The following is a 57,671-nucleotide window of genomic DNA, read 5'->3' on the forward strand; positions in this document are numbered from 1 at the left end:
TGCGGTAAACGACTTGAAGCTACTAACACATCTACCCAGGTCAGGCGCTTGCGCGACGAAATGCAGATGGTTTTCAAGAATGACGTAGCCATAAAGGCGTAACCCCTGATTGACCTGCTGATAACGCCAGCAATCGAACAGGATGTCGACCAGGGCAGGGCGAGTGAATAGCGGTAGCTATTCCAGCACCGTACAGGTCAGGAAGTGCGGCCTGTCGGTTCGGTGATGACGTAACGGCTTCGGTTCATGGATTCTTCCTTGAAGCGGCTGGTGGTGGACTGATAGTGCTCTGGCTTACAAGTGTAGATTGCGAGCTCGCCGGGCTCCAACTGGCTACAGCGAGAGCTTCCAGGCCTGTGCGGTAGCCCCCGCACGGTGCTCTGCGTCTACCAAGCGTGCAGACGCGCAGCGGCTTCAGCTTGGGCGCTGGAGCGTCCCGCGATGCGTTCCCACGCGGAGCGTGGGAACGATCATAAAGATAGATCTGCCCGCTTTCTTCCTTGCTTGTCATAGATTTGACGGAGATGCTTGTTTGGTCTGAACTATTAGATCCTTTTTTACGGCTTGCGTCGTGCCGTTCGAATACAGTGCACAAAAATCTGTGGAACAAAACATCAAACGGTACTCTTTTCGCTCGCCCTCCGAATCGAGACTGACGATAGGGGATGAGGGGAATCCTTTGTCAAAAATTTCCGCAGCTGCCTTCTTTCCCACATAAAAGAAGGGTCCCACCATTAGAAGTATTATTACAGAAAGCGCGACCATGGCTGCCAGGATGGCATAACATGGAATGACAATGAACATAAAGGAGCGCAAGAGTTCTTTCCACCATCTGAGTTGCGTAGATTTGACTTTTCGATCTTCCTCGTACGCTTTGAATGTGGGTGCAAGACGTTTTGCGAAATAGTTAAATGTACCGAAAAAAATAACTAGGAACGGTGCGCCTATCGAGAATAACCAAGGATTGGCGGCGACAATGTCCTGTATGCCGTTTAATCCATTTGTAGCCGCATGTAGCCAAGCGATGGTGGCTTTAATAAGCGTGTCGGCTGTACCTATTTCAAACATAGTTGGTTCTAGCTTTAGATAAGCTAAATAACCTTCATGATAGGCGCTGCCATGCAAGAAAAAGATTGGCGTAATAACTGTCAAGAAGATTGGGATTATCTTGGTAAGACTGATTGCGCTTTTGGGTTCGTGTTTACTTATATCGCTTTGGCCCATATTCATTCCTACGTTTCTTTTCCGAACTTTGCGTGCCGGGATGATGTAAGTCTAGCGGTATTGCGGATCCTTTCAATTATACCAATGTGTAGTTTTAGGTCCTGTGACTTGGTTGGCTGTCTACCAGACGAGGGCCGGAATAACGGAGTTGGCATCTAGCGGTTCAGCTAGATCGATAGCTGTCTTCGGAACGTGCGATATGCCGGCTCGCGTAGTTTCTTGCCCGCTACGTGCCCAATGGGCCGTACGGCCCGGCGGAAGCTCGAATAGGCCAGTCTGCACTCCAGCGACGCGCCCGTGCTTAACCGTATTAAAAATGGATATGGTCTGCGTGCTGCACGTAGTCACCGCTGTCGTGTACCAGCGCGCCACTTCGATCATCCTGATTGCTCCGCGTAGTTACGATCACTGGAGTAGCGCCAGTGCTCCCCTAGATCCACATAGCCTCGCTTGACCGGGATGTGGTGTATGTAGTCGAGCATCTGCCACATCACTTTGGCGCTATAGCCAGCTCCGCATGCGATCCTTCCTGCGAGAGCTGGTAGACGCGATCGGTCTTGTGCGCCCGCTTGGCAAAGCGCCGCCGTTCCGGTACGCGCTCTGCCGCTCGAGCCTGAAGGTGATCGATGACCCTACGCGTCCCGTTCTTTAACTGTTGCTCAGATGATCGTGCTGGGTTCAATATCGATCGACGCAAAGCGTCGAGAGCTACGCTCCCACGCGGAGCGTGGGAACGATCAGAATGCAGAGCGTGGGAACGATCAAACACGATCCCAGATGGCCATCCTGATTGGTTCGTCTGCAAGATAGGTGTTGATTGATAGTGCCCACGCTCTGCGTGGGCACGCTTGGCACGGACGCTCCGCGTCCTATTCTTGACCTATGGCTTAGATGGGGTCAGTACTGGATTCGACATTGATCGACGCAGAGCGTCGACAGCTACGCTCCCGCGATGAGGGGGGGAACGATCAATATTTACTGCCTCAATAAAAAAAGCCCCGCACTAGGCGGGGCTTTTTTTTCGAAGCTTTAACCACAACATCCACGGCAGGTGTAGGGCGAAGCTACCGTAACCTTAGGAATTGCCATCAATCCCAGCTCAACGCCCCGCCAGTCTGATATTCAATAACCCGCGTCTCGAAGAAGTTCTTCTCTTTCTTCAGGTCCATGATCTCGCTCATCCATGGGAACGGATTCGCGGTGCCTGGGTATTCTTCTTTCAGGCCGATCTGGGTGAGGCGGCGGTTGGCGATGAATTTGAGGTAGTCCTCCATCATCGCGGCGTTCATGCCGAGGACGCCGCGGGGCATGGTGTCGCGGGCGTATTCGATTTCCAGCTGCGTGCCCTGGAGGATCATCTGGGTCGCTTCGTCCTTCATCTGGGCGTCCCACAGGTGTGGGTTTTCGATCTTGATCTGGTTGATCATGTCGATGCCGAAGTTCAGGTGCATGGACTCGTCACGCAGGATGTACTGGAACTGCTCGGCGGTGCCGGTCATCTTGTTGCGGCGGCCCATGGAGAGGATCTGGGTGAAGCCGCAGTAGAAGAAGATGCCTTCCAGGACGCAGTAGTACGCAATGAGGTTGCGCAGGAACTGGCGGTCGGTCTCAGGGGTGCCGGTCTTGAACTCGGGGTCGGAGATGGAGCGGGTGTACTTCAGTCCCCAGGACGCTTTCTTCGCGACGCTCGGAATTTCGTGGTACATGTTGAAGATCTCGCCTTCGTCCATGCCCAGCGATTCGATGCAGTACTGGTACGCGTGGGTGTGGATTGCCTCTTCGAACGCTTGGCGCAGGATGTACTGGCGGCACTCGGGGTTGGTGATCAGACGGTAGACGGCAAGCACGAGGTTGTTGGCAACCAGCGAGTCGGCGGTGGAGAAGAAGCCGAGGTTGCGCTTGACGATGCGGCGCTCGTCTTCGGTCAGGCCGTCAGCGGACTTCCACAAGGCAATGTCCGCGTTCATGTTCACTTCCTGCGGCATCCAGTGGTTGGCGCAACCATCCAGATACTTCTGCCAGGCCCAGTCGTACTTGAAAGGCACGAGCTGGTTAAGGTCGGCGCGGGCGTTGATCATCTGCTTGTCGCCGACGTGCACGCGGGCGGACGAGCCTTCGAGGTCGTCGAGGCCTTCCTGAATGTCGAGGTCGTTCAGTGCAGCCTTGGCACGGGCGACGGCGTCGGAGTCGCCGGCATCAACCGCGCGGGCTTCGTTGGCCATGGCGCCGCCAGCGGCGTTCAGGGCTTCGAGGCTCATGTCGGCATCAGCCTGGATCGGCTGCTGCTTGTTGGCCTGCTTGGGTGCGGTGGTTTCTTCGGGTTTGTCGAATTCGTCCCAGCTCAGCATGGTGGCGTCTCCTGGTCGTGGACCGGCGCGTGGGCCGGTCGTGAATGGTGTTTGCTGTGGCGGTGCACGCAAAAGCTAAAAACGGTTAGGGCGAAGAGGGCAGTTGGCGGTCTTCGCCGGACCCGGTCATCGAAATGACCGGGGTAGTTCGTGTCTGGGCGGCGCTGAGGCACTTAATCCTTGGCGTCGCGGGTGGAGCAGGTGGTTCAGTAGGTGCGAGCGGAGCAAAGCAATCCCAGCGAACTCCGCCTACCGCTCCTGCGATCGAGCAGTTTCCAGGGTGGGTCAGCGCTAGGCGCGGGGAGGTTCGGGTCCCCTGAGCGTACTGGTGTACGTGATGGGGCCCGGACCTCCACGCAACAACGCGAAGGCCCGCTCTGGGAGCTGCGTAAGCCTTATTGGCAGGCTTCGCAGTCGGGATTATCGATGCTGCACGCCGCCGGCACCGGTGCCGGCTTCGGCTCCATCGCCTCGACCGGAGCAGGTGCGGCCTGCAGGCCTTCCTTGCCACCGCTCGACACGGCGTTCAGCTTGCCGGTGTTGATGGTGGACTTCTCGGTGCTGGTCGCGGCCAGGGCACGGAGGTAGTAAGTGGTTTTCAGACCACGGTACCAGGCCATGCGGTAGGTCACGTCGAGCTTCTTGCCCGATGCGCCGGCGATGTACAGGTTGAGCGACTGCGCCTGATCGATCCACTTCTGGCGACGGCTGGCCGCGTCGACGATCCAACGGGTCTCGACTTCGAAGGCCGTGGCGTACAGGTCTTTCAGATCTTGCGGGATGCGCTCGATCTGCTGCACGGAGCCGTCGTAGTACTTGAGGTCGTTGACCATGACCGGATCCCACAGGTCACGCGCCTTGAGGTCGCGGACGAGGTAGGGGTTGATCACGGTGAACTCGCCCGACAGGTTCGACTTCACGTAGAGGTTCTGGTAGGTCGGCTCGATGGACTGCGATACGCCGGTAATGTTGGCGATGGTCGCGGTTGGCGCGATGGCCATGATGTTCGAGTTACGAATACCTTTCTTGACGCGCTCGCGGATCGGGGCCCAGTCCAGGGTCTCGTTCAGGTCGACGTCGATGTACTTCTGGCCACGCGCTTCGATCAGGATCTGCTGTGAGTCCAGCGGCAGGATGCCCTTGCTCCACAGCGAGCCTTCGAAGGTGGAGTACGCGCCACGCTCGTCGGCCAGGTCACAGGAGGCCTGGATGGCGAAGTAGCTGATCGCTTCCATCGACTGGTCGGCGAACTCGATCGCGGCGTCGGAACCGTACGGGATGTGCTGCAGGTACAGCGCATCCTGGAAGCCCATCAGGCCGAGGCCGACCGGACGGTGCTTCATGTTGGAGTTCTTGGCCTGCGGCACGCTGTAGTAGTTGATGTCGATCACGTTGTCGAGCATGCGTACGGCGGTGCGTACGGTCTTCTCGAGCTTGGCGACATCCAGCTTGCCGTCGACGATGTGGTTGACCAGGTTCACGGAACCCAGGTTGCAGACCGCGATCTCGTCCTTGTTGGTGTTCAGGGTGATCTCGGTGCACAGGTTCGAGCTGTGAACCACGCCCACATGCTGCTGCGGGCTGCGCAGGTTGCATGGGTCCTTGAAGGTGAGCCATGGGTGGCCGGTCTCGAACAGCATCGAGAGCATCTTGCGCCACAGGTCCTTCGCAGGCAGGGTCTTGAACAGCTTGATCTTGCCGTACTTGGTCAGCTCTTCGTAGTACTCGTAGCGCTCCTCGAAGGCCTTGCCGGTGAGGTCGTGCAGGTCCGGTACGTCGGAAGGCGAGAACAGGGTCCACTGGCCGTCATCGAAGACGCGCTTCATGAACAGGTCCGGAATCCAGTTCGCGGTGTTCATGTCGTGGGTACGGCGACGGTCGTCACCGGTGTTCTTGCGCAGCTCGATGAATTCTTCGATGTCGAGGTGCCAGGTTTCCAGGTAGGCACAGACGGCGCCCTTGCGCTTGCCACCCTGGTTGACGGCAACGGCGGTGTCGTTGACGACTTTCAGGAAGGGGACGACGCCCTGGGATTTGCCGTTGGTGCCCTTGATGTAGGAACCCAGTGCACGGACGGGCGTCCAGTCGTTGCCCAGGCCACCGGCGAACTTGGAGAGCATGGCGTTATCGTGGATCGCGCCGTAGATACCTGACAGGTCGTCCGGAACGGTGGTCAGGTAGCAGGACGACAGCTGCGGACGCAGGGTGCCGGCGTTGAACAGCGTCGGAGTCGACGACATGTAGTCGAAGGAGGAGAGCAGGTTGTAGAACTCGATCGCACGCGCTTCGCGGTCCTGCTTCTCTTCGATGGCCAGACCCATGGCGACGCGCATGAAGAAGATCTGCGGCAGTTCGAAACGCACGCCATCCTTGTGGATGAAGTAGCGATCGTACAGGGTCTGCAGGCCGAGATAGGTGAACTGCTGGTCGCGCTCGTGGTTCAGCGCAGCGCCCAGGCGCTCCAGGTCGTACTCCTTGAGCTTGGAGTCGATCAGTTCGAACTCGGAACCTTTTTCGACGTAAGCAGGCAGGGCCTTGGCATACAGCTCGGCCATCTCGTGGTGAGTGGCGGACTCGGCCACGCCCAGGAAGCCCAGTGCTTCGGCACGCAGGGTGTCCATCAGCAGGCGAGCCGTCACCTGGCTGTAGTTGGGCTCACGCTCGACAAGGGTCCGCGCGGTCATCACCAGAGCGGTGTTGACGTCTTTCTCGGCAACGCCGTCGTAGAGGTTCTTGAGAGTTTCGCGCTCGATCAGGGCGCTATCGACTTCGGCCAGGCCTTCGCAGGCTTCGGAAATGATGGTTTGCAGTCGGCCCATGTCCAGCGGCTGCAGGCTGCCGTCGGCCTTGGTCACGCGAATGCTGGGGTGCGGCTGGGCAATATCACTACCGGCAGCGGTCTTGCGCTCGTTGGCGCGGGCTTCGCGATAGATCACATAGTCGCGCGCAACCTTTTGTTCGCCGGCGCGCATCAAGGCCAGTTCGACTTGATCCTGGATTTCTTCGATGTGGATGGTGCCGCCGGAAGGCATGCGACGCTTGAAGGTCGCGGTGACCTGCTCGGTCAGACGGCGGACGGTGTCATGAATACGCGAAGACGCGGCGGCGTTGCCGCCTTCCACTGCGAGGAATGCCTTGGTGATCGCGACGGTGATCTTGTCATCGGTGTACGGGACGACGGTACCGTTGCGCTTGATCACACGCAGCTGGCCCGGCGCCGTGGCGTTCAGGTCGAGGCCGTTATCGGCGGACCTTGGCGCAGCGGCCGTCGGGTTCTCGCGAGTGGTGTCTGTTTGCATGAAGTGCTCTCCACATTCAAAAGTTCGGGCACACGAGGGTGCCCACTGTTCAGTCAAAGCCCAATGCAACACGTCGGCACGAGGCCGACGCGGCAATTGTTGGCTTGGGAATACGGCGCAGGACTTGTGCGCCCTCCATGGACCCAAAGCCGGTCACGTTTTAACCATGACCACAATCCCTAGTGTTTCGTGCTGGCTTGAAACACATCTTCTCGGGCGATGCGCTAATCGGTAGATACGCGTGTTCGCCCTGCCGAAACAACCATAAGGATTGCCAAAAAACATTGCAGTCAGTACATGGCCTGTCGTGTTGACAAACCATTTTTCGTACTGCCGTGTTGTGGTGCCTTTTCTGACGCGGACCCAATATGTAGTTGGCCCGTGTCGATGGCGATACAAGATAGAGGTTGTGAGGGGATCAGGCAAGCCGTCTTGCCTGGCGTATCCTGTGGATAAATCTGTGGGTTACCTTTGCGTACTTCGCTAGAGAGGGCGGAGCCGCTGGGGTAGGGCGGTGTGTGCCGTTTGTCGCGCTTTTTTTGCCGACGAAACCGCTTTTTTGCCTTCACGCCCAACCACTAGATGTAGTGTTGTTTGTCAAGGGGGCGGAGCAACAGATCAGTGCGACAATCGAGCGCTACAGGACGGATACAGCAGGGCGCCATGATAGCGGTCATGAGTGTGCAAATTGTCGCGCTGCTCATCTCCAATTAGGCGAATCCGCTGGAGGCGATATTGGCGATGCATTCGCTAGAACTGGCCGACAATTGCCGGGCCAGCTGAACGAGTCGATGCAGCGGAGCACGGATTGCCGCATGCGTTACCGTCAAGAGGCGTGCACATCCTATCTGGCTATGGACGCGGCGGCAGCCTGTGCATGAGCCAACGGCAATGGCGAAGTCCGTAGATGTTTTGTGCGGAAAACCGCCATGCACGCGGGTGTAGAGCGACCGAGCGGGCGAACATCCGCCAAGCAGAAGACGCAAATCTCAAATGCAACCGCATGTTAAGTCACTGATTCTCTGAGATTTAAGTATTTCAATGGGTTTCGGCACGCGCTTTGCTCAGCCTGAGCAACCGACGTTTTTATCGGTGCAGAACAAATCCCTCCAGAAAGGAGGGTTTCTGGAATCAGGTGCGCTCGGCTCGATGGATCGACGAACGTGCCAGCGAGGTTTGCCATGTCTGCTGAAACCCCCGTTCGCCAACCGTTCTACAAGATTCTGTACGTTCAGGTCCTGTTCGCCATCGTTATTGGCGTGCTCATCGGCCATTTCTATCCTGAAACCGGTACCGCGCTGAAACCCCTGGGCGACGGCTTCATCAAGCTGATCAAGATGGTCATCGCGCCGATCATTTTCTGTACCGTCGTGACCGGTATCGCCGGCATGCAAAGCATGAAGGCTGTCGGCAAGACGGGTGGTTATGCGCTGCTTTACTTTGAAGTGGTTTCGACAATCGCGCTGGTCATTGGCCTAATTGTGGTCAACATCGTCCAGCCTGGCGCTGGCATGCACGTTGATCCGACCACTCTGGACGCCACGGGTATTGCGGCCTATGCCGCTGCTGGCGAGAAGCAGAGCACCATCCAGTTCCTGCTCAACGTGATTCCGAATACCGTAGTAGGGGCCTTCGCCGAAGGCGAGATCCTTCAGGTGCTGTTCTTCTCGGTGCTCTTCGGTTACGCCCTGCACCGCATTGGTGACTACGGCCGCCCGGTGTTCGAGTTCATCGAGCGTATCTCCCAGGTGCTGTTCAACATCATCGGTGTGGTGATGCGTGTCGCGCCGCTGGGTGCTTTGGGCGCCATGGCCTTCACTATTGGCAAGTACGGCGTCGGTTCGCTGGTACAGCTCGGCTACCTGATGGTGTGCTTCTATATCACGTGCGTGCTGTTCGTCCTGATAGTGCTTGGGACGATTGCTCGGGTACACGGTTTCAGCATCGTCAGCTTCATCAAGTACATCCGCGAAGAACTGCTGATCGTCCTGGGCACGTCGTCCTCTGAGACGGCACTGCCGCGCATGATCGACAAGATGCAGAAGCTGGGTGCTCAGAAGTCCGTCGTTGGTCTGGTCATTCCGACCGGCTATTCATTCAACCTGGACGGCACATCGATCTACCTGACCATGGCTGCGGTCTTCATCGCCCAGGCGACTGACACGCCGATGGACCTTACCCACCAGATCACCCTGCTGGCTGTCCTGTTGATCGCCTCGAAGGGCGCTGCGGGTGTCACGGGTAGTGGCTTCATCGTCCTTGCCGCGACCCTGTCCGCTGTTGGTCACCTGCCGGTTGCCGGCCTGGCGCTGATCCTGGGTATCGACCGCTTCATGTCCGAGGCCCGCGCGCTGACCAATCTCATTGGTAACGGTGTTGCGACCATCGTTGTTGCCAAGTGGTGCAAGCAGCTGGACGAAAACGCGCTGAAGGAAGGCCTGGCGGCGGGCCCAGCCGCCGCGGCCGTAACACCGCCGGAAACGCCGGTCACACATGAGCCGGCTCGTTCCTGATACGGCCAGTCGCAGACCAAAAGCCCGTCCTCGAGACGGGCTTTTTTGTTTCTGCGGGAAGGGCTGGAGCGCGGCGCGCGCGCTCTAGATCTCGGCAGGGACCGCGACGAGGCTGAGAAGGTGGTCGCCGAGCTGAATGAATTGGCCGCTCACTTGTTGGCCGGCGCGCCACTCGTTGGAAAGGTCGGTGCGCAGTGCCAGTTGCGCCTGGCCATCGTAGGTCAGGTCGATCACTTCGGCGTCCTGAAAGTAGAACCGGCGGCGGGTGAGGGGATAGAGCGCTTTGAATAAGCTTTCCTTGAAGGAGAACACGAGGGTTACGAGCGTGGACGGCGTCCAGTCGCTGAAGCGTGTTCGCTCGGCCTCGGTCAGGATCTCATGCGCAAGTCGCTCGGCGCGGGTGCCCTCGAGCAGATGTTCGAGGTCCAAGCCCAGGGATTGCCAGCTTCGGTGGCGGCCGCTGACGGCCGCCGCGAATCCCTTGCTGTGTGTGATCGAGCCGCAAAAGCCCACCGGCCATTGGGGCACACGTTCAGCGTCGATCGGGAGCTCGCTCCTGGGGCCTTGAAGGCATTCCAATGTACGTCGGGCGCAGACGCGTCCGCCCAGGTATTCGGCCTGGCGCTTTGTCGCGGCGGTGGTGAGATGCTCCGGGCGCTGCAGTGCGAGCTGTGTAAAGGCGTCCGTATCAAAGCGCTCATGGTGCACTGCGACCGTCGCGCAAGCGCAATCATCCAGCGCTGCAGGGAATCGCCAACGGTCGTCCGGCGTATCGATACAAGGGGGATATTGAATGTCGCTCATCGGGCCATTCTGCCCAGCTGGCCGTCGCTTTGCCAGCGTCTATGTCGATGGTTGCGAGGCGTCCAAGGGGCTGGCGACTTATGCGAAGCCAAGGCATCGATATCGGAAGCGTCGAGACCGCCCCCTGAGGGCGAGCTGCGAGGGTAGGAGCAGAAATTGGGCGCAACGCGCAGGGCGCTTCGAGGAAGCGCCCTGATACGCCTTACATTGAAGGCTGAGGATTGCTTGCCGTGGGTGCGGTAGCTGCTGTGGGCGCAGTTGTTGCGGGCTTGTCGTGGCCTGCAACGGTAGTACCGCGTACGGCAGCGGCTGCCGTATCCGCCAGCGGACGGTGGTCGTGCGCGCTGGAGCTGCTGTTGAGCGCGTCGGCGATTGCACGCTTGGCTGCGCACTTGCCACTGAAGCCGCGCGCGACTGCCATGCCGCCCATGGCGAGCTGGACCATGCCGCCGAGGCCGCCTTTGCGAATGCCTTTGCCCAGGAGAAGCAAGCCGCCGGCGATGGAGGCGGCGCGTTCCCAACCGTGTACGTTCGGATCTGCGGGTTTATTCATAGTGGGCTCCGTGATTGGCTTTTGGAAAACTGTCTCGATATGCGTATCGTTTCTGATCGGACAGTGTTTCGATTACGTCTCGCGGCGTCCCGTTCCCTGGCGGGGATGATTGGCGTCAATGCAGCAAGCTGACGCACGCCCGTAATGCGCGCGAAACTTGCCGCCAATCGCAACGGTCCCACCTTCTACACACGCCGCCGTAAAGGATCCTCATGTTTGGCAATATTCTCAGAGGAATGAGTCCGTTCACGCTGGTCAAGCGATCGGTTGAAGAGTTCATCGATGACGAAATGCCGACCTATGCGGCGGCGCTTGCGTTCCAGATGTTCTTCTCGTTGTTTCCCTTCCTGCTGTTCTTGATCGCTCTGCTGGGCTACTTCGATCTCGGCAACTTTTTCGACTGGCTTCGAGAGCAGGCGCGTCTAGTCCTGCCGGGCCAGGCGATGGAGCCTGTCGATGCCACCCTCGAACAGCTCCAGCAACAGCAGTCGGGCCTGTTCTCGTTCAGTATCATCATCGCCTTGTGGACGGCATCAGCGGGCGTGCGCTCGGCGATGGATGCCATGAACAAGGCCTACGATGTGAAGGAGGGCCGGCCCGTCTGGAAGCGCTTCCCGCTATCCGTTGCCTACACCATCGGCCTTGCGATCCTGCTGCAGCTGTCCGCAGGCTTCATGCTGATCGGGCCTCAGGTGCTGAACTACTTTGCACACTATGTGGGCCTGGACCAGGTGATGGTCATGGTCTGGTCCGTCCTGCGGTGGCCGGCGGCGATCGGTCTGAGCATCTTTGCGGTAGCGCTTATTTACTGGGTCGCCCCGGATGTGAAGCAGCGATTCCGCTTCATCACGCCTGGGTCCGTAATCTGCGTGTTGGTCTGGATCATTGCATCGCTGGGCTTTGCGTATTACGTCCAGAACTTTTCGAACTACAACGCCATGTACGGCAGTATCGGCGCCATCATCGTGCTGATGCTCTACTTCTATATCTCGTCTGCCGTCATGTTGTTCGGCGCTGAAATGAATGCCGTGATCGAGCACCATCATCCTGAGGGCAAGGACAAGGGTGACAAGTTGCCCGATGACGAGGAAGCGGATAGCGAGCCCCAGCCTAGCCGGTGAATCACCGTTGAAACAAAGAGCCCGCGTTGATCGCGGGCTTTTTTGTGGGCTGCGGTAAGGTCGGGAATGCGGTGGGGCGGTTTGCCCGGTGTGGCTGCCTCTGCCTATTTAGGCCTAGGAAGGGCGTGCTGCGATGGTTTCTGCGCCATCTGATTGGGGAGATGGCTTCGGTAACGGTGCCGGAGTCAATCCGCACAGCGACCTCAGGCTTTGGGCCAATCTCGAGATCGACTTCGAGCGCGCGGTGCCGGCGGAAGCCCTTACGGGATTCCGCCCTACGCTTGTGGCGAGCGATGTGCGCATATAGGTCCGTAGGGTGGATTAGCCGTTTGCGGCGTAATCCAGCGGCCGCGGGCTGCGAATGGCCTTTGCGATCCAAAGAGGAGGGGGAGATAACCAGTTTGCGGAATAATCGCACGACGACCCTCGGGGTTCGCGCCGATCTCGAGATCGACACCGGGCGCGTGGTGCCGGCGGAAGCCCTGCGGGATTCCGCCTACGGCAGTTATGCGGCGATAGCGGGGCCTGTGGCGAGCGATGCGGGCATCTAGCCCGATGTCAGTGCCAAGCCGAAGTAGCGCCCGGCACAACGGTTTCGTTGTGCACCCGCCGTGGCAGCGTTGGTTCTCGCGAGGATCTTCATCGGGCACAAAAAAACCCGCGCGTTCGACCGCGCGGGCTTATTCGGGCTACCCGGTCAGGCAGCCAGCAGCGTGCGAAGCACGTAGTGGAGAATGCCGCCGGCCTTGAAGTACGACACTTCGTTCAAGGTGTCGATACGGCACAGCAGCTCAGCCGTGTCGAGCGAACCGTCCTCACGCTTGATCTCCAGCGTGAGCGGCATGCGCGGGCGAATCTCCACACCATCAAGCCCGAGCAGGCTGATGGTTTCCCTCCCGGTCAGGCCGAGGCTCTTGCGGTCCTGTCCGTTGGTGAACTGCAGGGGCAGCACGCCCATGCCCACCAGGTTGGAACGGTGGATACGCTCGAAGCTCTCCGCGATGACGGCCTTGACCCCTAGCAGGTTCGTCCCTTTTGCCGCCCAGTCACGGGAAGACCCGGTTCCATATTCCTTACCGGCGAAAATCACCAGCGGCGTGTTCTCCGCCTGATACTTCATGGCGGCATCGTAAATCGCCATTTGCTCGCCGCTTGGCACGTGGATGGTCAGCCCGCCTTCGTCCTCGATCATCTCGTTACGAATGCGGATGTTGGCGAACGTACCGCGCATCATGACTTCGTGGTTGCCGCGACGGGAACCGTAGGAGTTGAAGTCGCGTGGCTCAACGCCGTGCTCGCGAAGGTAGCGGCCTGCAGGGCTGTCTACCTTGATGTTGCCGGCGGGGGAGATGTGGTCGGTTGTCACCGAGTCACCAAGCAGCGCCAGAATGCGGGCGTCGTGGATGTCCTGTACACGCGGGGGTTCGCCAGCGATGTCGGAGAAGAAGGGCGGGTGCTGGATGTACGTCGAGTCATTCTGCCAGACGTAGGTCTCGGCTTCGGGCACTGCGATTCCCTGCCATTTCTCGTCGCCGGCGAAAACATCGGCGTATTCCTTGCGGAACATTCCTGCATCGACCTTCTGTACGGCGTCCGCAATCTCTTGCTGCGTCGGCCAGATGTCACGCAGGTAGACCGGGTTGCCGTCCTTGTCGTTGCCCAGCGGCTCCGTGGAGAGATCCATTTTGACGCTGCCAGCGAGCGCGTACGCGACGACCAGGGGTGGCGAAGCGAGCCAGTTGGTCCGTACAAGCGGGTGGACCCGCCCCTCGAAGTTACGGTTGCCCGACAATACGGACGCTACCGTCAGATCGCCTTGCTGGACGGCTTTCTCGATAGGATCAGGGAGCGGGCCCGAGTTACCGATACAGGTGGTGCAACCGTAGCCAACCAGTTCAAAGCCTAGCGTATCCAGGTATGAGGTAAGGCCGGCGGCCTGGAAGTATTCGGTGACCACCTTGGAACCCGGTGCGAGCGAGCTCTTCACCCAGGGTTTGCGTTGCAGGCCTTTCTCGACCGCTTTTTTCGCGACTAGGCCGGCGGCCATCATCACGTTGGGGTTGGAGGTGTTCGTGCAGGAGGTGATTGCTGCAATCACGACCGCACCATCACGCAGGTGATGCGTGCTGCCTTCCCACTCGTATTCGATGCCATCGACCTGGTCGGCATTGCCTACCGCGACTCCGCCACCGCCTTCGCTTTCGAGACGGCTTTCTTCCTTGGCCGCGGGCTTCATGCGAAGGCTCAGGAAGTCATTGAATGCGGCCGGTACCTTAGGCAACTCGACGCGGTCCTGAGGGCGCTTAGGTCCCGCCAGACTTGCTTCCACGCTGCCGAGATCCAGCGACAGGGTATCCGTGAAGGCCGGCTCCTGGCCGGGTTCGCGCCACAGCCCCTGCGCCTTGCAGTAAGCCTCGACCAGTTCGACCGTTTCCGCCGGGCGGCCGCTGAGACGCAGATAATCGAGCGTGATGTCGTCGACCGGGAAGAAGCCACACGTCGCGCCATACTCAGGCGCCATGTTGGCAATGGTTGCGCGGTCGGCAAGCGGCAGGTCGGCCAGGCCGTCCCCGTAGAACTCGACGAATTTGCCAACCACGCCCTTTTTACGAAGCATCTGGGTGACGGTCAGTACCAGATCGGTTGCCGTGATGCCTTCACGCAGTTTGCCGGTCAGCTTGAAGCCAATGACTTCGGGAATCAGCATCGAAACGGGCTGGCCGAGCATGGCCGCCTCGGCTTCGATGCCACCGACACCCCAGCCCAGTACGCCAAGGCCGTTGATCATGGTGGTGTGCGAGTCGGTGCCCACCAGCGTATCCGGGAAGGCAAAGGTCTTGCCGTCTTCGTCGCGCGTCCAGACAGTACGACCCAGGTATTCGAGATTGACCTGGTGGCAGATGCCGGTACCCGGGGGAACGACCTGGAAGTTATCGAACGCTTTCTGACCCCAGCGCAGGAACGCATAGCGCTCACCGTTGCGCTCCATCTCGATCTCGACGTTTTCCTCGAACGCACTGGCCGAGCCGAACTTGTCCACCATGACGGAGTGGTCGATGACGAGGTCCACTGGCGAAAGTGGGTTGATCTTCTGCGGATCGCCACCCGCCTCAGCGACCGCGGCACGCATTGCCGCGAGGTCGACGACGGCGGGCACGCCGGTGAAGTCCTGCATCAGCACGCGTGCAGGACGGTACTGAATCTCACGGTCTGCCCGGCGTTCCTTCAGCCAGCCGGCAAGGGCGGTCAGGTCATCGCGCGTTACGGTGACGTTATCTTCCCAGCGCAGCAGATTCTCAAGCAGAACCTTGAGTGACATGGGTAGCTTCTCCAGGCCACCCAGCGTCTTGGCCGCATCCGGCAGGCTGTAATAGTGGTAGGTCTTGCCGCCGGCCTCGAGGGTCCGTTGGCAGTTCAGGCTATCCAGAGAGGGCATGGTTTCTCCTTACGGCCCGCACGGTCGGGCCTTTCGGTTCGAGTGCGAGAGGGCGAAACCTTCCAGCGCACCAGCTTTTTCCTCTTCACTGGACTTATGGATCGACGCTCAGGTTCCCGTCTCAGCTATCATGCCGGGCTTTGCCGAGCCGCTTGAACACGGCCGGTAGTGGAGTTTGTTATGGATACCCTTCTTCTGCATTGCCGTCCAGGCTTCGAAAGCGAAGTGTGCGCCGAGCTCTCGGATGTGGCAGCTCGACTTGATATCGGTGGTTATGCCCGTGCCAAGCCCGACAGCGCATTCGCCGAATTCATCTGCCCCGCGCCGGGAGATACCGAACGGCTCATGGCGGCGGTGCGCTTCAATTCGCTCATCTTTCCCCGGCAATGGGCGCGCGGCGAATACGTTGCGTTACCTGAGCAGGATCGTATCAGCGTGCTTCTCGATACATTGGCGGGCTACCCAAACGTGGGTAGCGTTTGGCTCGAAGTGTTCGATACCAATGACGGTAAAGCGCTTTCGACCTTTTGCCGGCAGTTCGAGAAGCCACTGACCAACGCGCTTAAGAAGGCAGGGCGTCTTGTGGATTCGCCTGATGCCCCGCGATTGCTCCTGACCTTTCGAAACAGCCGCGATGTGTTTGTCGGGCTTGCGGACCCTTGCAATTCGGCGCGATGGCCTGCCGGCGTGCCGCGGCTCAAGTTTCCACGCCGTGCACCGAGTCGCTCTACATTGAAGCTGGAAGAGGCCTGGCACCAGTTCATTCCGAGGGAACAGTGGGATAGTCGCCTCGCACCGGACATGCGTGCCGTCGATCTCGGCGCGTCCCCTGGCGGCTGGACCTGGCAACTGGTGAACCGCGAAATGCACGTGATGGCCATTGATAACGGCCCCATGGACGTGGACCTGATGGATTCGGGTCTTGTCGAACATTACCGGGCCGATGGCTTTGCCTTTCGGCCCCGCCAATCAGTTGACTGGATGGTGTGCGATATCGTCGAGAAGCCCGCACGCAATGCGGCGTTGCTGGAGACCTGGATCGGCGAAGGGCTCTGCCGCGAAGCGATCGTCAATCTGAAGCTGCCCATGAAGCAGCGCTACGCTGAGGTGCAGCGACTGTTGCAACGCATACGGGACGGGCTGAAAGCGCGAAACGTCAAAGCGAGCCTGGCCTGCAAGCAGCTTTACCATGACCGTGAGGAAGTCACCTGCCACGTCCGGCGGCTGTGACGGACGACGAGGAGAATCCATGACTGATGTGACTGCAAACCCCGACGCCGTACTGGATGCATCGGGGCTGAATTGCCCGGAGCCCGTGATGATGCTCCACAACAAGGTGCGTGATCTGCCAGCCGGAGCCCTACTGAAGGTGGTCGCCACCGACCCGTCGACGACCCGGGATATTCCGAAGTTCTGCACCTTTCTGGGCCACGAACTCGTGGGCCAGCAGGAAGAGGGCGGTACCTACTTCTATTGGATCCGCAAGAGCGCCGGTTGAGGCGCTGCTTCCTGTCTTGCGGCCGCGTCAGCTAGTCACGTTATCAGCGTCACGAAGGCGAATCCGCTTGCGTGAGACCCGAGCCAATCGAAGGCTCAACATGATGGCAGCGCAGGTCAGGCCGGCCAGCAAGCCCTGCCAGAACCCCGCAGGGCCGGATGGCTCGCCCAACCAGTGGGTGAGCCCCAGCGTATAACCGACAGGCAATCCGATGACCCAATACGCGAAGAGGGTCATGACCATGGTGACCCGGGTGTCCTGATAGCCCCGGAGCGCGCCCGCGGCCGTCACCTGTATGGCGTCGGATATCTGGTAGAGCGCGGCGTAGACGATCAACGTGGTGGCGAGCGAAACGAGTGCTGGGTCCAGGGTGTAGATCCCTGCGATTGCCTCCTTGAATACAAGCATCAAAACGAGCGCGATGGTCGCGTACACGGTCGCAGTCGCAATGCCAGTCACCGCGGCGAAGCGTGCATGAATGGGCGCGCCCTTACCCAGCTCATGGCCTACCCGAACCGTCACGGCTATGCCGAGGGAGAGCGGAATCATGAAGGTAAGCGACGAGAAGTTAAGCGCGATCTGGTGACTTGCTACGACGTTGGCGCCGAGGCCGCCAATGAGTAATGCGATCACGGCGAAGATGCTCGATTCCGCAAAGATAGCGACGCCAATGGGCACACCGATGCTCAGGAGATCCCGTATCACCGGCCACTGTGGCTTATCGAAGCGATCATAGAGCCCGGCGGGCCGGTAGAAGGCGCTACGGTATGTCCATCCCACCATCATTAACAGCATGCTCCACATGACGATTGCCGTGGCAACACCGCAGCCAACCCCGCCGAGGGCAGGCATGCCGAATTTCCCGTAGATGAAGATGTAATTGAGCGGCACGTTCAAGCTCAGGCCAATCAGACCCACGATCATGGCGGGCCGGGTACGGCCCATGCCGTCACTGAAGCAGCGAAGCACGTAGTAAAGGGCCATTGCCGGAAAGCCCATCGCCGCCGCACGGAGGTATCGCATGCTGAGCGCCGCAAGATCGGGTGCAATGCCCATCGCATGCATCACCGGTTTTGCCGACCACAAAAGCACGGTTGCCGTACACCCCAATGCGACAGCCAGCCAGATTGACTGGCGAACCAATGGACCGATGCGTTCCACGGTACCGGCGCCGTGGTTTTGCGCGACCTTGGGCGTGGTTGCAAGCAGGACTCCAATCATGAACAGGTACATCGGCATCCACAGCGAGTTGCCGAGCGCAACGGCGGCAAGATCGGTCGCGCTGTATCGGCCGGCCATCAGCGTATCGACGAAACCCATCGCGGAACTCGCCAGCTGGGCGATGGCGATCGGGATGGCGAGGGTATGAAGCGTGCGTAGCTCGGGCGTGACGCGCGCAATGTATTGGCAGAAGCGATGACGGGGGGACATCGGGAACCTGCTTTGGGGGAAAAAGCCGGTTAGTCTACGCGCCTATGTGCCGGGGCTGAAGCGAAGCTGCCGGCCCGCTATCGCTATCGCTATCGTGACAGGAGCTTCCATGCGAATCGTCGCTGACGAGAACATTCCCTATGTCGATACCTTCTTTGGCACCTTCGGCGAGATCGTTCGGCGGCCCGGCCGGGCCATTTGCTGGGAAGATATCCGAACGGCAGACGTGCTGCTGGTCCGCTCCGTCACGCCCGTGACAGAGGCTCTGCTGGCAGGTACATCCGTTCGGTTCGTCGGGACATGCACCATCGGAACGGATCACATCGACACGGCCTACTGTGACAGCGCGGGGATTGCGTGGGCGAGCGCCCCTGGCTGCAATGCGCGAGGCGTGGTGGATTACGTCCTTGGTGCTGTGCTCACGCTGGCAGAGCGTACCGGCCTCGATCCGGCGGGGCGCCGGTACGGCGTCATTGGCGTAGGCCAGGTGGGTAGCCGCGTCCAGGCTTTGCTCACAGGGCTCGGCTGGGACGTAAACGTATGTGACCCTTACCGGGCGAATGAGCCCGGCTTCGCGCACGTGCCGGTGGATGAGCTGATCGCTCGTTGCGATGTAATTACGGTCCACACCCCACTGCAGCGCATGGGTGAGCATCCAACCTACCATCTGCTTGATGAGGAGCGTTTGGCGGACTTGGCCGCAGGCAGTTGGCTGATCAACGCGAGCCGCGGCGAGACGGTCGACACCCAGGCTTTGGTCCGTCGACTAAAGGCCTCTGGTGACCTGCGGGTGGTGCTGGATGTTTGGGAAGGTGAGCCAGCGGCGGATCCTTCGCTGGCGGCGCTATGCGATCTCGCTACGCCCCATATCGCTGGATACAGCCTCGATGGGAAGATGCGCGGCACGTCCCAGATCTATCGGGCGTTCTGTGAGTACCTCGGCATGGAGCCGGAGGTCGATGACGCCTCCATACTGCCGGCCCATTGGCTGTCGCTCACGTTGAGCGCGGACGCACCGCCCGCTGAGGCATTAAAGGCCATCAGCCGATTCATCTATGACCCGCGCAGGGATGACGCGGACTTCAGACGGTCGCTGGTGGGCGCGCCCATCGAGCGCCATTTGGCATTCGATCGGCTGCGTCGCGATTACCCGGTGCGCAGGGAGCTTGATGGGTTGCGCGTGGCAATCCAGGGCCAAACAACTGGCTATGAGGAACTGACCCGGGTTCTAAACGCAATAGGCGTATTGGTTGGCTGACTGTGGGCGGTGCGACAGCGGCTTCGCTGGCGCCAATAGGGCGGCCTGACGGCTTAGGTTCTGGGTGTCCAAAAAAAAGCCCGCTGGATCACCAGCGGGCTGATTGCGAAGCGTGATCAGTGCGTGGTCTTGTCGCCACCTATGCAGGTGTCCTTAAGCTCATCGCACGCCTGCTGGATCATGTCTTCGGTGATGGGAACCTCGCGGCCTTGTTCGTCGATCAAGGCGCCGGTCAGGGTGCAATCGCGGGTCTGGCTGTCTTGGTTGGGGTTACCGTTCATCAAAGTCTCCTCATCCAGTCTGTCTCGGCGAAATTTCGGGCCGGGCGGCTTTTCACCGTCGCTTCGAGTGGACCACAGTTACCGCTGCGGTGTTCGCCTAGACTCGCGCCGCTCGGCTGAAACCGGGCGTGTCAGTGGTATTCGCAAAGGTAGGCAGTCTCAACGGCGACCTTCAGTTGGAAGCTGCTGTCGGCCGGTACATCGAATTGACTGCCTGCTTCGAAGGTAACCCATTCCTCACTGCCGGGCAGCTTGGCGGTAAGTGCACCGGACACCACGTGCATCACCTCGCGCTGACGGGTACCGAATTCATACTCGCCGACAGCCATGACGCCGATGGTTGCGGGGCCTGTCTGGGTATCGAAGGCGATGGACTTGACGGTACCGTCAAAGTATTCGTTGACCTTGAACATGCTGCTTCCTTAAACGATGGGGCGAAAGGCCGAAGTATGCCGAAGCCAAGGCGGCTCGTCACGATCAGCTCGGTACGATTCCCCGTAGGAGCTGCGCCGTGTTTCGTGCATCGGTCAACGCCCGATGCTGCTCCCCTTTGAAGGTAATGCCTGCAAGCTGGAGGGCGCGATTGAGCCCCACGGGGCGATCAAGCTGGCGTGCTTTTGCGAAGCGTTGTTTCAGATTGATATGCGGGATGTCGGCGAGGCTGCTGTCCAGACCATAGCGCTGCCAGTCCCATTGAAGTTGCCGGCGGTCATAATCCCCCCAGCTGACCCAGGCCTGGAGTCGGCCCTGATAGGGTTGAAGCCACTCTTCCAGCGCGCCCCATACCTGGCTGAATTCTTCTGCATCATCGACGTCTTGCTGACTGATATGGGTAAGCTCCTGGCAGAAGGGCGTTAGCAGCGGGCGACGCAATGGCCGTACGAATCGCTGAAAGTGATCCAGTTCCTGGCCATCAGCCGCGGCGAGGCTTGCACCGATCTCGATGACTTCCATCTCTTCCATGGGCCAGCCGCCTTCTTCGGTCGTGGCTTCCAGATCAATGACCAACCAGAGCGCCATGGAGACTCCTGTGCGAGTTATCGGCGATTGCCAGCGGGGTGTCCCGCGCTAGAGGTTTCGAGTCGGGCGCGTTTCGTACCGTTCCATAAGGCAGGCCAGATGACAGTCGACCGTTGATCGGATGGTGTGTGAGACGACTGTCTTTTGGCGTCATGTCTGCAGCGTGCTGTCTAGACTTCGATTGATGCGTTCATCGCGGTGGTGGGTTTCGCCATTCATATACGTCCACGCGATGCGTGATGGGCGCTGACGACCCCTCAATCGTTCTGGCTTGGGCGATGCTCATGGAAGAAAAAGAAACGGTAGTCCATACACAACGCTTCAAAGATGCGGAACCGTGCGTGTGGCATGTGCTTGCAGTGGATGATGACGCTGATTTCCAGCGTGCAATGGCGTTTGCCTTGAGTGACCTTGAGCTGCTGGGGGCGCCTGTCGAACTCAGCTTTGCATCGAGCTATAGCGAGGCAGCACTGGTGCTTAGTGAGCGCCAGGATATTGCGGCCGTACTGCTGGATGTGGTGATGGAGACCGAGGACGCCGGGTTGCGCCTCGTACGCACACTGCGCGAGGTAATCGGCAACGCCGAGGTGCGCATCATCATGCTCACAGGCGAACCCGGTATGGCACCGGCACAGGCGGTCATGCAGGACTGCGACATCAATGATTACTGGACGAAAAGCGAGCTAAGCACGGACCGGCTGATCACGGTGCTCACGGCCGCCTTCCGCAGCTATTCGCAGCTGCGGTCAGTATCCCGCGCCCGGCGGGGGCTGCACACGATTGTGGAATCGAGCAATGCTCTGTTCACCTCACGGGACACGCGCGAGTTGTCCGCGAGGATCCTGACAGAGATTGCATCGTTGCTGGAGGTCAAGGCCGAGGGCATCGTGTGCGTCCGGATGGAGGACGGTGGGGCCGGTGAAGGGATATTGCGCATCATTAGCGCGAATGGCCGCTTCTACCGAAACGTGGGTGACCAGATCGAAGCGCTGGATCAACACCATGTCGCTGAGCGACTGCGCCAAACGGTGCGCCAGCAGCAATCGCTGCGATTCGACGATGCAGCCGTCTTGCTGTTCCCAGGCCTTCAGGCGGGCTCCGACTATGCCTGTTACGTAGCGACCGGTCGCGCACTCGACGACACTGAAATGGAGTTGCTGCGCGTATTCAGCGCGAGCATCAGCCGTGGCTTCCATAACGTGGCACTGTTTAGCCGTCTGGAGGAGATGGCCTACCAGGACGACCTGCTGAAGATACCCAACCGCAACGCATTGATTAGGACGTTGGATATGCTGATGCGCAGTGAGGCACGCGCTGATCATATTTTGCTACTGATCGATATCGACAATTTCTCCGGTGCCAACCTGGCCTTTGGGAGTGGCTACGGCGATTTTATCCTGGGGCTGGTAGCCAGCCGTCTACGTGATCACTTTCCTGCGAACGTGTTGGTCGCCCGGGTGAAGGACGACCTGTTCGCTGTGGTTGGCCCGCAGGCCGAGGTGAAGGCATCTGAAGTCGTGGGGCTCTTCCGACGTCAAGGCCGGCCTTATGAACTCGGGCAGGTATATAGTCTCAGCACCGTCTGTCTGCCGCTGGGCAATTTCACGGGCGATGCGAAACTTGCGTTGCAGAGTGCTCAGCTAACCCTCAAAAGCAATAAGCGTCATGGTCAGGACCACCACAGCACACACGACCCCAAGCTGCTGCAACACCACGCCGAATCTTATCGGCTACTCCTTGCACTTCGAGATGCGGCGTCTGCGGGCGAGATCCGGGTGGAGCTTCAGCCGCAGGTAGACATCTCGACTGGACGGGTGCTCGGGGTAGAGGCGCTTGCGCGCTGGTATGCATCGGACGGTAAGGCGATACCACCCTCGCGGTTCATTCCGCTTGCCGAAGCGACCGGCTACATCCTGCCACTGGGCGACATTCTCATGCGGCTGACGATGGAGAGCGCTCGGAGGCTGGCGGACGCTGGCTATGGAACTGTACGGGTTGCAGTGAACGTGTCGTCAATGCAATTGCTGCAGCCCGACTTCCTGGATCGCTTCAGTGGCCATCTCGATGCCTGTGGCGTGGCGGCATCGCAAATCGAAGTGGAGATTACCGAGTCGGTCGCGATGGGCTCGTTCGACGCCATTGGCGAGCAGCTCAGGGGGCTGCGCGAAATGGGCACCACAGTCTCGATCGACGATTTCGGTACCGGCTTCTCATCTCTCAATTACCTTCGGCATTTTCCGGCGGATCGTTTGAAGATCGATCGGAGTTTCATCGCGGAAATCGGCAGCGTGGACGAATCCAAGCTCATTGCAGGGGCAATCATCGAGATAGCGTCTCGGGTGGGCATGCAGGTGATTGCGGAAGGCGTCGAAGTCCAGGCGCAAATGGACTGGTTGCGGACCAATGGGTGCGCCGAAGCCCAGGGATTTCTCATTGCACGTCCACAACCGCTCGAACAGCTCATTCGGTGGATGGACGAGACGCACGATAAGCGCCGCCAGTCGTGAACGGCCGCGCGCGTTGGCGTCGGGTGTTGCTCAGAAATGTTGTGCTGCTGTTCATTCCATGGGCACTCATCGTGATCGGGCTGGGTGTGCTGCTCCGCGACCATCTGGTCAGAGAGCGCATTGGGCCACTGGAGCGCGCCCAGCAGGCCGCCTTGGAGGAGGGTGAGATCGCGCTGACCCGGCGCTTGGCGCTGATCAGGGGCAACCTGACCTTCCTGAGCCAACAACCTTTGCTTAGGAGCTATCTGGATACGGCAAGTGAGGAAGACGCAGAGGCGCTGAGCGGTTTGCTTTCCGACTTCGTCCAGACGACGGAGTCTTATCGACACGTGAAGCTCTTCGACGCTGCGGGCGCGCCCGCGCTGGTAGTGGGCAGCCCGGTAGGGGTGTCAAACCTCGCTGTGCTTTTTCCGGACACGCTTGCTGAGGTTACGTCCATGCCTTGGGGGAGCGTTGCGCTGACAGGTTTCCTGCCTGGTATCGCAACCGACACGCCGTTCCCAGAATTGTTTTTGGCAACACCCGTCTTCGATAGTACCGGTGTACGGAAGGGCAGCCTCTCGCTGGGCTATCGCTCCGAGCTGATCGCCATCCGCCTGCAGGAAATCGAGGTGAACTATAGCGTGCCGATCGGTTTGATGGCCGAAGACGGTGAATGGATCTTCCCGCCCACGGCTACGGTGGCGCGTGAGGGCTCGGAGGTTGTGGCAGAGCGCCTGAAGGGTGCGGAGCGGGGCTTGGCGCTGGAAGGAGAGCCGGGCAGTTGGGTAGTCGAGCGCTACGACCCGCAGCAGATCCTGCCCGCAGATCAAGGGGATGTGATAGGCGCTCCTCGGTGGTTCCTGGTATCGCTTCTGCCCGCCGAAGCGCTCCAGGCCATACACCGCGAGGTGTTCTGGTTGGTAGCCATCATGGCTGGCGCTATGTTGGTCACAGGGCTGATCGTTGTCGTCCTTTTGTCCCGCGCGGAAGGGGCGCGCGATAGAGCGATGCGAGCACTGGCGACCCGCAGCGATGAGCTTTCCGAGCGAAATCTGGAGCTGAACCGCGCCGTTGAAGCGCTGCATAAGACGCAGTCGGCCTTGGTGCAAGCCGAGAAGCTCTCATCACTCGGCACGCTGGTTGCGGGTGTCGCGCATGAACTCAATACGCCGATCGGCGCAGCGAGCATGGCATCCAGTGCGCTGCTGGGCGATGCAAAGAACGCGCTTGCGGCGCTGGATCGTGTCGAGGACGCTCAGGTTCGTCGCTTCATCAAGCGCGGCGCAGAGGGGTTGAACATCATCCAGACCAATCTGGACCGTCTTGCCCAGTTCACGCGCGCCTTCAAGAAGCTGGCCAGCGATCGCGCCAGTACCGAGCGCCGCGAGTTCAATCTTGCCGAGCTTCTTGACGAGGTCATCTTGGTTCTAGGTCCGCGGTTGAAAGGCACGCCCCATGTGATCGTGCACGAGGTACCGCGTGACCTAAGGCTTAATAGCTACCCGGGGCCCATCAGCCAGATATTGCAGAACCTTATCGACAATGCGCTGGTGCATGCGTTCGAGCCGGGCGTGAGCGGGCATGTGCGGGTAGTTGCGCAGCGGCAGGGTGATCATGTCCGAATCGAGGTAAGCGACGACGGCTCGGGAATGGAGCCTCGACAAATGGCGTCGATCTTCGATCCGTTCTTTACTACCAGACGAGGTCGAGGAGGGACAGGCCTCGGGCTGCACATCATTCATCAACTAACCGTGAACGTATTGGGCGGGCGCATCGACGTCGAAAGCACCGTAGGACAGGGCAGCCGATTCTGTTTGGAATTCGACGTCTGAGCGGTCATACCTGTAATTGCCAGTTGAAGGTATCCTTCGCCACCTTTTTATCGCGGGAGACTGCAGGTGCAGTGCCGTAGTGGATGTGGCGCATGTTGTATTGCGCCGTCTATTTCATCGCCAATGCCGGGGCTTCCTAACGGGAAGCCCGCTGGGGTGCGTTGCCCGCATCTGGATGAAGCCTTTCGCTGTGCGCTGTTCGGACGCCCGGAGCGACCTGCTGTGTGCGGTGGCTTCAAGGCTGAGTTGGCGATCTGCGGTGCAAATCAGCAACAGGCCCTGGCGACCCTCGCATGGCTTGAGGGTGAGACCGCTGCGTCCTGAGTCTAAGGGGCGCGGAGGCCATGCAAACAAAAAAGGCTGCCAATGGCAGCCTTTCTCGGTAACAGCGCGTTTATTTGCGGTCTTGCAGACTGACGAAATCGCGTGTCGTTGCGCCGGTGTACAGCTGGCGCGGCCGACCAATCTTGTACGGACTGGACAGCATTTCTTTCCAGTGGGAGATCCAGCCGACAGTGCGTGCCAGTGCGAAGATCACCGTAAACATGCTGGTTGGAATGCCGATCGCCTTCAGGATAATGCCTGAATAGAAGTCAACGTTCGGGTACAGGTTGCGCTCCTTGAAGTAAGGATCGTTGCGCGCAATCTCGTCGAGCTTCATGGCAAGCTCCAGCTGCGGATCGTTGATCCCCAGTTCAGCCAGGACCTCGTCACAGGTTTGCTTCATGACCTGGGCGCGCGGATCGAAATTCTTGTAGACGCGGTGGCCGAAGCCCATGAGCTTGAACGGATCGTCCTTGTCCTTCGCCTTGGCGATGAACTTGTCGATGTTCGAGACATCACCGATCTCATCCAGCATTGCCAGAACTGCTTCGTTGGCACCGCCGTGTGCCGGCCCCCACAGCGCGGCGATACCGGCTGCGATACAGGCGAACGGGTTAGCGCCGGAGGAACCTGCGAGGCGGACGGTCGATGTCGACGCGTTCTGCTCGTGGTCAGCGTGAAGGATGAAGATGCGATCCATCGCTTTCGCAAGAACCGGGCTGATCGGCTTCACTTCACAAGGCGTATTGAACATCATGTGGAGGAAGTTCTCCGCATAGTTCAGGTCGTTGCGCGGGTACATCATGGGCTGGCCCATGGAGTACTTGTAAACCATCGCAGCCAGCGTCGGCATCTTGGCAACCAGGCGCATCGCAGAGATATCGCGGTGCTGCGGGTTCTTGATGTCGAGAGAGTCGTGATAGAAAGCGGAGAGCGCGCCGACAACGCCGCACATGACGGCCATCGGATGGGCGTCGCGACGGAAGCCGTTGAAGAAGGTCTTCAGCTGTTCATGAACCATGGTGTGGTTCTTGATAGTGCTGACGAATGTGGCTTTCTGCTCGGCTGTCGGGAGTTCGCCATTGAGTAGCAGGTAACAGGTCTCGAGGTAGTCCGACTTTTCAGCCAGCTGCTCGATTGGATAACCGCGGTGGAGCAGTACGCCCTTCTCCCCGTCGATGTAGGTGATCTTGGACTCGCAGGATGCGGTCGACATGAAACCCGGATCGAAGGTGAATCGGCCCGTGGAGGTCAGTCCACGAACGTCGATGACATCGGGACCTACGGTGCCGGTGAGTATTGGCAGCTCTACGGGGGCCGCACCCTCGATGATCAACTGCGCTTTTTTATCAGCCATGCAGGCCTCCTATCTTATGCTTCGGAATCATCAGACAGCCCCCCACGCAGGGCCCGCACCACTATAGAGGCATATGTCGCAAAGTCAATTTGCGGACCGGCTGGTCAGGTCCCGTCGTACAGCGTGCGCCAGACGCGTTCTGGTGATTATCAATCACGCCGGAACGGTGCGTTTGCGCCTTCGTGTCGCATTGTCATTAGTAACCTAACTGTCTATACTCGGCGACCGACCGCCATGGGCTTATGGTCCGTAATTCGCGGTCGTCACTCCTTGGGTGATGTGTACCTGATCAATGCGCTTCCCCGACAACTCGCCCTGCTGCCTGAGGGCTCTTCAGTGTGAAAAAAGCCGTGAATAGCCAACGACCTGTAAACCTAGACCTTAGGACAATAAAACTCCCTGTCACCGCTTACACGTCCATCCTGCACCGTATTTCGGGTGTCATCCTCTTCGTGGGTATCGCTGCGCTGCTTCTTGCGCTCGACGTGTCCCTGAGCTCCGAGGAAGGCTTCGAAACGGTTAAAGGGTATCTGACCAGCCCGCTGGTCAAGCTGGTGACGTGGGCGCTGTTGTCCGCATTGCTGTACCACCTCGTGGCCGGTGTGCGTCACCTCATCATGGACATGGGCGTCGGTGAAACGCTGCAAGGCGGGAAGCTGGGCTCTCAAATCGTGATCGCCGTATCGGCGGTGCTGATTCTGTTGGCAGGGGTGTGGATATGGTAACCAACGTCACCAACTTCTCGCGTTCGGGCCTCTATGACTGGATGGCGCAGCGAGTCTCGGCAATTGTTCTTGCCGCGTACTTCATCTTCCTGATTGGTTATGTCGTTGCTCATCCGGGCATGGCATATGCTGAGTGGCATGCGCTCTTCGCCCACACCGGCATGCGTATCTTCAGTCTCCTGGCTCTCGTCGCTCTCAGTGTTCACGCCTGGGTCGGCATGTGGACCATTTCGACCGACTACCTGACGCCGATGGCGCTGGGTAAAGGCGCGACTGTCGTGCGTTTTCTGTTCCAGGCTGTCTGCGGCATCTTGATGTTCGCGTTCTTCGTCTGGGGCGTGCAGATTCTCTGGGGTGTGTGATCAATGTCCAGCATTCGTACTCTTTCTTTTGACGCCATCATCGTAGGTGGTGGCGGTGCCGGGATGCGCGCTGCGCTGCAGTTGTCCCAGTCCGGCTACAAGACCGCGGTCGTAACCAAGGTCTTCCCAACTCGCTCGCATACCGTTTCCGCTCAGGGCGGTATCACTTGCGCCATCGCTTCGGCTGACCCGAATGACGATTGGCGCTGGCACATGTACGACACCGTCAAGGGCTCCGACTACATCGGAGATCAGGACGCAATCGAATACATGTGTAACGTCGGCCCGGAGGCCGTGTTCGAGCTCGAGCACATGGGTCTACCGTTCTCCCGTACCGAAAGCGGTCGTATCTACCAGCGTCCCTTCGGTGGCCAGTCCAAGGACTTCGGCAAGGGTGGTCAGGCTGCACGTACATGTGCCGCGGCTGACCGTACGGGTCACGCGCTACTGCACACGCTCTATCAGGCCAACCTGAAGAACAACACGGTATTCCTCAACGAGTGGTATGCAGTTGATCTGGTCAAGAACCAGGACGGCGCTGTTGTCGGCGTCATCGCCATCTGCATCGAAACCGGCGAAACCGTCTATATCCGCTCGAAGGCTACCGTGCTCGCTACCGGTGGCGCAGGCCGTATCTATGCCTCCACAACCAACGCACTGATCAACACAGGCGATGGCGTGGGTATGGCACTGCGTGCTGGCGTTCCGGTTCAGGATATCGAAATGTGGCAGTTCCACCCGACAGGCATTGCCGGCGCCGGTGTACTCGTCACCGAAGGCTGCCGCGGTGAGGGTGGCTACCTGATCAACGCCCATGGCGAGCGCTTCATGGAACGCTACGCGCCTAACGCGAAAGACTTGGCGGGTCGTGACGTCGTAGCACGTTCGATGGTCAAGGAAGTCATCGCGGGCAACGGCGTTGGTCCCGACAAGGACCATGTGCTCCTGAAGCTGGATCACCTGGGTGAAGAGGTTCTCCATAGCCGTCTGCCTGGGATCTGCGAACTGTCGAAGACGTTCGCCCACGTTGACCCGGTCGTTGCACCGATCCCGGTTATTCCAACCTGCCATTACATGATGGGTGGCGTTGCCACCAATATTCATGGTCAAGCGATTACCCAGGATGCGAACGGCAACGACAAGATCGTCGAAGGCCTGTTCGCCGTTGGTGAAGTGGCTTGCGTATCCGTACATGGCGCGAACCGTCTGGGTGGCAACTCGCTGCTCGACCTCGTCGTGTTTGGCCGCGCAGCCGGTATCCATCTGGAGAAGGCACTCAAGGAAGGTATCGAATATCGCAACGCGACCGAGACCGACCTCGAGACCTCGCTCAAGCGCCTGTCCGGCGTGAACGAGCGTACCAGCGGTGAAGATGTGGCACCGCTGCGCAAGGAGCTTCAAAGCTGCATGCAGAACTACTTCGGTGTATTCCGGACCGGTGAATACATGCAGAAAGGGATCACGCAGCTTGCGGAACTGCGTGATCGCATTGGCAACATCAAGATTGCCGACAAGAGCCAGGCGTTCAACACGGCTCGTATCGAAGCCCTCGAACTTCAGAACCTGCTGGAAGTGGCCGAGGCCACTGCGGTAGCGGCGGAAGCACGTAAGGAATCACGTGGCGCTCATGCTCGCGAAGACTTCGAAGATCGTGACGACGAAAACTGGCTGTGCCACACCTTGTATTTCCCTGGGGAGAAGCGCGTAACCAAGCGCTCTGTGAACTTCGCGCCGAAGACCGTACCGGCGTTTGAACCCAAGGTTCGGACTTATTAAGGGTGACCGCTATGTTGCAAGTCAGTGTTTATCGCTACAACCCGGATCAAGATGCTGCGCCGACCATGCAGGATTTCCAGGTCGATACCGGCGGCAAGGACCTGATGGTGCTGGACGTACTGGCGCTGATCAAAGAGCAGGACGTTGGTTTTTCCTACCGCCGTTCCTGCCGTGAAGGCGTTTGCGGCTCTGATGGCATGAACATCAACGGCAAGAATGGCCTTGCCTGCATCACGCCGCTGTCTGCCGTGGTGAAGGGCAACAAGCTGGTTCTGCGTCCGCTGCCAGGTCTGCCAGTCATTCGCGACCTTGTTGTCGACATGAGCATCTTCTACAAGCAGTACGAGAAGGTGAAGCCGTTCCTGCAGAACGAAACGCCTCCGCCCGCGATTGAGCGTCTTCAGTCGCCAGAAGAGCGTGAAAAGCTCGATGGGCTGTACGAGTGCATTCTGTGCGCGTGCTGCTCGACCAGCTGTCCTTCGTTCTGGTGGAACCCCGACAAGTTCCTGGGCCCAGCTGCGCTGCTTCAGGCATACCGTTTCCTGGCCGACAGCCGCGATACCAAGACCGAAGAACGTCTGGCTGCAATGGACGATCCGTTCAGCGTATTCCGTTGCCGCGGCATCATGAACTGCGTGAACGTTTGCCCGAAGGGTCTAAACCCTACCAAGGCGATCGGCCACGTCCGTAACATGCTGCTGCAGAGCGGTACCTAAGTTCCAAGGATGTACCCGCAGTACGAGCCGATCATTCGGACTGTACTGCGGTCCAACGCAACCGCTGCCCTAAAAAAGCAGCGGTTCAATGCAAAAGAAACATGACGACCAGCAGGGGCATCCGGCAGGCACCGGACATCGTTGGGAATCGTGGTGGCTTTACGAGTCGCTACTTAGGGCTCGGCAACGGCTGGCTGCGCTTCACGCCGGTGAGCATCCCCTAATCGAGGGTGATCAAGCATGCAAGAAAGCGATATGCAGCGCATGTGGAGTAGCGCCCACCTATCCGGTGGTAACGCTGCCTACGTAGAAGAGCTCTATGAGCTTTACCTGCACGATCCCAACTCTGTGCCAGAAGAGTGGCGCACCTATTTCCAAAAACTGCCCGCCGGTGAAACTGCATCTGCGACAGATGTATCTCATGCAACTGTTCGCGATCAGTTCGTATTGCTGGCGAAGAACCAGCGTCGGGCACAGCCTGTATCGACAGGCAGCGTAAGTACCGAGCATGAGAAGAAGCAGGTTGAAGTTCTTCGCCTGATCCACGCTTACCGCCTTCAAGGGCATCAGGCCGCCAAGCTTGATCCGCTTGGTCTGGCGCAACGGCCGGCCCCGGCCGATCTTTCCCTTTCCAGCTATTCGCTGACGGACGCCGACCTGGATACGACGTTCCGGTCCGGTGACCTTTGCTTCGGGAAAGAAGAAGCGACTTTGCGGGAGATTCTTCAAGCCCTGCAAGAGACATATTGTCGCACCATTGGCTCCGAATTCACCCACATCGTGGATTCGAACCAGCGCAAGTGGTTTCAGCAGCGTCTCGAAAGTGTCCGCGGTCGTCCTGACTATTCGGCCGAGCTTAAGAGCCATCTACTTGAGCGCCTGACGGCGGCCGAAGGGCTGGAAAAGTATCTCGGCACCAAGTATCCCGGTACCAAGCGTTTCGGCCTGGAAGGTGGCGAGAGCCTGATTCCGATGCTGGACGAGATCATCCAGCGCAGCGGTTCCTACGGCACCAAGGAAGTTGTCATCGGCATGGCTCACCGTGGCCGCCTGAACGTCCTGGTCAACACCTTCGGCAAGAACCCGCGCGACCTGTTTGACGAGTTCGAAGGCAAGAAGGTCGAAGGCCTGAGCTCCGGTGATGTGAAATACCACCAGGGCTTCTCGTCCAACGTGATGACGCAGGGCGGCGAAGTTCACCTGGCGTTGGCATTCAACCCGTCTCACCTGGAAATCGTTTCTCCGGTGGTCGAGGGTTCGGTAAGGGCGCGTCAGGATCGTCGTCGCGACAGTGCGGGAGACAAGGTCGTACCGGTTTCCATTCACGGTGATGCCGCGTTCGCGGGGCAGGGCGTGGTCATGGAAACCTTCCAGATGTCGCAGACACGCGGCTACAAGACTGGCGGTACCGTCCATATCGTCATCAATAACCAGGTTGGCTTTACGACCAACCGCCAGGAAGACGCCCGCTCGACCGACTACGCCACTGACGTGGCGAAGATGATCCAGGCGCCTATTCTCCATGTGAACGGTGATGACCCCGAGGCCGTACTGTTCGTCACGCAGCTGGCGGTCGACTACCGCATGCAGTTCAAGCGTGACGTGGTCATCGACCTCGTTTGCTACCGCCGTCGCGGTCACAACGAAGCGGACGAGCCGAGCGGCACCCAGCCGCTGATGTATCAGCAGATTGCCAAGCAACGTACGACGCGCGAGCAATATGCCGAAGCATTGGTTCAGTCTGGCACCTTGACGCAGGAAACCGTTCAGGCTCGTATCGATGAGTACCGCGATGCGCTGGATAACGGTCTTCACGTCGTGAAGAGCCTTGTGAAGGAGCCCAACAAGGAGCTGTTCGTCGACTGGCGTCCATACCTGGGCCATGCCTGGACTGCTCGCCATGACACTCGCTTCGATCTGAAGACACTGCAGGAGCTGTCGAACAAGCTCTTGAGCGTGCCGGAAGGCTTCGTGGTGCAGCGTCAGGTCTCGAAGATCCTGGAGGATCGCCAGAAGATGGCTGCCGGTGGGCTGCCAATCAACTGGGGTTTCGCAGAAACGATGGCGTACGCAACGCTGTTGTTCGAAGGTCATCCCGTCCGGATGACGGGTCAGGACATCGGCCGTGGTACGTTCTCACACCGCCATGCCGTGCTTCACAATCAGAAGGATGGCGAGTCCTACGTTCCGCTGCAGAACCTGTTCGACAATCAGCCTCGTTTCGACATCTATGACTCGTTCCTCTCTGAAGAAGCAGTCGTGGCGTTTGAATACGGCTATGCAACCACCAGCCCGGATGCGCTTGTGATTTGGGAAGCACAGTTCGGTGACTTCGCCAACGGTGCACAGGTTGTGATGGACCAGTTCATCTCCAGCGGCGAGCACAAGTGGGGTCGCCTGTGCGGCCTGACGATGTTGCTGCCGCACGGCTATGAAGGGCAGGGTCCGGAGCACTCCTCGGCACGTCTGGAGCGCTACCTGCAGTTGTGCGCCGAGCACAATATCCAGGTCTGCGTACCGACGACGCCGGCTCAGGTCTACCACATGCTGCGCCGCCAGGTGATTCGCCCGCTGCGTAAGCCCCTTGTCGTGCTTACGCCCAAGTCGCTGCTGCGCCACAAGGCCGCGGTTTCGACGCTGGAAGACCTCGCTGATGGTTCCTTCCAGACGGTGATTGGCGAGATCGATACGATTGAGCCAAGCAAGGTCGAGCGCCTGGTCCTGTGCAGTGGCAAGGTCTACTACGATCTGCTGGACAAGCGCCGTAATGAAGGTCGCGAGGACATTGCGATCGTTCGTATCGAACAGCTTTATCCGTTCCCGGAAGACGATCTTGCGGAGATTCTCGCGCCTTACACGAATCTCAAGCACGTTGTCTGGTGTCAGGAAGAGCCGATGAACCAGGGTGCCTGGTATTGCAGCCAGCACCACATGCGCCGTGTGATTGCAGCGCATAATCCATCGCTGTTCCTGGAGTACGCCGGCCGCGCGGCCTCGGCGTCCCCTGCCGTCGGTTACGCCTCGCTGCACGCAGAGCAGCAGGAAAAACTGCTGCAAGACGCGTTCACTGTGTAATGCCTGGGCAAGGAAGTGTGGGGCGGCGCTGATCCGCCCCCGTTTTCGAAGAAGAAACCGCATCAATTAGGACCCCAAATAATGGCTATCGAGATCAAAGCCCCAACTTTCCCTGAATCGGTTGCTGACGGTACCGTCGCAACCTGGCACAAGAAGCCTGGCGAGGCCGTCAAGCGTGACGAGCTAATCGTTGATATCGAGACCGACAAGGTCGTCATGGAAGTGCTGGCGGAAGCGGACGGCGTCCTGTCCGAAATCGTCAAGAACGAAGGCGATACCGTGCTCAGCGGCGAGTTGCTCGGCAAGCTCGACGAAGGCGCTACTGCTTCCGCCGCGCCCGCAGCTGCTCCCGCAGCTGAGTCCGCGCCATCTCAATCTGCCGCGCCGGCGGGTGACGCTTCGGCTGAAGATCCTTTCCTGTCGCCAGCAGCGCGTAAGATCGCTGAAGAGAACAACATCGATCCGGCGTCCCTGAAAGGCACTGGCAAAGGCGGCCGCGTAACGAAGGAAGATGTCGTAGCTGCTGTCGAAGCCAAGAAAAATGCGCCGGCCGCCGCAGCCGCTCCGCAAGCCGCGACCACGGCACCAGCCATGCAGGCAGGTGATCGCGTAGAGAAGCGCGTACCGATGACACGCCTGCGTGCCAAGGTTGCCCAGCGTCTGGTCGAAGCACAGTCTTCCATGGCGATGCTGACCACCTTTAACGAAGTGAACATGAAGCCGATCATGGAGCTGCGCTCCAAGTACAAGGACCTGTTCGAGAAGACCCATAACGGTGTTCGCCTGGGCTTCATGTCGTTCTTCGTCAAGGCTGCAGTCGAGGCCCTAAAGCGTCAGCCGGGTGTCAATGCTTCCATCGATGGCAACGACATCGTGTACCACGGCTATCAGGATATCGGTGTTGCTGTATCCAGCGATCGTGGTCTGGTCGTTCCGGTTCTGCGCAATGCTGAGTTCATGAGCCTGGCCGAAATTGAAGGCGGCATCTCGGACTACGGCAAAAAGGCCAAGGCTGGCAAGCTGACAATCGAAGAAATGCAGGGCGGTACGTTCACGATCTCGAACGGCGGTGTATTTGGTTCGCTGCTGTCCACGCCGATCGTCAACCCTCCGCAAACCGCTATCTTGGGCATGCACAAGATCCAGGAGCGTCCAATGGCTGTTAACGGCCAGGTGGTCATCCTCCCGATGATGTACCTCGCACTGTCCTACGACCATCGTCTGATCGATGGCAAGGAAGCGGTAACCTTCCTCGTCACGATGAAGGATCTGCTCGAAGACCCGGCTCGTCTGCTGCTGGACATCTGATAAGCGATTCAGGTCAGGCGGTGTGCTTCCACGCAAGGCACGCTGCCTGTCCGCTTTCGCTCACAGCTTGCTGCTTCACAAAGAGGATTCGTTATGTCTCAGAAATTCGACGTCGTCGTCATCGGCGCCGGCCCCGGTGGATACGTTGCAGCCATTCGCGCAGCGCAGCTGGGTCTCAAGACCGCCTGTATCGAGAAATACCAGGGTAAAGAAGGCAAGACCGCACTGGGCGGTACCTGCCTGAACGTCGGTTGCATCCCGTCCAAGGCACTGCTCGACAGCTCGTACAAGTTCCACGAAGCCCACGAGAGCTTCAAGGTCCATGGAATCAGCACCGGTGAGGTCAGCATCGACGTCCCGGCGATGGTTGGCCGCAAGGACCAGATCGTCAGGAATCTTACCGGTGGTGTCGCTGCCCTGTTCAAGGCGAATGGCGTCACCCTGCTGGAAGGTCACGGCAAGCTTCTCGCCAACAAGCGTGTAGAAGTCACTGGCAAGGATGGCAACGCTGAAGTCGTGGAGGCCGAGCACATTATCCTCGCGTCTGGCTCGCGTCCGGTCGATATCCCACCGGCCCCTGTCGATCAGAACGTCATCGTCGACTCCACCGGCGCTCTGGACTTCCAGAGCGTACCGAAGCGCTTGGGCGTTATCGGTGCCGGTGTTATTGGCTTGGAGCTCGGCTCCGTCTGGGCGCGTCTGGGCGCGGAAGTCACCGTTCTCGAAGCGCTCGACAAGTTCTTGCCGGCCGCCGATGAGCAGATTGCCAAGGAAGCGATGAAGGTCCTGACCAAGCAGGGCCTGAAGATTCGTCTGGGTGCTCGTGTCACGGGTTCGGAAGTGCAGGGTGACCAGGTCACCGTGACATTCACCGATGCCGACGGCGAGCAGAAGATCGAGTTCGACCGCTTGATCGTTGCCGTGGGCCGCCGTCCTGTTACCACCGACTTGTTGGCTGCCGATTGCGGCGTCGACAGCGATGAGCGTGGCTTCATCTTCGTCGACGACTATTGCGCGACCAGCGTGCCAGGCGTTTATGCCATCGGTGACGTGGTACGTGGTGCAATGCTGGCCCACAAGGCCTCGGAAGAGGGCGTGATGGTTGCCGAGCGTATCGCTGGCCATAAGGCCCAGATGAACTACGACCTGATCCCATCTGTTATCTACACTCACCCGGAAATCGCGTGGGTTGGTAAGAGCGAGCAGGTGCTGAAGGCCGAAGGTGTTGAAGTCAACGTCGGGACCTTCCCGTTCGCTGCCAGCGGCCGTGCCATGGCGGCCAACGATACCACCGGCCTGGTCAAGGTTATTGCCGACGCGAAGACCGACCGCGTTCTGGGCGTGCATGTGATCGGCCCAAGCGCTGCGGAGCTGGTTCAGCAGGGCGCTATCGGCATGGAGTTCGGTACCAGTGCCGAAGATCTGGGCATGATGGTGTTCTCGCACCCGACGCTCTCCGAAGCGCTGCATGAAGCCGCGCTTGCTGTGAATGGCCATGCCATCCACGTGGCAAACCGTAAGAAACGTTGAAGTATCCGGGGGCTTCGGCCCCCGGCGGTAACCACGGTGAATCGCCCGTCGCTTGCTCTCGAAGCAATCCGCGGAACGTTCACCGGATTGTCCCGAAGCAGGGCGATCACAGGTGGCGCGGCCCGTAGAGGCAGCGTCGAAATGCGCAATACCTAAACGAAGACGGTAGACAAGCATGAATCTTCATGAGTATCAGGGTAAGCAGCTGTTCGCTGAGTACGGCCTGCCCGTATCGAAAGGCTTCGCTGTAGACACACCGCAGGAGGCCTACGAGGCTTGCGGCCGTATCGGCGGCGACGAGTGGGTGGTCAAGGCTCAGGTCCACGCCGGTGGCCGCGGTAAAGCGGGCGGTGTGAAGCTCGTCAAGAGCAAGGAAGAGGCCAAGGAATTCGCAGCCAAGTGGCTCGGCCAGCGCCTGGTCACCTACCAGACTGATGCCAACGGCCAGCCTGTCAGCAAGATCCTCGTCGAGTCCTGCACCGATATCGACAAGGAGCTCTACCTGGGCGCGGTCGTTGATCGTTCCAGCCGCCGTATCGTCTTCATGGCTTCCACCGAAGGTGGCGTGGACATCGAAAAAGTTGCCCACGAAACCCCTGAGAAGATCCTGAAAGCAACCATCGATCCTCTCGTTGGTGCTCAGCCCTACCAGGGCCGTGAGCTCGCGTTTCAGCTCGGTCTGAAAGGCGATCAGGTCAAGCAGTTCACTCACATCTTCGTTGGCCTGGCCAAGCTGTTCCAGGACTACGACCTGGCGCTGCTCGAAGTGAACCCGCTGGTCATCAAGAAAGACGGCAACCTGCACTGCCTCGATGCCAAGATCAACATCGACAGCAACGCCATGTTCCGTCAGCCCAAGCTGCGCGCCATGCACGACCCGTCGCAGGACGATGCTCGTGAAGCCCATGCGCAGAAGTGGGAGCTGAACTACGTCGCGCTCGAAGGCAACATTGGTTGCATGGTCAACGGTGCTGGCCTTGCGATGGGTACTATGGACATCGTCAACCTGCACGGTGGCAAGCCTGCCAACTTCCTCGATGTTGGCGGCGGTGCAACCAAGGAGCGCGTAACCGAAGCGTTCAAGATCATCCTGTCCGACAGCAATGTCGCGGCTGTTCTGGTGAACATCTTCGGCGGTATCGTCCGTTGCGACATGATCGCGGAAGGCATCATCGGCGCGGTCAAGGAAGTGGGTGTCAAGGTACCGGTTGTCGTCCGTCTCGAGGGCAACAATGCCGAGCTCGGCGCCAAGGTCCTGGCCGATAGCGGCCTGAACATCATCGCGGCAACCAGCCTGACCGACGCTGCCCAGCAGGTCGTCAAGGCCGCGGAGGGCAAGTAATGAGCGTTTTGATCAACAAAGATACTAAAGTCATCTGCCAGGGTTTCACTGGCTCCCAGGGTACCTTCCACAGCGAACAGGCGATTGCCTACGGTACTCAGATGGTTGGCGGCGTCACGCCCGGTAAGGGCGGCACCACTCACCTCGGCCTGCCGGTGTTCAACACCGTCAAGGAAGCGGTAGAAGCCACTGGCGCCGACGCATCGGTCATCTATGTTCCGGCTCCGTTCTGCAAGGATTCCATCCTTGAAGCAGCGTTCGGCGGCATCAAGCTGATCGTGTGCATCACCGAAGGCATCCCGACCATCGACATGCTCGAAGCCAAGGTCAAGTGCGACGAACTCGGCGTACGTTTGATCGGGCCTAACTGCCCAGGCGTGATCACGCCCGGCGAGTGCAAGATCGGCATCATGCCCGGCCACATCCACCTGGCAGGCAAGGTTGGCATCGTATCGCGCTCCGGTACGCTGACCTATGAAGCCGTCAAGCAGACCACGGATGCAGGCTTCGGCCAGTCCACCTGTGTTGGCATCGGTGGTGACCCGATCCCGGGCTCCAACTTCATCGACATCCTGAAGCTGTTCCAGGAAGATCCAGCGACCGAAGCGATCGTCATGATCGGTGAGATCGGTGGTTCGGCTGAGGAAGAGGCGGCTGCCTACATCAAGGCAAACGTCACCAAGCCGGTCGTTTCCTACATCGCAGGCGTTACCGCGCCTCCTGGAAAGCGTATGGGCCATGCTGGCGCCATCATTTCCGGCGGCAAGGGCACTGCAGACGAGAAGTTCGCTGCACTGCAGGACGCGGGCGTGAAAACCGTGCGTTCCCTGGCTGACATCGGTAAGGCGCTGGCCGAGCTGACAGGCTGGGAAGTCAAGAAGGCCTAAGCCCTCTTAGACTGCCAAGAAAGCCACCTTCGGGTGGCTTTCTTGTTTTTGGAGAACGTGCGCCAAAGTGCTATTGCTGGTGCGAAACAGTGAGGTGCCATGGTGCTGTAGACCGTGCCAAATCGCTTTTTTGCTCGCAAAAAAAACCGGCCCTATTGGGCCGGTTCTTTCTGAACCGCGAACCGCTTATTTGCGGCTGGCGCGCTCAAGCATGCGCAGTGCACGCTCGTTAGCTTCGTCCGCAGTGGTCTGGGCCTTATTAGCAGTGGCCAAGGCCTCTTCTGCCTTACGGTTCGCTTCGTCAGCGCGCGCCTGTGCGCGGGCTGCTGCGTCTTCAATCGCGGTCAGGCGAGCGTCAGTTTCCGTGGATACGCTGCTGCAACCGGCTGCGATAACTGCTGCCAGAGCCAGAGCAGAGAATTTCAGAACGCTGTTCATCGTGTTCCCCTTAGAAAAATTGTCTTGCCGATACCTGCAATGGATCGGCGGCTACATACTACCTGTAACTTTTAGTAAGTAAACGGGCTACGCGCAAGGCAATCTATAATTCGTTCGATCCGCAGGGGCCGAATGCAAGGGCGATTCTGAACCTAGATTGAACCAGTACGAAAAAAACCGTGCCTCTGAAGCGACAAGCCGGACGCTGGCCCAACCCAGCCAGATAGCGCTAAAGTGGAAAGCCCTGCGGGATGCCAGGTAACTGGTGCAAAACAGCCGGAATGCTGGGCGTGTCGAAGCGTCCAACGCCGTATCACAACAATAAGAGTCTATAAGCGGGCATGAACCGCTGAGGGTTGATCATGACTAACGCACTGCCCATTCACCATGACCAGGCGGGTCACCAGTTTGAAATCACTGTGGACGGGCACCGCGCCTATCTGGCTTATATGGATTTGGGCAAGCAGACGCTGGATTTCTATCGCACGTTCGTACCGAATGAGATCCGCGGGAGAGGGGTGGCTGCCGCACTCGCTGGTGCCGCCCTGGCGTATGCCGATCGCATCGGCTACACCGTCATTCCATCGTGTTCATACGTTGAAAGCTATCTTGCCAAACGAGACGAAGAAGATAACGCCGCCTCGTAAAGAGGCGGCGGACCATGGCATCAGGTACGGTCGCGAGTTGGAAGGACGTGCTTGAGCTTTTCGTGCATTCCGCGGACAGCCTTGAGGGTTGTCTCCCAGTCGATACATGCGTCCGTGATCGAGACGCCATATTTGAGATCACATAGATTGTCGGGGATGGACTGGTTGCCCCAGCCAAGGTGGCTTTCGACCATCAGCCCGACAATGGACCGGTTGCCTTCGAGAATCTGGTTCGCCACGTTCTCCATCACGAGCGGCTGCAGAGCCGGGTCCTTGTTGGAGTTGGCGTGACTGCAGTCGACCATGATGTTTGGACGGATCTTCGCTTTCGCCAACTCCTGCTCACATACCGCGACGCTTACCGAATCGTAGTTCGGCTTCCCGTTGCCGCCGCGTAGAACGACATGGCCGTATGGATTGCCTTTAGTCGAGACGATCGAGACGCCACCTTGCTGATTGATGCCCAGGAATCGGTGTGGTTGCGAAACGGATTGCAGCGCGTTGATCGCGACTGTCAGGCTGCCGTCGGTGCCATTCTTGAAACCCACTGCCGATGAGAGGCCGGACGCCATTTCACGATGCGTCTGAGACTCAGTGGTGCGAGCGCCGATCGCAGACCAGCTGATCAGGTCCTGAAGATATTGCGGGGAAATAGGGTCGAGCGCCTCGGTCGCTGTTGGCAGGCCCTTCTCTGCGAGATCGCGCAGCAGCTGGCGGCCGATGTGCAACCCATCCTGAATCTTGAAGGAGTCATCCAAATAAGGGTCGTTGATCAAGCCTTTCCAGCCAACCGTCGTCCGCGGCTTCTCAAAATACACCCGCATGACGAGAAGCAAGGTATCGCTGACTTCCTCCGAAAGCGCCTTCAGGCGATCCGCGTATTCATGTGCGGCCTTGATATCGTGAATCGAGCAAGGGCCAATCACCACGAACAGCCGGTGGTCGGTGCCATCAAGAATGTTTCTAATGGCGGCGCGCCCCGCGGTGACCGTACGTTCTGCTTGCGTGGTCAGGGGAATCTCTTGCTTGAGCTGTTCGGGCGTGATCAAGGTTTCATTGGAGGCGACGTTGAGGTCGTCGATAGGAAGGTCAGCCATCATATTCTCGTCAGGGTCACAGGCCAGCTACCCCCGTTAGCGGTGGAGGCCGAGCAATTGATCGGGGGAGCGGAACCTTAACGTGTTCCGGCTTGGCTGCACAATGCTTGAAGGCCGGGCTGCCGTGCGCTGGGTATCGACGGCAGGTTTTCTCGCACTGTATCCATGGATCGGCATAGGTGTGCCGGTCTGCTAAGCTGATTCAACCGAGGCCCCGCCGTATCGGCTGTCGAGGAGGCCGCTTTGATCCGATCGATACTGTATGCCACTGATCTTGGACTGTATGCACCTTATGTAGTGCAGCATGCGTTGACCCTCGCTCGGACGTTCAAGGCTGAGCTTTACGTTGTCCACGCCGTGGAGCCCATCGGGGTGCTTGCAGACTCGCTTCTTCAAACATACCTTGAGCCCGCCCAATTAAAAGCACTCCGCGAGCAAGGCCTCCAGTCAGTCCTGCTGAATATCGAGAAGCGTGTATTGGAGTGTTTCAAGGAAGAGTTGGATGACGGTCATCAGGATCTTGGCTTCATCAAAACGGTACGTGCCCTAATGGGCGATCCGCCGGATGTCATCCTCAAGGAGGCGAGCGCTTTGAATGTTGATCTGATCGTAATCGGCACCCGCAGCCATGGAGCAGAAGAGAATGCGCCAATAGGGCGCACGGCTCAGCGGCTACTGCAAGTGTCCAGGGTGCCGGTCTATGCAGTTCCGCTGCTGCAGCATCACTGACACGGCAACTAAAGCCAATCGTCATATTTCGAAAAGACGCAGATCCTTGGACGTATGACGACGATTTGGTTATAAAGCATATTTGTGCTTGCGCCTTTCGAGGATTATCGAATGAAGCTCCAGCAATTGCGCTACATCTGGGAAGTGGCGCACCACGATCTGAACGTGTCGGCTACCGCTCAAAGCCTCTATACCTCTCAACCGGGTATCAGCAAACAGATCCGTTTGCTGGAAGATGAGTTGGGCGTTGAGGTGTTTGCGCGCAGTGGTAAGCATCTGACCCGTGTCACTCCCGCAGGTGAACGCATCATTCAAACGGCGGGGGAGATCCTTCGCAAGTGCGAGAGCATCAAGCAGATAGGCCAGGAATTCTCCAACGAGAAGAAAGGGACCCTGACCATCGCGACGACGCATACCCAGGCGAGGTACGCGTTGCCGCCTGTTATCAGCGCGTTCATCAAGCGCTATCCGGACGTGTCGCTTCATATGCATCAGGGGAGTCCTACCCAGATCGCTGAGATGGCCGCTGATGGATCGGCTGATTTCGCCATCGCGACCGAGGGGCTGGAGCTGTTTGGGGACCTGATCATGATGCCCTGCTACCGTTGGAACCGCTGCGTCATCGTGCCGAAGGGGCACCCTCTGGCGGACGCTTCCAAACTGACGCTAGAGATGTTGGCCGAACAGCCGTTGGTAACGTATGTCTTTGGCTTTACAGGGCGCTCCAAACTGGATGAGGCGTTTCATCGTAATGGGCTGCAACCCAAGGTCGTATTCACAGCTGCAGACGCAGACGTCATCAAGACCTACGTTCGTCTCGGCCTGGGCGTCGGAATCGTCGCGCACATGGCCGTGGACGAAGCGAATGACAAGGATCTGGTCGTACTAGACGCGAGCGAGCTGTTCGAATCCAGTGTCACGAAGATCGGCTTTCGTCGTGGCACATTCCTACGTGGGTTCATGTGCGACTTTATCGGTACGTTCGCACCTCATCTGGACAGGGAAATGATCGCCAAGGCAGTTCAATGCCATGGACGCGGCGAGATCGATGACCTCTTCGCTGACGTCGACTTGCCTACCTATTGAAGCCAGCAGTCCCGTTCTACCTTCAAGATGAACAATAACCCGTAGCCGACGGGGCCGATTCAATCTTTGCTCGACACTGCCGTTATAACTTGGGTAGGCGCTGTTTGCCTGCGTGCCTGCCTGAGTTACACGCATGACGAAACGATATTCCAGCATCGCACTACGCATTTACCTCACTACCTTCGCATTAGGCCTCATGCTGCTGGCAGGCAATGGTTATGCGCGCGAAACCCAACGCGACGTGCTCGTCCTCGGCGGTACCGATCGATCTACGCGACTCGATGCAGCGGGCTATGCCGAGTATTTGCTCGCACCAATTGACGAGCCCTTCGCGGCGATAGCGGCCATGCCCGCTTCCGATTGGAGAAGCGCGCCTGGCGGCATATTGAGTTTGGGATATCAGCCAGAGGGGGCATGGATCCGACTTCGAGTCAGCAACCGAGGTCAGGAAGACCATGATTGGCTGTTGACGGTGGACTTGGCCACATTGGAGCGCATGGAAGTGCGCCTGTATGACCCCACGAGTGGCGCATGGTCGTTGTCTCAGTTGGCAGGAAATGCCGTGCGCTCAGATCACCAGCCCATGGACGGCCGCTATCCCGCATTCAGGTTAGCCGTTCCGGCAGGGCAAACCCGTATCGTCTACGCGCACGCGACCAGCTTCGACCATCTCAATCTACCGATCTCGGTCGTCACAGAGGGGACCTGGCTTCGAGACGAGGCCAGGGTCATCCCGCTCCTGACCGCGTTCTTTGGCGCCATGTGCGCCATGCTCATCTATAACGGCTCGTTATGGGCATTTACCCGCGACCGTTCGTACGCCTGGTATTGCCTCTATCTCGCTTGCTCGATCGGCTACACCATGACCATGACGGGGCTGGGTAGCCAATACCTGTGGGGAGACATGCCGGCGGTAGCGTCCCGGATCCTACCGTTGAGCGTATGCACGAGCTTCGCTGCTGCGGGGCTGTTCATCAGGGCTTTCCTCAACCTCGAAAAGCGAGGCGGCGTACTGCTTACAATGAGCAGCCTACTGATTGGCTATTGGGTCGTTGCATCGACCATAGTGGCGATGGCGCCTTCGCTTTTTCCACGGCTGGGCATCTATCAGGCCGGTTTCATCAGCTGTCTCGCCGCGTTTGGTACGGCCATCCGACTCTGGCAGGAGGGCAACACATCGGCCCGATATTTCACTATTGGGTGGTCGCTGCTTTATGTGAGTACGGGCTATCTCACGCTTGCGCTGGCAGGGTTCGTCAGCATGTCACCGTTGCCTGTGCATCTGCAGCTCTTTGGCTTTACTGTCGAGTTTCTGGTGCTGTCCATAGGCCTGGCGCAGCGTATTAACCGAGAGCGTGCTGCACGGCTTCGGGCGCAGAGGGAGGCGCTTTTTGCCAGCGAGCAGCTAGGCCTTGAGCGACTAGCCGTCTTGCGCGCCGAGCAAGACGCAAATATTCGATTGGAACAGCGTGTGCAGGAGCGCACCCGGGCGCTCAATGCATCGAACCAGGCGTTGGCCGCAGCCAACGCGATGCTGTCCGATCTCAGCCAGCGCGACGCGCTCACCGGCTTGTTCAATCGTCGCCACTTCGATGCGATGTTCGACGCCGCCGTGTCTGCCGCATCGGACACTTCTCATATCAGCGTGGCCTTGCTGGACATCGATCACTTCAAGCGCGTCAATGACACCTACGGCCATACGGTTGGAGACTACTGCATCGTCTCGGTTGCAGACGTATTGAGACGTTATACGCAGCGTTCTGGTGAATGTGCCGCGAGGTTCGGGGGCGAAGAGTTCATCTTGATGTTCAACAATCTGACCGAGTCGGCGCTTCGTTCGACGTGCGAACGGATCCGACGTGAGATCGAGGCTCTGCAGATCGATGCCGATGGCGCGGCGGTCCGATTTACTGTGAGTATTGGCGCAATTTGCGCGCGTCCGGCACCCATGATTCCGCGGGAACGCTATTCGCGAAGTGCGGATGAAGCGCTTTATCGTGCGAAGGCAGAGGGGCGAAACAGAGTATGCATGGCGGTCGCGCTGTGCGAAGAGGCGGCCGCCACAAGGCAAGTATGATCGAGCCGGTACCATACGGCGTCGGCCCGGATCATTGGTCAATGGCTCAGGTGGAGCCCACACTCGCGGTTCTCTTCGCCCTTCGTAGGGTCGAAGTAGTCGAAGTTGTTCGGAAGATCGTGTTTGACGAGGTACTCGTAAAGATCTTTCGAGGTCCAGTGGAGTAGGGGGGCAACCTTGATCAGTCCGTCCGGATTCACACTCACCGGGTCCATCTGGGCGCGCACGGCCGTATCAGTAGCGCGAAGAGCCGTGAACCAGACCTCCGGCGCCTTTTCACGCAATGCGCGTGCGAACGGCTCGAGTTTCACTTCTTCGGTAAACGCAGCATGACGGGGATCGTCAAGTGCGGGGACCGTACCCTCGACCGCTTCTCGATGGGCACGAGAACGTTTTGGTAGATAGATCTCCAGATTAAGATCCAGCTTCTTGCTGACTTCATCGGCGAAACGGTAGGTCGCTTCCGTGTTGTATCCGCTATCCATCCAGACGACAGGCACATCCGGCTTGACGCGGGTAACCATGTGCAGAATAACAGCTTCGAATGGGCGGAAGTTCGTGGTGCAGATGGCCGATTTACCCAGGCCAAGCGCCCACTCGACGAGTTTTTCAGCATCTTTGCCTAGCTCTGCATTGATGCGTTGCAGGTCAAGCGTCATGGGTAGCTCCTGATAGCGGCTCGGAAGGGCGACGATGGTATCAGCGGCCAAGGCAGCGAGCTACCCGACGAGGCGACTCAAGGCGCGTTGAGCGTATCGAGCAATAGGCGGACCTTGGTGATGGATTCCTCGTATTCGGCCTGCCAGTCCGAGTCAGCAACGATGCCGCCACCTCCCCAGCAATGGATCTGGCCCGACCAGGCCAATAGCGTGCGAATCGTGATCGAGCTATCCATTCGGCCGTTTACATCGATATAGAGAACGCTACCGCAGTAAGGGCCACGCCGCGTTGGCTCGAGTTCGTCGATGATTTCCATCGCGCGGATCTTCGGTGCGCCCGTGATTGAACCGCCCGGGAAGCTGCCTGCCAGCAGATCGAATACGTCACGGCCCGCGGCCAGTTCGCCTTCCACGCTGCTCACGAGGTGATGGACGTTCGGGTAGGTCTCCAAGGCAAACAGCTGGGGGACGTTGACTGAGCCGGCCGTACAGCTGCGCCCCAGATCGTTCCTCAAGAGGTCGACGATCATGAGATTTTCGGCGCGGTCCTTGGGGCTGGTAAGCAGATCTTCACTATTGAGCCTGTCGTCATCGGGGTTCGTCCCACGAGGGCGCGTCCCTTTGATTGGCCGCGTCTCGACATGGCGGCCGTTCAAAGACAGGAATCGTTCCGGCGAGTGGCTGAGTATCGCCTGATTCGATTCGAGCGAGACGTAGGCTGAAAACGGTGTGGGGCATACCGCTCGCAATCGACGGTAGGCGTGCCAGGGATCTCCTTCGTAGCACCCCGTGAATCGCTGCGCGTAGTTGACCTGATAACAGTCGCCTGCCGTGATGTAGGTGTGGATGCGCTCGATGGCGCTGCGGTAGGTGGCGGCGTCGATATCTGCGCGAAACGCTGACTGCAGTCTGAATGCTTCAGTCGGATGATGACTGTTCCGTAGAACGGTAAGTACGGCTTCACGCCGGGATGAGGGCGCTGATGGGTGGAAGACGACGACCGTGCGGCGCTCGACATGATCAGTGACGAGCGCCCAGTCATAGAGGCCTATCCGGGCATCCGGCAGGCCCAGGTCGTTCTCGGCATGTGTTGGCAGTTGTTCGAGACGGCGCCCGAAGTCATAGCTCAGGTAGCCGATGAGCCCGCCGCAAAAGGGAAGCTCGAGGCCCTCCGGAGAATCGCTCTTTCCCATGGCCGCGAGGGCCTCGCGGAGTTCGCCGAAGAATGCATCGCCGCCTTGGGCATCGCTCGCATGAAAGATCTTCAGCGGCCACGCGCTGGCAATGTCGTATCGACCACGGTTGGCCACAGGCCGGCCGGAATCCAAAAGGACGGCACCAGGCGCCGTGCGGAAACGCACAAAGCGTTCGGACGGGTCAGCCTGGTAATCAAGCGTGACGACGGTGCAAAAGGCCATGGTGTCGCTCTCGAAGGTGGCAGCAGTGTAGCGGGCTATCCGGCCGACGCCCCAGTTGTTCCGAAGTGCTGTTGCGCAAAGGCGACACGCGTTTCCACGGCCTCGGTTGAGCCTTGTTTTGCCAGCTCATCCAGATGGGCCTCTACCGCATGGGTGCGCCGCGTAAGGCCGCAATCGTTGGCGATCTGGATGTTCAACCCTGGCCTGGCATTGAGTTCGAGTATCAGCGGGCCCTTATCCTGGTCGAGGACCATGTCTACGCCAATGTAACCCAGTCCACATAGCTCGTAGCAGCTTGCGGCAAGCCGCATGAAACCGTTCCAATCCGGAAGCTGTACGCCTGATACCGGGTTTCCAGTGTCGGGGTGCTTATCGATGCGGTCATTGAGCCAGGAGCCCTTGAGTGTCAGCCCAGTTGGCAAGTCAACCCCGACGCCGATCGCGCCCTGGTGAAGGTTGGCCTTGCCATGCGACTGGCGCGTCGGTAGCCGCAGCATGCCCATGACCGGATAGCCCATGAGGACAATGATACGAATGTCCGGTACACCTTCGTAGCTGATGCTCTTGAAGATCGGGTCGGGGGTGACACGGTATTCAATGAGCGCCCTGTCGCGATGACCGCCAAGCGAGTAAAGCCCTGTCAGAATGCTAGAGATCTGGTGCTCGAGGTCCTCGTGGCTCAATAGCTTGCCGGACACCGTTTTGTAGCGGCCTTCAAAACGGTCGGCGATCACGACGATGCCGTCTCCGCCAGCACCCTGCGCCGGCTTGATGACGAAGGCATTTCGCGCGCCAATGATCTCGTCCAGGCGGTCGATCTGCTTTTCCGTTTCGATGATGCCGTACAGCTCAGGCACCTGGATGCCTGCGTCTATAGCGCGCTGTTTCGTGATGATCTTGTCGTCGACAATAGGGTACAGGTGGCGGCGGTTGTACTTGAGCACATAGTCCGCATTACGCCGGTTGATTCCCATGATCCCTTTGGCTTCGAGGGCCTTCCAGGTCTTCCATAGTCCGAACATGGCCAGCGTCAGTCCTTGAGGAACGTCTTGAAGCGGAACAGTTCGGTCAGACGGTAACCGCGGTAGCGGCCCATCGCGAGCATGAATCCGACCAGTACCAGCAGCACGCCAGGGAACGTAAACACGAAATACGTCAGCTCGGGAATATTCATCACCACATGCGCCAGCGCTGCAGCGATGAGCGTCCCAACCGCGACCTTCATCGCATGACCGCCGCCGCGCTCTTCCCAGGTTATCGACAGTCGCTCGATCGTCATGGTCAGGATTACCATCGGGAACAGCGCAACCGAAAGGCCTCGCTCAAGGCCCAGTTTGTGGCTGAGCAGGCTGATCGCTGCGATGAGTACAACCACGAAGGTCAGCACGACCGAAAGCCGCGGCAGCATCTGCAGTTTCAGGTGCTCAAGATATGAACGTAATGACAGACCGAAGGCGGTGATCAGCGTAAACAGAATGATGCCGAAGCCGAGCTGCGTCTCGCGGAAGGCAAGCGCGATCAATACCGGCGTGAAGGTCCCGAGGGTTTGCAGGCCGCCCAGGTTGCGCAAAATCAGGATGATCAGGACGCCGATCGGGATCATGATCATGATCTGGTAGGTCTGCTGCGTCGATAGCGGTAACCCGTACAGCGAATATTCAAGGAACGATGCGCTGGTGTTCTGATCCGTAAGCTGAGCAAGTCGGATCGCATTGATCTCGCTCTTATCGAGCGTGAACGTCACGGCTGCGCGGCGACCGCCTTCGACTTTGAGCAAGGTGTCATCACCCGTCCACCAGACCAGCCGGTCCCTTGGAAGGCCCTGTTCGCCTGTCTGCGGATTGAAGTAGAGCCAGCGCTTGCCGTTGAAGCTGCGCAACCACAGTTCCGGCGTCTGCAGACTCTCGTCAAGCCTAAGCGTATGCACCCGCTCCATCGGAACATGGGCGATGGAAAGGAGCAGGTCAACGGCATCGGCCTTGCGGGCAACCGACGGGTCGCCACCAAGCAAAAGGCGCGCATTGTCGTCGTTCGTATTGTTTACCCGCTTGATGGCTTCGCTCACGAACGTTTCGATATCGGCGGAATGCTGCCGAATCGGCGCCAGCAGTGCGTCGGCCGCGATCTTCTCCGCGCCTTCAACCGGGAGGCTTTCCCGATAAACCGGCCCTTTCTCTTCGTTCTGTTCGTTACCGAAACGCTGGGTAAGTACCAGCCGGTAATAGAGCGTCTGGTTACCGGAGGCGCGCCGCGCAGACCATGTCACCCGCCGATTGCCGTCGACACGATTGACGCTCACGCCGTAGTTATTGGAGATAAAACTCTCATTCAGGCTGACGTAGCCCTGGTTCAGTGGCGGTACATACATCTGTACCTTGACCGGCCCGCTGGACGCGGCTTGGAATTCTACCTTGGCGTCGATATTCCAGAGGTTATCTGTCTCGCTGGCCCTGACCGGAATGTCGAGGACGAAGATTTGATACGCGGTGACCAGGATTCCAAGGCTGACTAACGCAGCGATCAGAATCCGCAAATGCAGGGTTATGGAGCGCATGGGCTGATGGTTGGACCTCTTCGACACTGCTAGACCGGACGCTTTCGAGGCGCCAGCCCCAAAAAAGCGCGCGGATTCTAACATGGACGCCTTTGCTTCGCCGCGGCAGCCGTGTCAGACACTGTTACCAGACGATTGTCGACAATTGGCGTTACTGCCTTGCCAATGAGCCGTCCGAAGCGTAGTTTTCTCTCGAAAAAAGAAGCGGAGTGTCGACAATGCCTGCCGGTGAAGAGCTGGTCTTCGATGAACTGGGAACTCGATCGGAGCACGTATTTCGACGTATTCAGTCCGCTATTGTCACAGGCGAGATCAAACCTGGAAGCAAGATCTCAGAACCTGAGCTTGCGCGGACCTACGGCATCAGCCGGGGGCCACTCAGAGAAGCCATCCACCGCTTGGAAGGCCAACGCCTATTAGTGCGTGTTCCGCATGTGGGCGCTCGGGTCGTCTCGCTGAGCCATGCCGAGCTCGTCGAGCTTTACCAGATCCGCGAATCGCTTGAAGGCATGGCGTGCCGGCTCGCGGCAGAGCGGATGTCCGTCGCGGACATCGATGCGCTCCGCCAGGTGCTCGATACACATGAGCGCGATTCGGCGTTCCAGGCTGGCCTGGGTTATTACCAGCAGGAAGGTGACTACGATTTTCACTATCGGATCATCCAGGGCAGCGGCAACCAAATGCTGGCGCGGCTGCTTTGCGATGAGCTGTACCAGTTGGTGCGCATGTACCGAATCCAGTATTCCTCGACCCCCAATCGGCCTCGCATGGCGTTCGCCGAGCATCATCGAATACTGGATGCCATCGCCGACCGTGACGGCGAACTCGCCGAGTTGCTGATGCGTCGGCATATCGGCGCATCCAGACGAAACATCGAGCAGCATCATTTGAGCCCAATCACCGAACACACAACGACAAGAGGTGAAGCATGACACTGCCTTCAGCAGGCCAGCGTTTCCGCGAGGCGGTTGCCGCCGAACGCCCTTTGCAAGTAGTCGGCGCGATCAACGCCAATCATGCGCTGCTGGCCCAGCGCGCCGGTTTCAAGGCTATCTATCTGTCCGGTGGTGGTGTGGCTGCCGGCTCGCTGGGTTTGCCGGACCTGGGTATTTCCAACCTGGACGATGTGCTGACGGACGTTCGGCGCATTACCGATGTGTGCGATCTGCCGTTGTTGGTCGATGTCGATACCGGGTTCGGCTCGTCGGCGTTCAACGTCGCGCGTACCGTACGATCCATGGAGAAGTTCGGCGCGGCGGCCATCCACATCGAGGACCAGGTAGGTGCGAAGCGGTGTGGCCATCGACCAAACAAGGAAATCGTCAGTCAGCAGGAAATGGTGGACCGTATCAAGGCGGCGGTCGACGCGCGTCATGATGATAGTTTCGTAATCATGGCCCGCACCGACGCCCTGGCGGTAGAGGGCCTCGAAGCTGCCATCGATCGTGCGCGCGCCTGTGTCGAGGCAGGCGCCGACATGATCTTTCCCGAAGCCATGACCGAGCTGGGCATGTACCGGCAGTTCGTAGCGGCTGTGAAGGTGCCGGTCCTGGCGAACATCACCGAGTTCGGCTCGACCCCGCTCTACACGACGGAAGAATTGGCGGGTGCCGATGTATCGCTCGTGCTGTATCCGCTGTCCGCATTCCGGGCAATGAACAAGGCCGCTGAAAACGTCTATACCGCGATAAGGCGCGATGGCACGCAGAAGAACGTTGTCGAGACCATGCAGACGCGCGCCGAGCTCTACGACCGTATCGATTACCACCGCTACGAGCAGCACCTCGATGAGTTGTTCGCCAGCGGGGCGAAGATCAGATAACAAGCGGCGCGACCGCGAACGCATCCGTACAAAAACAAGTTCAAGACAGGAGAGCGAAATGGCAGAAGCAAAAGCACTCGGCGGCGCAGGTCTCAGGGGCCAGGTCGCAGGGCAGACGGCCCTTTGTACCGTAGGCAAGACAGGCTCCGGGCTCGCCTACCGCGGATATGATGTCAAGGCGCTCGCTGAGGGGGCCTGCTTTGAGGAGGTGGCGCATCTGCTGCTCTATGGCACGCTGCCGAACAAGAGCGAGCTTGCGGCTTATCAGAAGAAGCTTCAGGGCTTGCGCGACCTGCCGCAGCGGCTGAAGGAAGTGCTCGAGCGGGTACCCAAGAATACCCACCCAATGGACGTAATGCGTACCGGTTGCTCCATGTTGGGCACCCTTGAGCCGGAAGCGAGCTTCGAACAGCAACGCGACGTCACTGACCGGTTGCTTGCTGCGTTCCCCGCCGTCCTGCTGTATTGGTACCGCTACTCGCACCATGGCGTGCGCATTGATTGTCGCAGCAACGAGCTGACGACTGGCGGGCACTTCCTTGCGCTGCTGCACGGCAAGAAGCCCAGCGAGCTGCATGTACGGGTCATGAATGTCTCCCTCATCCTCTACGCCGAGCACGAATTCAACGCGTCGACGTTTACCGCGCGCGTGTGCGCATCAACGCTGTCGGATCTCTATTCCTGCATCACGGCGGCGATCGGCTCGCTGCGCGGCCCGCTTCATGGCGGTGCCAACGAAGCGGCGATGGCGCTTATTGAGCGTTTCTCCACGCCGGAAGAAGCGCGAACCGAATTGCTGGCGATGCTTGAGCGCAAAGAGAAGGTGATGGGCTTCGGCCACGCCGTTTACCGGGAGTCCGACCCACGCAACGAAGTGATCAAGGACTGGGCTAGGAAGCTGGCCGAAGAAGTTGGCGACACCGTGCTATTCCCGGTTTCGGAAATCATCGACCGCACCATGTGGGAAGAAAAGAGGCTGTTCCCGAATGCGGACTTCTATCACGCCTCTGCCTACCATTTCATGGGTATCCCGACCTCGCTCTTCACGCCCATCTTCGTATGCTCACGACTGACCGGCTGGGCTGCGCACGTTTATGAGCAGCGGGCGAACAACCGGATCATTCGCCCCAGCGCTGAATACACCGGGCCCGAGCCGCAAACGTTTGTGCCTATCGAGCAGCGCTGATGAGTTCGTGACTCCTTCCGTACAGAACCGGGTCGGGGGACTTATAGCGCCCCGTACCCGAGTACGATCCAGACACCAGGGGGGGCAATCTCCCCTGGTCGTTGCCTACGAAGCCTTCGAACAATGGGCTAACCGTGATGAATAAAACGTTTCGCAAACCCTTGCCCGGCGCCGGGCTCGATTATTTCGATGCCCGCGAGGCAGTCGATGCCCTGCGGCCGGGCGCGTATGCCGGGCTTCCCTATACATCGCGCGTGCTGGCGGAGAATCTCGTTCGCCGCTGCGCGCCCGAGAGGCTCGATGGGGCGTTGCTCCAGCTCATTGACCGCCGCCGTGATAGCGACTTTCCCTGGTACCCGGCACGCGTGGTCTGCCATGACATCCTCGGGCAGACCGCGCTGGTCGATCTCGCGGGCTTGCGCGATGCAATCGCGGAGAAGGGTGGGGATCCGGCGAAGGTCAATCCGGTGGTGCCCACCCAGCTAATCGTCGATCACTCGCTTGCCGTCGAATGCGGCGGCTATGATCCGGAGGCCTTCGACAAGAACCGTGTAATAGAAGACAGGCGCAACGAAGACCGCTTTCATTTCATCGAATGGACGCGCAAGGCGTTCAAGAACGTCGATGTGATACCGCCAGGCAACGGCATCATGCATCAGATCAATCTCGAAAAGATGTCACCTGTCGTCGCTGTAGAGAGCGGCGTCGCGTTCCCGGACACTTGTGTCGGCACCGATAGCCATACGCCGCACGTGGATGCACTGGGTGTCATTGCAATCGGTGTAGGCGGACTTGAGGCAGAAAGCGTCATGCTTGGGCGAGCATCCTGGATGCGTCTGCCAGATATCGTCGGCGTCGAACTCACCGGCCGGCCTTCGCCGGGGATCACCGCTACGGACATCGTGCTGGCGATGACCGAGTACCTTCGGCAGGAACGCGTCGTGGGCGCTTACCTGGAATTCTTCGGCGAGGGTGCCTCTGCGTTGACCCTGGGCGACCGCGCGACGATCTCGAACATGACGCCTGAGTTCGGTGCGACAGCGGCCATGTTCTACATTGATGAACAGACCATCGACTACCTGACGTTAACGGGACGGGAGCCGGAGCAGGTCGCATTGGTTGAACAGTACGCTCGCACCACCGGGCTATGGGCGGATGCGCTCGCAGGTGCCCGATATGAGCGCACGTTGCGTTTCGACCTGTCGGCTGTCGTCCGCAACATGGCCGGGCCGTCCAACCCCCACCGCCGGCTTCCGACGGCTGCGTTGGCCGAGCGTGGCATTGCAGGCGCATGGGAAGATGTACCGGGTCAGTTGCCGGATGGCGCCATTGTGATTGCCGCCATCACCAGTTGCACGAACACCAGCAACCCTCGCAACGTCATCGCTGCAGGTCTGCTGGCACGCAAGGCCAACGCGCTGGGCCTGAGCCGAAAGCCATGGGTAAAAACATCGCTTGCACCGGGCTCGCGAGCGGTCGAACTCTACTTGCAAGAGGCCGGCTTGCTGACCGAGCTCGAACGGCTCGGCTTCGGTATCGTCGCTTTCGCCTGTACAACCTGTAACGGCATGAGCGGAGCGCTTGATCCGGCCATTCAGCAGGAGATCATCGACCGCGACCTGTATGCGACAGCCGTATTGTCTGGCAACCGCAACTTCGACGGCCGAATCCATCCTTACGCCAAGCAGGCGTTCCTCGCATCGCCGCCCCTTGTGGTCGCCTATGCGCTCGCCGGAACCATCCGTTTCGATATCGAAAAGGACGTGCTCGGCGTTGTGGATGGGCGTGAGATCCGCTTGAAGGACCTGTGGCCATCCGACGAAGAAATCGACGAAATGGTGGCTGCCTGCGTCAAGCCTGAGCAGTTCAGAAAGGTGTACTTCCCAATGTTCGCCGAGCGTGACAAGGGCGAAGCAGTCGGGCCGCTCTATGACTGGCGCCCCCAGAGCACCTACATTCGCCGGCCTCCGTATTGGGAGGGCGCGCTGGCCGGCGAGCGGACGCTTCGTGGCATGCGTCCGCTGGCGGTGCTGCCGGACAACATTACGACCGACCACCTTTCACCTTCGAATGCGATCCTCGCTGACAGCGCTGCCGGTGAGTATTTGACGCGCATGGGGCTGCCCGAGGAGGACTTCAATTCCTACGCCACGCACCGGGGCGATCATCTCACCGCCCAGCGCGCAACGTTCGCCAATCCCAAGTTGTTCAACGAAATGGTACGGGACGAAAAGGGCGATGTGCGCCAGGGATCGCTTGCCCGCATCGAGCCGGAGGGCAAGGTCACCCGGATGTGGGAGGCGATCGAAACCTACATGAATCGCAGGCAGCCCCTGATCATCATCGCGGGCGCCGACTATGGACAGGGTTCCTCGAGGGACTGGGCTGCGAAAGGGGTGCGGTTGGCCGGCGTGGAGGCGATCGTCGCCGAAGGGTTTGAGCGTATTCATCGCACCAACCTGATCGGCATGGGCGTTCTACCGCTGCAATTCGAGGACGGCGTGACGCGCCATACGCTGGCAATCGATGGGGCCGAGACCTATGACGTCGTCGGCGAACGCACTCCAGGAGCCGTGCTTTCGCTGGTCATCAATCGGCGTGACGGTTCGTCCGTCGAGGTGCCGGTGATTTGCCGCCTGGATACGGCGGAAGAAGTCTCGATTTATGAAGCCGGTGGCGTCCTGCAACGCTTCGCGCAGGACTTCCTCGAGTCGACGGGCGCTGCGCAGAAACGCGCCTGAAACTCGACCATGAATGACCACAAGGAGCTGACCATGGCTCACGCACCACAAATCAAGGTCGCTGCGACCTACATGCGCGGCGGTACCAGCAAAGGGGTTTTCTTCAGGCTCTCCGACCTGCCCGAACGCGCACAGACGCCCGGTGCAGCACGGGATGCCTTTCTCCTTCGCGTCATTGGGAGCCCCGACCCGTATGGCAAGCATACGGACGGTATGGGCGGCGGCACATCGAGCACCAGCAAGGCTGTTATTTTGGGTCGCAGTGATCGGGCTGATCATGATGTCGACTATCTATTCGGGCAGGTCTCGATCGATACGCCCTTCGTGGACTGGAGCGGTAATTGCGGGAATCTGTCGGCAGCCGTAGGCGGCTTCGCCATCGCGTCCGGGCTCGTAGACTCGGCGCGTGTGCCCAGAGATGGACTGTGTACGGTCAGGATCTGGCAGGCCAACATCGGCAAGACCATTATCGCGCACGTGCCTATGGCGGAAGGGCAGGTTCAGGAGACAGGCGATTTCGAACTCGATGGTGTCACGTTCCCAGCCGCTGAGGTGAGGCTCGAGTTTCTCGACCCTGCTGACGAGGGTGAAGGCGAGGGCGGTGCGCTGTTTCCCACCGGCAATCTCGTTGACGACCTGGAGGTTCCGGATGTCGGCACACTGGAGGCGACCCTCATCAACGCAGGCATTCCCACCATTTTCATCCGTGCAGAAGATGTCGGCTTTGACGGCACCGAACTGCAAAGCGCCGTGAATAACGATCCAAAACTACTCGCCATGTTCGAGCGTATTCGTGCGCACGGCGCCGTACGGATGGGCCTGATTCGAACCGCCGATGAGGCTGCCAGACGACAGCACACGCCCAAGGTTGCCTTTGTCGGCCCGGCACGCCGCTATCAGGCATCCAGTGGGCGTGCTGTCGAGGCTGAGGAGGTAGACCTTCTCGTGCGCGCGCTTTCGATGGGCAAGCTGCATCACGCCATGATGGGTACGGCCGCCGTCGCGATCGGCGCGGCAGCTGCAATCCCCGGCACCCTGGTAAGTCAGATTGCGGGTGGCGCGCGCGACACGGTTCGATTCGGCCATCCGTCCGGCACCCTGAGAGTCGGCGCCGAGGCCATCTGTGAAAACGGCAATTGGCGCGTGACCAAAGCTGCCATGAGCCGCAGCGCGCGCGTTTTGATAGAAGGGTCGGTACGCGTACCAGGTGATGCGTTCTAAGCGCGGAAAAAAAGAAGAGAAGGGAACTGTGATGAGTAGCAATGTCGATCTGAATCAACGTCCGGCCTATGATGACGTCCTCCAGGCGGTTGCAGACTACGTGATGGGCTTTAAGCCCACTTCGGATGAAGCGCTGGACACTGCGCGGTACTGCCTGATGGATGCGCTAGGGTGCGGCATGCTCTCGTTGCGCTTCCCGGAATGCGTCAAGCATCTGGGGCCCATCGTTGAAGGCACTGTCGTGCCGCTCGGCGCTCGGGTTCCAGGCACGTCGTTACGACTCGATCCGGTGAAAGCAGCCTGGGACATTGGCTGCATCATTCGTTGGCTCGACTACAACGACACCTGGTTGGCGGCCGAATGGGGCCACCCTTCCGACAACCTCGCCTGTATCCTGGCGATCACCGATCATCTTTCGCAGAAGCGTGTCGTGGCCGGGGAAGCGCCATTCACGATGCGTACCGTTCTGCACGCGATGATCATGGCCCATGAGATTCAGGGCATATTTGCCCTGGAAAATGCATTCAATCGCGTCGGGCTGGATCACGTCGTGCTGGTCAAGCTTGCCTCGACGGCCGTCTCGGCCTGGCTGATGGGCGCCACCCGTGAACAGCTGTTATCGGCACTGTCGCATGTCTTTGCGGATGGACAAGCGCTTCGTACCTACCGCCCATGCTCCTAATGCGGGATCGCGCAAATCCTGGGCAGCTGGGGACGCGTCGAGTCGGGGCGTGCGCCTCGCCGACATGGCGATCAAGGGCGAGATGGGCATCCCGGGGGTGCTGACGGCACCTCAATGGGGGTTCTATGACGTATCGTTCAGCCATACGAACCGTGATCTGGCAACCAAGCCCGAGAACGCCCGGGCGTTTAGCTTGCCGCAAGCCTTCGGCAGCTACGTCATGGAGAACGTGCTGTTCAAGATTCGTTTTCCGGCTGAATTCCATGCGCAGACAGCCTGCGAGGCGGCCGTCATCCTTCATCCCCAGGCTCACGGGCGTGTGGACGACATAGACCGGATCGTGATCACGACCCACGAGTCGGCGATTCGCATCATTTCGAAGGTCGGTCCGATGGCCAATTCAGCCGACCGGGATCACTGTTTGCAATACATGGTCGCGGTGCCGCTGCTTTTCGGAGACTTGAAGGCAGAGCATTACGAGGACGCGTTCCACGATGCGCATCCGTTAATCGATCGGTTACGGGACAAGATGGAAGTCGTTGAGGATCCGCGCTACAGCCGCGAATACCTGGAGGCGGATAAACGCTCGATTGCAAACGCCGTGCAGATCTTCTTCAAGGATGGCAGCCAGACGGACCAGATCGCTATCGAATATCCGGTTGGCCATCGCCGCCGTCGCGCGGACGGTATTCCCTTGTTGAAGGCGAAATTCCGGGCCAATGTGGCGACCCGGTTCATTGCGTCGCGATGCGACGTCATCGAGGCCGCCTTTGAGGACAGGCAACGTCTTGAAGCCATGCCGGTG

The 57,671-nt window shown here is 59.2% G+C and carries 44 protein-coding genes and 3 pseudogenes (2 of these 47 only partly in view); 28 read left to right on the forward strand and 19 right to left on the reverse strand.

The features are described 5' to 3' along the window. The 5 genes and pseudogenes from ACY8D3_RS07930 to ACY8D3_RS07950 all read right to left on the reverse strand — a co-directional run. Positions 1–248, reverse strand: a pseudogene (locus ACY8D3_RS07930) (REP-associated tyrosine transposase) (it extends 288 nt beyond the left edge of the window). 259 nt (positions 249–507) lie between these two features. Then, on the reverse strand, positions 508–1,224 hold the full coding sequence (locus ACY8D3_RS07935) for a hypothetical protein (RefSeq protein WP_462383136.1): 717 nt from the start codon (positions 1,222–1,224) through the stop codon (positions 508–510). A gap of 357 nt (positions 1,225–1,581) precedes the next feature. Then, positions 1,582–1,861 (reverse strand): annotated as a pseudogene (locus ACY8D3_RS07940) (REP-associated tyrosine transposase); the annotation flags it as partial. Positions 1,862–2,312: 451 nt separating this feature from the next. Next, a complete protein-coding gene (locus tag ACY8D3_RS07945) occupies positions 2,313–3,572 on the reverse strand; it encodes a ribonucleotide-diphosphate reductase subunit beta (RefSeq protein ID WP_462383137.1) in 1,260 nt (419 codons plus the stop codon). A 395-nt stretch (positions 3,573–3,967) separates the two neighbouring features. Beyond that, positions 3,968–6,871: a ribonucleoside-diphosphate reductase subunit alpha gene (locus ACY8D3_RS07950; RefSeq protein WP_462383139.1), complete on the reverse strand. Its 2,904-nt coding sequence runs from the start codon at positions 6,869–6,871 to the stop codon at positions 3,968–3,970. A gap of 1,181 nt (positions 6,872–8,052) precedes the next feature. Here ACY8D3_RS07950 and ACY8D3_RS07955 point away from each other — a divergent pair. Beyond that, entirely contained in the window at positions 8,053–9,384 is a 1,332-nt protein-coding gene (locus ACY8D3_RS07955; RefSeq protein ID WP_462383141.1) for a dicarboxylate/amino acid:cation symporter, read from the forward strand. Between the two features lie 84 nt (positions 9,385–9,468). Here the strand turns inward: ACY8D3_RS07955 and ACY8D3_RS07960 are convergent, their stop codons facing one another. Continuing rightward, entirely contained in the window at positions 9,469–10,188 is a 720-nt protein-coding gene (locus ACY8D3_RS07960) for a 4'-phosphopantetheinyl transferase family protein (RefSeq protein ID WP_462383143.1), read from the reverse strand. Positions 10,189–10,390: 202 nt separating this feature from the next. Continuing rightward, on the reverse strand, positions 10,391–10,741 hold the full coding sequence (locus tag ACY8D3_RS07965; RefSeq protein WP_462383144.1) for a DUF2892 domain-containing protein: 351 nt from the start codon (positions 10,739–10,741) through the stop codon (positions 10,391–10,393). Between the two features lie 212 nt (positions 10,742–10,953). Between ACY8D3_RS07965 and ACY8D3_RS07970 the strand changes: the two genes are divergently transcribed. Both ACY8D3_RS07970 and ACY8D3_RS07975 read left to right on the forward strand, forming a co-directional pair. Beyond that, positions 10,954–11,862 (forward strand): YihY/virulence factor BrkB family protein, encoded by a 909-nt coding sequence (locus ACY8D3_RS07970; protein ID WP_462383146.1) that lies wholly within the window; start codon positions 10,954–10,956, stop codon positions 11,860–11,862. 401 nt (positions 11,863–12,263) lie between these two features. Beyond that, entirely contained in the window at positions 12,264–12,413 is a 150-nt protein-coding gene (locus ACY8D3_RS07975) for a hypothetical protein (protein ID WP_462383148.1), read from the forward strand. Between the two features lie 146 nt (positions 12,414–12,559). On the opposite strand, the gene acnA is transcribed toward ACY8D3_RS07975, so the two are convergent. Further along, positions 12,560–15,298, reverse strand: coding sequence for an aconitate hydratase AcnA (gene acnA, locus ACY8D3_RS07980; RefSeq protein WP_462383150.1), 2,739 nt, complete (start codon positions 15,296–15,298; stop codon positions 12,560–12,562). Between the two features lie 180 nt (positions 15,299–15,478). On the opposite strand from acnA, the gene rlmM reads away from it, so the two are divergent. Together rlmM and tusA are read left to right on the forward strand one after the other, a co-directional pair. Next, positions 15,479–16,528 (forward strand): 23S rRNA (cytidine(2498)-2'-O)-methyltransferase RlmM, encoded by a 1,050-nt coding sequence (gene rlmM, locus ACY8D3_RS07985; protein WP_462383152.1) that lies wholly within the window; start codon positions 15,479–15,481, stop codon positions 16,526–16,528. 28 nt (positions 16,529–16,556) lie between these two features. Next, entirely contained in the window at positions 16,557–16,796 is a 240-nt protein-coding gene (gene tusA / locus ACY8D3_RS07990) for a sulfurtransferase TusA (RefSeq protein ID WP_462384295.1), read from the forward strand. A 27-nt stretch (positions 16,797–16,823) separates the two neighbouring features. Here tusA and ACY8D3_RS07995 read toward each other — a convergent pair whose 3' ends face one another. Further along, a complete protein-coding gene (locus ACY8D3_RS07995) occupies positions 16,824–18,227 on the reverse strand; it encodes an MATE family efflux transporter (RefSeq protein WP_462383154.1) in 1,404 nt (467 codons plus the stop codon). Between the two features lie 109 nt (positions 18,228–18,336). Between ACY8D3_RS07995 and pdxB the strand changes: the two genes are divergently transcribed. Then, positions 18,337–19,485 carry a 4-phosphoerythronate dehydrogenase PdxB gene (gene pdxB, locus ACY8D3_RS08000; RefSeq protein ID WP_462383156.1) on the forward strand — a complete coding sequence of 383 codons (1,149 nt, stop codon included), beginning with the start codon at positions 18,337–18,339 and terminating at the stop codon, positions 19,483–19,485. A gap of 116 nt (positions 19,486–19,601) precedes the next feature. Here pdxB and ACY8D3_RS08005 read toward each other — a convergent pair whose 3' ends face one another. From ACY8D3_RS08005 to ACY8D3_RS08015, 3 genes are all read right to left on the reverse strand, one after another. Next, on the reverse strand, positions 19,602–19,766 hold the full coding sequence (locus ACY8D3_RS08005; RefSeq protein ID WP_462383157.1) for a PA1571 family protein: 165 nt from the start codon (positions 19,764–19,766) through the stop codon (positions 19,602–19,604). Positions 19,767–19,897: 131 nt separating this feature from the next. Continuing rightward, positions 19,898–20,179 (reverse strand): pyrimidine/purine nucleoside phosphorylase, encoded by a 282-nt coding sequence (gene ppnP, locus ACY8D3_RS08010; RefSeq protein WP_462383159.1) that lies wholly within the window; start codon positions 20,177–20,179, stop codon positions 19,898–19,900. A 64-nt stretch (positions 20,180–20,243) separates the two neighbouring features. Continuing rightward, a complete protein-coding gene (locus ACY8D3_RS08015) occupies positions 20,244–20,786 on the reverse strand; it encodes a 3'-5' exonuclease (protein WP_462383161.1) in 543 nt (180 codons plus the stop codon). 284 nt (positions 20,787–21,070) lie between these two features. Here ACY8D3_RS08015 and ACY8D3_RS08020 point away from each other — a divergent pair, with 284 nt between their 5' ends. The 3 genes from ACY8D3_RS08020 (at position 21,071) to ACY8D3_RS08030 (ending at position 25,431) form a co-directional block, all read left to right on the forward strand. Further along, on the forward strand, positions 21,071–23,293 hold the full coding sequence (locus tag ACY8D3_RS08020) for a putative bifunctional diguanylate cyclase/phosphodiesterase (RefSeq protein ID WP_462383162.1): 2,223 nt from the start codon (positions 21,071–21,073) through the stop codon (positions 23,291–23,293). Between the two features lie 26 nt (positions 23,294–23,319). Beyond that, positions 23,320–25,107 (forward strand): sensor histidine kinase, encoded by a 1,788-nt coding sequence (locus ACY8D3_RS08025; protein WP_462383163.1) that lies wholly within the window; start codon positions 23,320–23,322, stop codon positions 25,105–25,107. Between the two features lie 66 nt (positions 25,108–25,173). Next, the gene (locus ACY8D3_RS08030) at positions 25,174–25,431 is read left to right on the forward strand and encodes a YkgJ family cysteine cluster protein (protein ID WP_462383165.1); all 258 of its coding nucleotides are present in this window, start codon (positions 25,174–25,176) and stop codon (positions 25,429–25,431) included. A 70-nt stretch (positions 25,432–25,501) separates the two neighbouring features. Here ACY8D3_RS08030 and gltA read toward each other — a convergent pair whose 3' ends face one another. Next, a complete protein-coding gene (gltA, locus tag ACY8D3_RS08035; protein WP_462383167.1) occupies positions 25,502–26,788 on the reverse strand; it encodes a citrate synthase in 1,287 nt (428 codons plus the stop codon). A 338-nt stretch (positions 26,789–27,126) separates the two neighbouring features. On the opposite strand from gltA, the gene sdhC reads away from it, so the two are divergent. The 9 genes from sdhC (at position 27,127) to sucD (ending at position 38,509) form a co-directional block, all read left to right on the forward strand. Then, entirely contained in the window at positions 27,127–27,513 is a 387-nt protein-coding gene (sdhC, locus tag ACY8D3_RS08040; RefSeq protein ID WP_462383169.1) for a succinate dehydrogenase, cytochrome b556 subunit, read from the forward strand. Beyond that, positions 27,507–27,875 (forward strand): succinate dehydrogenase, hydrophobic membrane anchor protein, encoded by a 369-nt coding sequence (sdhD, locus tag ACY8D3_RS08045; RefSeq protein WP_462383171.1) that lies wholly within the window; start codon positions 27,507–27,509, stop codon positions 27,873–27,875. Before sdhC ends, sdhD begins: the two co-directional genes overlap by 7 nt. A 3-nt stretch (positions 27,876–27,878) precedes the next feature. Beyond that, the gene (sdhA, locus tag ACY8D3_RS08050) at positions 27,879–29,651 is read left to right on the forward strand and encodes a succinate dehydrogenase flavoprotein subunit (protein WP_462383172.1); all 1,773 of its coding nucleotides are present in this window, start codon (positions 27,879–27,881) and stop codon (positions 29,649–29,651) included. Between the two features lie 11 nt (positions 29,652–29,662). Further along, positions 29,663–30,367 carry a succinate dehydrogenase iron-sulfur subunit gene (locus ACY8D3_RS08055; RefSeq protein ID WP_462383174.1) on the forward strand — a complete coding sequence of 235 codons (705 nt, stop codon included), beginning with the start codon at positions 29,663–29,665 and terminating at the stop codon, positions 30,365–30,367. Positions 30,368–30,607: 240 nt separating this feature from the next. Next, positions 30,608–33,442, forward strand: a complete 2,835-nt coding sequence (locus tag ACY8D3_RS08060) for a 2-oxoglutarate dehydrogenase E1 component (protein WP_462383175.1) — start codon at positions 30,608–30,610, stop codon at positions 33,440–33,442. Positions 33,443–33,523: 81 nt separating this feature from the next. Next, positions 33,524–34,750 (forward strand): dihydrolipoyllysine-residue succinyltransferase, encoded by a 1,227-nt coding sequence (gene sucB / locus ACY8D3_RS08065; protein WP_462383177.1) that lies wholly within the window; start codon positions 33,524–33,526, stop codon positions 34,748–34,750. Between the two features lie 93 nt (positions 34,751–34,843). Then, positions 34,844–36,280 (forward strand): dihydrolipoyl dehydrogenase, encoded by a 1,437-nt coding sequence (lpdA, locus tag ACY8D3_RS08070; protein ID WP_462383179.1) that lies wholly within the window; start codon positions 34,844–34,846, stop codon positions 36,278–36,280. Positions 36,281–36,455: 175 nt separating this feature from the next. Beyond that, positions 36,456–37,622 (forward strand): ADP-forming succinate--CoA ligase subunit beta, encoded by a 1,167-nt coding sequence (gene sucC / locus ACY8D3_RS08075; RefSeq protein WP_462383181.1) that lies wholly within the window; start codon positions 36,456–36,458, stop codon positions 37,620–37,622. Continuing rightward, complete coding sequence (gene sucD, locus ACY8D3_RS08080; RefSeq protein WP_462383182.1) at positions 37,622–38,509, forward strand: succinate--CoA ligase subunit alpha; 888 nt, start codon at positions 37,622–37,624, stop codon at positions 38,507–38,509. Before sucC ends, sucD begins: the two co-directional genes overlap by 1 nt. 186 nt (positions 38,510–38,695) lie before the next feature. Here sucD and ACY8D3_RS08085 read toward each other — a convergent pair whose 3' ends face one another. Beyond that, positions 38,696–38,947 (reverse strand): Lpp/OprI family alanine-zipper lipoprotein, encoded by a 252-nt coding sequence (locus tag ACY8D3_RS08085; RefSeq protein WP_462383184.1) that lies wholly within the window; start codon positions 38,945–38,947, stop codon positions 38,696–38,698. Positions 38,948–39,309: 362 nt separating this feature from the next. Between ACY8D3_RS08085 and ACY8D3_RS08090 the strand changes: the two genes are divergently transcribed. Beyond that, positions 39,310–39,594 carry a GNAT family N-acetyltransferase gene (locus tag ACY8D3_RS08090; protein ID WP_462383186.1) on the forward strand — a complete coding sequence of 95 codons (285 nt, stop codon included), beginning with the start codon at positions 39,310–39,312 and terminating at the stop codon, positions 39,592–39,594. 20 nt (positions 39,595–39,614) lie between these two features. Here the strand turns inward: ACY8D3_RS08090 and ACY8D3_RS08095 are convergent, their stop codons facing one another. Further along, entirely contained in the window at positions 39,615–40,691 is a 1,077-nt protein-coding gene (locus ACY8D3_RS08095; RefSeq protein WP_462383188.1) for a 3-deoxy-7-phosphoheptulonate synthase, read from the reverse strand. Positions 40,692–40,934: 243 nt separating this feature from the next. Here ACY8D3_RS08095 and ACY8D3_RS08100 point away from each other — a divergent pair, with 243 nt between their 5' ends. The 3 genes from ACY8D3_RS08100 to ACY8D3_RS08110 all read left to right on the forward strand — a co-directional run bounded on the left by ACY8D3_RS08100 (position 40,935) and on the right by ACY8D3_RS08110 (position 44,583). Continuing rightward, positions 40,935–41,420: a universal stress protein gene (locus ACY8D3_RS08100; RefSeq protein ID WP_462383190.1), complete on the forward strand. Its 486-nt coding sequence runs from the start codon at positions 40,935–40,937 to the stop codon at positions 41,418–41,420. A gap of 111 nt (positions 41,421–41,531) precedes the next feature. Further along, complete coding sequence (cysB, locus tag ACY8D3_RS08105; protein WP_462383192.1) at positions 41,532–42,506, forward strand: HTH-type transcriptional regulator CysB; 975 nt, start codon at positions 41,532–41,534, stop codon at positions 42,504–42,506. 133 nt (positions 42,507–42,639) lie between these two features. Next, the gene (locus ACY8D3_RS08110; RefSeq protein WP_462383194.1) at positions 42,640–44,583 is read left to right on the forward strand and encodes a sensor domain-containing diguanylate cyclase; all 1,944 of its coding nucleotides are present in this window, start codon (positions 42,640–42,642) and stop codon (positions 44,581–44,583) included. 38 nt (positions 44,584–44,621) lie between these two features. Here ACY8D3_RS08110 and ACY8D3_RS08115 read toward each other — a convergent pair whose 3' ends face one another. The 4 genes from ACY8D3_RS08115 to rloB all read right to left on the reverse strand — a co-directional run bounded on the left by ACY8D3_RS08115 (position 44,622) and on the right by rloB (position 49,214). Continuing rightward, the gene (locus ACY8D3_RS08115; RefSeq protein ID WP_462383195.1) at positions 44,622–45,242 is read right to left on the reverse strand and encodes a phosphoadenosine phosphosulfate reductase domain-containing protein; all 621 of its coding nucleotides are present in this window, start codon (positions 45,240–45,242) and stop codon (positions 44,622–44,624) included. Between the two features lie 77 nt (positions 45,243–45,319). Then, positions 45,320–46,660 carry an aminodeoxychorismate synthase component I gene (pabB, locus tag ACY8D3_RS08120; protein WP_462383197.1) on the reverse strand — a complete coding sequence of 447 codons (1,341 nt, stop codon included), beginning with the start codon at positions 46,658–46,660 and terminating at the stop codon, positions 45,320–45,322. Positions 46,661–46,695: 35 nt separating this feature from the next. Beyond that, positions 46,696–47,682, reverse strand: a complete 987-nt coding sequence (locus ACY8D3_RS08125) for an alpha-L-glutamate ligase-like protein (protein ID WP_462383199.1) — start codon at positions 47,680–47,682, stop codon at positions 46,696–46,698. Positions 47,683–47,690: 8 nt separating this feature from the next. Further along, positions 47,691–49,214: an osmotic stress tolerance membrane protein RloB gene (gene rloB, locus ACY8D3_RS08130; RefSeq protein ID WP_462383201.1), complete on the reverse strand. Its 1,524-nt coding sequence runs from the start codon at positions 49,212–49,214 to the stop codon at positions 47,691–47,693. 218 nt (positions 49,215–49,432) lie between these two features. Between rloB and ACY8D3_RS08135 the strand changes: the two genes are divergently transcribed. From ACY8D3_RS08135 to prpD, 6 genes and pseudogenes are all read left to right on the forward strand, one after another. Then, the gene (locus tag ACY8D3_RS08135) at positions 49,433–50,146 is read left to right on the forward strand and encodes a GntR family transcriptional regulator (RefSeq protein ID WP_462383203.1); all 714 of its coding nucleotides are present in this window, start codon (positions 49,433–49,435) and stop codon (positions 50,144–50,146) included. Further along, the gene (gene prpB / locus ACY8D3_RS08140) at positions 50,143–51,036 is read left to right on the forward strand and encodes a methylisocitrate lyase (RefSeq protein ID WP_462383205.1); all 894 of its coding nucleotides are present in this window, start codon (positions 50,143–50,145) and stop codon (positions 51,034–51,036) included. Before ACY8D3_RS08135 ends, prpB begins: the two co-directional genes overlap by 4 nt. Positions 51,037–51,094: 58 nt before the next feature. Further along, entirely contained in the window at positions 51,095–52,222 is a 1,128-nt protein-coding gene (gene prpC / locus ACY8D3_RS08145; protein WP_462383207.1) for a bifunctional 2-methylcitrate synthase/citrate synthase, read from the forward strand. 137 nt (positions 52,223–52,359) lie between these two features. Then, complete coding sequence (acnD, locus tag ACY8D3_RS08150; protein ID WP_462383209.1) at positions 52,360–54,963, forward strand: Fe/S-dependent 2-methylisocitrate dehydratase AcnD; 2,604 nt, start codon at positions 52,360–52,362, stop codon at positions 54,961–54,963. A gap of 33 nt (positions 54,964–54,996) precedes the next feature. Then, positions 54,997–56,184 carry a 2-methylaconitate cis-trans isomerase PrpF gene (gene prpF, locus ACY8D3_RS08155; protein ID WP_462384297.1) on the forward strand — a complete coding sequence of 396 codons (1,188 nt, stop codon included), beginning with the start codon at positions 54,997–54,999 and terminating at the stop codon, positions 56,182–56,184. Positions 56,185–56,215: 31 nt separating this feature from the next. Continuing rightward, positions 56,216–57,671, forward strand: a pseudogene (gene prpD, locus ACY8D3_RS08160) (2-methylcitrate dehydratase); it runs 30 nt beyond the window's last position.

This window comes from Pseudomonas sp. Marseille-QA0892, from assembly GCF_054950135.1.

Coding starts and splice junctions, on each gene's coding strand:
- ACY8D3_RS07935 (WP_462383136.1), bottom strand. CDS start 1,224: ATGGGCCAAAGCGATATAAGTAAACACGAACCCAAAAGCGCAATCAGT.
- ACY8D3_RS07945 (WP_462383137.1), bottom strand. CDS start 3,572: ATGCTGAGCTGGGACGAATTCGACAAACCCGAAGAAACCACCGCACCC.
- ACY8D3_RS07950 (WP_462383139.1), bottom strand. CDS start 6,871: ATGCAAACAGACACCACTCGCGAGAACCCGACGGCCGCTGCGCCAAGG.
- ACY8D3_RS07955 (WP_462383141.1), top strand. CDS start 8,053: ATGTCTGCTGAAACCCCCGTTCGCCAACCGTTCTACAAGATTCTGTAC.
- ACY8D3_RS07960 (WP_462383143.1), bottom strand. CDS start 10,188: ATGAGCGACATTCAATATCCCCCTTGTATCGATACGCCGGACGACCGT.
- ACY8D3_RS07965 (WP_462383144.1), bottom strand. CDS start 10,741: ATGAATAAACCCGCAGATCCGAACGTACACGGTTGGGAACGCGCCGCC.
- ACY8D3_RS07970 (WP_462383146.1), top strand. CDS start 10,954: ATGTTTGGCAATATTCTCAGAGGAATGAGTCCGTTCACGCTGGTCAAG.
- acnA (WP_462383150.1), bottom strand. CDS start 15,298: ATGCCCTCTCTGGATAGCCTGAACTGCCAACGGACCCTCGAGGCCGGC.
- rlmM (WP_462383152.1), top strand. CDS start 15,479: ATGGATACCCTTCTTCTGCATTGCCGTCCAGGCTTCGAAAGCGAAGTG.
- ACY8D3_RS07995 (WP_462383154.1), bottom strand. CDS start 18,227: ATGTCCCCCCGTCATCGCTTCTGCCAATACATTGCGCGCGTCACGCCC.
- pdxB (WP_462383156.1), top strand. CDS start 18,337: ATGCGAATCGTCGCTGACGAGAACATTCCCTATGTCGATACCTTCTTT.
- ACY8D3_RS08005 (WP_462383157.1), bottom strand. CDS start 19,766: ATGAACGGTAACCCCAACCAAGACAGCCAGACCCGCGATTGCACCCTG.
- ppnP (WP_462383159.1), bottom strand. CDS start 20,179: ATGTTCAAGGTCAACGAATACTTTGACGGTACCGTCAAGTCCATCGCC.
- ACY8D3_RS08015 (WP_462383161.1), bottom strand. CDS start 20,786: ATGGCGCTCTGGTTGGTCATTGATCTGGAAGCCACGACCGAAGAAGGC.
- ACY8D3_RS08020 (WP_462383162.1), top strand. CDS start 21,071: ATGGAAGAAAAAGAAACGGTAGTCCATACACAACGCTTCAAAGATGCG.
- gltA (WP_462383167.1), bottom strand. CDS start 26,788: ATGGCTGATAAAAAAGCGCAGTTGATCATCGAGGGTGCGGCCCCCGTA.
- sdhD (WP_462383171.1), top strand. CDS start 27,507: ATGGTAACCAACGTCACCAACTTCTCGCGTTCGGGCCTCTATGACTGG.
- sdhA (WP_462383172.1), top strand. CDS start 27,879: ATGTCCAGCATTCGTACTCTTTCTTTTGACGCCATCATCGTAGGTGGT.
- ACY8D3_RS08055 (WP_462383174.1), top strand. CDS start 29,663: ATGTTGCAAGTCAGTGTTTATCGCTACAACCCGGATCAAGATGCTGCG.
- ACY8D3_RS08060 (WP_462383175.1), top strand. CDS start 30,608: ATGCAAGAAAGCGATATGCAGCGCATGTGGAGTAGCGCCCACCTATCC.
- sucB (WP_462383177.1), top strand. CDS start 33,524: ATGGCTATCGAGATCAAAGCCCCAACTTTCCCTGAATCGGTTGCTGAC.
- lpdA (WP_462383179.1), top strand. CDS start 34,844: ATGTCTCAGAAATTCGACGTCGTCGTCATCGGCGCCGGCCCCGGTGGA.
- sucC (WP_462383181.1), top strand. CDS start 36,456: ATGAATCTTCATGAGTATCAGGGTAAGCAGCTGTTCGCTGAGTACGGC.
- sucD (WP_462383182.1), top strand. CDS start 37,622: ATGAGCGTTTTGATCAACAAAGATACTAAAGTCATCTGCCAGGGTTTC.
- ACY8D3_RS08085 (WP_462383184.1), bottom strand. CDS start 38,947: ATGAACAGCGTTCTGAAATTCTCTGCTCTGGCTCTGGCAGCAGTTATC.
- ACY8D3_RS08090 (WP_462383186.1), top strand. CDS start 39,310: ATGACTAACGCACTGCCCATTCACCATGACCAGGCGGGTCACCAGTTT.
- ACY8D3_RS08095 (WP_462383188.1), bottom strand. CDS start 40,691: ATGGCTGACCTTCCTATCGACGACCTCAACGTCGCCTCCAATGAAACC.
- cysB (WP_462383192.1), top strand. CDS start 41,532: ATGAAGCTCCAGCAATTGCGCTACATCTGGGAAGTGGCGCACCACGAT.
- ACY8D3_RS08110 (WP_462383194.1), top strand. CDS start 42,640: ATGACGAAACGATATTCCAGCATCGCACTACGCATTTACCTCACTACC.
- ACY8D3_RS08115 (WP_462383195.1), bottom strand. CDS start 45,242: ATGACGCTTGACCTGCAACGCATCAATGCAGAGCTAGGCAAAGATGCT.
- pabB (WP_462383197.1), bottom strand. CDS start 46,660: ATGGCCTTTTGCACCGTCGTCACGCTTGATTACCAGGCTGACCCGTCC.
- ACY8D3_RS08125 (WP_462383199.1), bottom strand. CDS start 47,682: ATGTTCGGACTATGGAAGACCTGGAAGGCCCTCGAAGCCAAAGGGATC.
- rloB (WP_462383201.1), bottom strand. CDS start 49,214: ATGCGCTCCATAACCCTGCATTTGCGGATTCTGATCGCTGCGTTAGTC.
- ACY8D3_RS08135 (WP_462383203.1), top strand. CDS start 49,433: ATGCCTGCCGGTGAAGAGCTGGTCTTCGATGAACTGGGAACTCGATCG.
- prpB (WP_462383205.1), top strand. CDS start 50,143: ATGACACTGCCTTCAGCAGGCCAGCGTTTCCGCGAGGCGGTTGCCGCC.
- prpC (WP_462383207.1), top strand. CDS start 51,095: ATGGCAGAAGCAAAAGCACTCGGCGGCGCAGGTCTCAGGGGCCAGGTC.
- acnD (WP_462383209.1), top strand. CDS start 52,360: ATGAATAAAACGTTTCGCAAACCCTTGCCCGGCGCCGGGCTCGATTAT.
- prpF (WP_462384297.1), top strand. CDS start 54,997: ATGGCTCACGCACCACAAATCAAGGTCGCTGCGACCTACATGCGCGGC.